Below are 57,396 nucleotides of genomic sequence, written 5' to 3'. Positions count from 1 at the left end.
ATGTCTTCAAATCCCCAGAATTGAACTAAGCCTGAGTTGGCGAAGCAATAATCACTGCATCATTTATCCTGCCACTGAACCATCTCCGCCACGCTGACCTAACTGCCTAACTAAAGCAATAAGTTCGCTTGTAGGGACATCTTTCTTGCAAACGTCATCAAAGCTAGACATTGCCTTTGTACCGTGAAAATTTACGTCTTCCACTGATGAGTAAGCAAGTATCTGGGTGTTCGGAGATATAGCTTTAATGTGACTAGACGCACTCCACCCATCCATGACTGGCATCTGTAAATCTAGAACAATTACGTCAGGATGGCAACGTTTAACCATTTCTATAGCTTCTTCACCATTACTGGCTAAACCTACTACTTGAATATTTTCCTGGCAAGAAAAAACCAACTGTAAGGTTAAGCGAGTCAGTTCGTGGTCATCAACTACTAAAACACGCAAGGTAGAAAGCTCGCAGGATAACATTAACATTGAGGGGAAAGACAAATTTATTTAGAATAACCTTTCCAGTTTATGAGAACAAGTGCCAGCACTAACTCTATCCTATGGTTGAATAACTTGTGTGAACTTATGATGATAAACAACTTAGACAACTGCTCAAAAAATTCAATTTTTCTAAGAAAGCTAAGTTGAGCTAGTTGTCAAGGTATAAGAACTTATTTTTTAATCAATCAGGTTGGGACTACACCAGTTGAGCGTAATGCCATGTTCATGAGAATTTTTTGTGAATTAGCTTCTGGAGAATCATCATAAGGACGCCGTTGAATGTAAGTACCATCAGCTTGTAATTCCCAAGCTTGGCGATTATCTGCGAGCATAATTCCCATAATTTCTTGCAAATCTTTAGCAATATCTGGGTCTTTTACTGGGGCAATTACTTCGACTCGGCGATCCAGGTTGCGGCGCATCCAGTCCGCACTGCCGATATAGATTTCCTCCTGTGTATTGTTATGAAAATAATAAATCCGAGAGTGTTCTAAAAAGCGACCGACAATGCTAATGATGCGAATGTTTTCACTAATGTCTTTGATTCCTGGGCGTAAACAACAAACGCCTCTGATAATTAAGTCGATTTGCACTCCGGTGCGGGAAGCTTCATATAAAGTGGCGATAATTTCTGGATCGACTAGGGAATTCATTTTGGCGACAATCCGTCCAGAAAATCCATTTTGAACATTTTCGATTTCGCGATGAATTAGTGCCAAAAAGCGATCGCGCATATTCACAGGCGCAACCAGCAACTCTCGATAAGATTTTTGCAGGGAATATCCTGTTAAGAAATTAAATAAATCTGTAATGTCAGCACCCAATTCTTCACGGCAACTAAACAATCCCAAATCTGTATATAGTCGTGCCGTTTTCTGGTTATAGTTACCTGTGCCAATATGCACGTAGCGACGTATCCGGTCTTTTTCGCGCCGTACTACCATGACGGTTTTACTATGGGTTTTTAGCCCGACTAAACCATAGACGACATGAACTCCAACTCTTTCTAGTCGTTTTGCCCAGTAAATATTATTCTCCTCATCAAATCGCGCTTTTAATTCCACCAGCACAGATACCTGCTTGCCATTTTCAGCAGCGGCAATTAAAGCGTTGACGATGGGCGAGTCACCAGAAGTCCGGTAAAGCGTCATCTTGATGGCTAACACATTTGGATCGTAGGCAGCATGGGTAATAAAGCGCACTACTGTAGCCGAAAAGGATTGATAGGGATGGTGTACTAGTAAATCCTTTTCTCGAATTACAGCAAAAAAGTCTTTTCCTTCGTCCGTCTCTAGCGCATCTGGGTCTAAACTCGGTTCTCTCAACCTTTGTAGGCGTAATGGTACAACAGATTGGCGTGGTGGATCTTTGAGTTCCGGCAATGGTAAGGACATAAAGTACATTAAATCCCGCAGTCCCAAAAGACCATCTACCTCGTAAACATCACTTTCTGTTAATTCCAAATCATGCAATAATCGCGATCGCACTATTTCAGGAGTCTGGGATTGAATTTCTAGCCGGACTGGACTACCACCCAGCCGCCGTTTTCGCAATTCCTGTTCGATGGCTAACAACAAATCATCTGCTTCATCTTCTTCTAAGACCAAATCGGCATCACGGGTAATGCGGAACGGATGATATTCTTGAATGTTCATCCCTGGAAATAGAGATTCCAAGTTATGAGCGATCGCCTGTTCTAAAGGTACTCCAGTCCAGTGGGCAGGTTTTTCGCTGTTCTGATCTCCCAACTCAGGCGGTATCGGTAAAAATCGTGGTAGAACACTAGGGACTTTGATTCTGGCAAAGAATTCTTCTTCGGTGTCTGGGTTCTTGACCACAACAGCCAGATTCAGACTGAGATTAGAAATAAAAGGAAAGGGATGACTAGGATCGACAGCCAGAGGAGTCAAAACTGGAAAGACTTGTTCCTCAAAATAGCTGTTGAGATGAGTCCGCTGCTTTTGATTCAAATCTATGTAATTCAGAATATGAATGCCATGATTTACTAGTAGAGGACGAAGTACTTCTTCAAAATGTTGGTGCTGTTTCTGAAAGTGGGGAATGAGGGTAGACCTAATATCGTCTAATTGTTGTTGTGGTGTGCGACCATCGGGAGTTAACAGGCTAACTTTTGCCTCTACTTGTTGCTTTAAGCCAGCAACGCGCACCATGAAAAACTCATCTAAATTAGAGTTAAATATTCCCAAAAACTTAAGACGTTCCAGAAGTGGGGTGCGATCGTCACAAGCTTCATGTAAAACCCTAGCATTAAATTCTAACCAGCTTAACTCCCGGTTAAGATAATATTGTGGATCGCTGAGATTGATGGGGGTAGCACTTTTCTTAGATTTTGCCATAATGACCTAAGGGCAGGCAGATGTGGCCCATTTAGCTGGGGGACAATAAACATAGTAAGTTAAATGGTGCTTGAGCAAAACGCTAAAGCAATTTTTGGCTGTGCTGATTCTCTACCTTGCTACTGGTAAAGGACAGACATCATACTTAAATCAAAAATCTATTTGTATTTAAATAACTTTAGTCAAAGACTCAAAAACTAACTTGTATAGGCACGAAAGCCAACATTACTAAGAAGTTTTTGGGTGCTTTGTGCGATCGCCTTGGGTATTTTCCAGATAATCACCCTACCCACTTAACCTATAACTAGATTTTATAGCCGTTTTCAATTTTGTGGAATATGGTATTGGCGTATAGTTATGTGCCCTTTCAAAATATTGTATCCATACAATAACTGCGATCGGCCTGGGGATTCAAATCGTTGCCCACAGCATATTAACCATAAAGATGCACTTAAGATTTAGCAAAGATATGACATAGCCATATCTGACAAGTTTTAACGAATTGTTAAGCAGTGTTTACAGAGTATTGGGGTGTTGGAAGCAGTCTAAAGTCTTACCTCCAGCATTTTCTGAATTTGGTTTTACGAAATCCAAAATTTGGTAATCATTGCCACAAGTTTCATCCAGATACTGAATAGGCACAAGTCTTGCTGCAACTCAATTTTTATAAGCTTTTTGAAGCTTTTATTCAGAGCTACACCAACAATTCCATCTATTATTTTTTTTAATTTATGACCTATAAAATTTTGATAAATTTCAGTATTATTGCTGAGAAATTTTTGGTAGGTAATGGTTATATTGAAAACGTAAAGAGAAACAACACGGGGAGTTTGTTAATCATGAAAATTTCTGCGATCGTTAAAGGCGGCATCTGCTTATTAGGTTTGGTTGGCGTTGGTAATATCCTGGCTGCACCAGCAAGTGCAGGGCCAGCAACAGCCCGTGGTGCTGTAACTATTGTTAGAGCTTCAGGCGCTTCTGTTAGTGTTAGTGGTGAATTAACTTTGCCTCAAAATGGTTACTACGATCAGGCTCTAACCATTACACCTACCTATGGCGGCACATCAGCTGCAGACGATGAAACCATAACTGATTTAAAAATAGACCCAAGCACACCTAACGTTACTTTGCTCACTGCTAGCAGCAATCCTTTCGTGACTTCAGCAGCAGCAGCCTTAGACGCAGCTGCTAACGACATTGGCGCACAAGCAGCGATCATTCGGGCTGGTGCTGGTTCTAATGGCTTAGGCGGTTTAGAATAGATTAAGTTTTTGCTTTTGCCTCGTAAGTACTTACAAAATTTTTAGCAACTGACAGAACAGTTGAATAAATCAATACATCATAGGGAAAAGAAATAGCAATGCTATATCTGTTCCCTATATTTATATTTGTATATATGATATTGCGCTTCTTTTTAGCTCAGATTCCCGACTTTTCTAAAAAGTCGGGAATCTTGTTATATAGGTCTTTGGGGCGCATAGTTCGTCTCTACCTTCTATTACAGACTCCAATACAAAGATTAAATTTTTCCTTTGTGTCTCGTTCCTAGTCTCCAAATGGGAATGCTTATTTGCAGGTTCCACGTTCATTATTAGTAGTGGCAGAATCATACTACTAGGCTAAGAATATTTGTAGGTTGGGTTTCGCTATTGCTCAACCTAATCTAGCCCGCAAAACCTACGCAGAATTGAAACGTTAGGGACTTCCAAATAAAAAAACATCCCAAATTTTCTTGTGGGATTAGTGTCCTCACCCGTCCCATATTTAGGGCGGCAGGACTTCGGTGTGAGCGCTCAGTCGAACGCTGCCCATCCCACAAGATGGATAATTTATTTCTTGGAAGTCTATTAATGAGTGATGTGCAACTCGTCATCATCCCTTTACATAGTTTTAGTGATATCAATATAAACCCTGAGACTCCCAGAAAATAATGAATCCAGCACTTGCGTAACAATACGAACCTTCAAAATGTTCATTATTTAACAATATGCTCATATCAGGGATTCTATATTTCTATATGATGAAAGTATATGAAAGTAATAAAAAAAGATAAAAAACATTCCACCTCTACTTTTGCTAGTCGAGGTTAATTTTACATTCCCAAGCAAAATCTGGAAACAAGCTAAGGCAACAACATGAGGAGTTTATAAAACATGAATAGCTTATCCAACAAATTATCTATAATTATTCGGGGAAGTATTTGTTTATTAGGTTTAGTGAGTGGAGGATATTTTTTAGCGACACCGGCAAATGCACAACAAGCTACTGCTCGTGGTGCTGTTACTCTTATTAGACCTTCTGGTACTTTTCTCAGTGTCAGTGGCGAAGTAACTTTACCTTCTGGCTCTTATTATGAAGGAGGTTTAACAATTTCTCCTACCTATGGAGGTATAGCAGGTGGAAATGACGAAACCATAACTAGTCTGACTATAACCCCAGGAGTAGCTCAAACTACTATCTTCTCTAACCCAAACCCATTTATTAATACAGCAGCGAATTTATTAAACAATAGTACTTCTGTTGAAGATTTAACATCTATAATCCAAGCAGGCAGTAGTAATAATGGCTTAGGTGCTTTAGATTAGACAGAATTGACAAATTAAAAATCTTAGATCCCCGAATTCTTTGAGAAATCGGGGATCTTTGACAATGCTATCAAAATCGATAACCACCTTGAAGCTTTAGGTCAAATCCATTCTCACCTGTACCAATTTGAGTTTCGATAAACACACTATTGTCGGGGAAATTGTGCCTCACAATGACTCCATAATTAAAGCCAGAAACTCGGCTGCTCAAGCCCAGATTATTAATACTATAATTTTTTAGATAAACACCAGCAGAAATATTTTTACTGAGTCTGTGTAAACCCTGAAATTCAAAGAAAAACTCTTTGCCCATCTCTAAATTTGTCTTGAGATTCAAACCATGACTAGTACTAAATTCTCCATTGAAAAGACCTAAAAATTCTCCATTACTATTATTTTCAATAAAAGCAACACCAGGAGCTAAAGAAAAACCAAAGTTTCTTTCTTGATGCTGATATAAATAACTTAAATAAGTAGAAAAAGGATTATTTTTATTAGAGGAACTATTCCAATCAACTCTCAAATATGGTACGTGAGTGTTGATAGCCACAGGTCTTTTGGCTGAATTTAACCGTATATTAGTTTTAATATAGTTGAGAAGTATATTAGTATATAAACCTAATGTTGGTTCTTCCGTCCCTAAATTATTATTAGAAACGCCTGGTGCTGAGTTAGCATCTATATTAAACCAAGTTCCTAAATTAGCACTATAGTTAAAGTTTCCAGAAGAACCTGCTGCTAGCAATTCAACTGTTGGTAAAGATAGATAACCGTTAAAGCTATTAAAACTAACACCTATTTTGTCAACTCTAGTGAGTTCCATATAATCGAATGCTAAATCAGCTGCTCGTACTTGGAGCGGTACTAGCGTTGAATCTCCTGAATTAAATTTTTGTACAAATCTTTGCCCTTGGGGATTTGTCAAAATAACTTCTACAGCAGAGGCTTCGTTGATAGGATCGATAGAAGTACCATTTAAAGGAATTGGAATACCAATGTAGGTTAGAGGCCCAAATTTTTTATTAGAGAGCCTGAGATCGGAAAAAAATGTATCACCTTCATCTAAAATAGAAATATTTCTTTCAAGAAACTGAACTGCTCGTTTGTGGTTTCCTGTTCTTATTTGCAAGATGTTAGAGTGATTAGGAGTGACTTGACTGGGAAATGTGTAAGTTCCAGATACCTGCTCTAACCCACTAGATGCATTGGCATAAGATAAAGTGCGATTCAGCCTGTTATTGATTTGTCTTCTTTGTTCAGCCGTAGCAGGTGTATTTAAAGGAGTAAAACCTTCTCCATTTTTTAATTTTTGTTTAGCTTCTTCTAAACCTTGTTGAATATTATCAATTTTAATAGCTTCAAAAACTCCACCTAATAGCAAACCTAATGTAGAATTTACCGATTGGATAGTATCAATACTAGTATCGCTAAATTTAGCTGTTAGAGATAATCCTGGAGCAGAAAAAATATTAGAATAAGTAGCTTTAATTGCAACTGGATCGTATTGAATTAAACTGCGATTATGAGGATGGCTAATATACAGTCTGTGCCAATCAGAACTTTCTTGAGTTTGAGATAGTGTCTCAAATACAGGATCTCTTCTTCCTAAAGATAGCCACTGCAAAGAGTTAAGATAATGAAAATCTTTTTCGGGTTGAGAAAGAAAAGGATTGACTGCTATATTTAACAAATCAAAGTTATCAAATTTTCCAAGTTGAGCAACTTTAATACCTGGAAAGGAAGAGATAGGAGCAGTAAAACCAAAACCTTTTCCCGTCAAAATATCTCCCCAGAAGATGCCAGCAGCTTCTAGGGCACTATTAGGAATGATTTCACCTTTTTGGAGTCTGACGTTTCCATCGTCTAGCAAAGGTTGTATATTTGTCGTTGGAAAGCCTTGTAGAATTTTGGGAGCATTCGTAGCATCTAAAGCTTGAAATAAAGCTTGCCCACCATTAACACTCAAAGTAGAGCCACTACCAAGAACTGGAATAGGATTTTTTAGAACTGTGACATTAGGATTGTTTGAGTCAATGCCACTATTAATAATAACTCTGCCAGCAGGTATACCTTCAGGATTTATCAATTGTCCGGCTATTGAGGTTACAGAAAAGTTATTAGTTTCAACTTCTCCAGCTAACTCCCGAAAATCTGTCGGTATAGCAAATAGAGTTTGCAATCCCCAAAATGCCTGTTGTGAGGTAACATTTTGGGTAATATAAGTATTAGTTTGTCTTCCTTGAGAGAGGATGCCAACTTGGGAGCCTTTAGTTTCAACTACTATTCTATTACGATCGAGAACCCAGTAAAACTGGTCAGCCTTGGGAAATTTTGCATAAGTAAATTTATCAATAATCTGATTATCTTCAGAAAATCTTACTCTTATATCTGTATCTATATAATTTTCATTTTTATTTGGCTTAAATAATTCTGTGGAAAAAGTAAGGTTATCTGTAGGGTTAACAATCCAAGGATACTTATTGGCACTAAATGTTAGGGCATCAAGAATTATTGTCTTTTGGATTGCTTGTGGTTGCTTTTTTGTTCGGCGTAGTTTTTCTATTAGTATTTGTTGCTGGGGTGTGTATGGTTTTGATGGATTTGAATTTGATGGTTGAATTGTATTTGGTTGGGGCTTTTCTTCATCTTCTTCAGGTAGCTTGGGAGGTTTGTCTTTGTATTCTTCAATTGGGATAACGTCAGCAATGGTGAATTTTCGTAATTGTTTTGGTTTCTCTAAGTTAGAGTTAGACTTTTTTAAAGTCTGTTTTAACAGTTCTTTGCTTTGGAAGTTATTTATTTTTTGTTTGGAATTGATTAATGACCTGTTATGATTAGCGATTAAATCAATATTGTTTTGCCTGTTTATGCCTAGAGCGATCGCAGATAATTTAATAAATATAATTTTATATATAATTGTTGAAGATAATAAACAAATTCCCAAAAGTTTTACATTTTTCCTGAATCTCATTAGGGAGATGTTTGTAATGTTTTGATTTAAATTTTTCAATGTTTTCAGAAGAAGATTTTTAGCGATTAAAACTATTGAGCATTGACTAATGTCGAAAATTAACCATTATTTAATACTTAGTTTTTGAATTTATTATTGATTTATTTGATTCGATGGATTCAACAGTGTTTCAGTAAATATAGATAATCAAAAAAGTTTGATTTCTTATCCTGTCTGCAAATAATAAAATAGGATTAAGCAGATTTACTGCAACAAGAGTGTAATTCTTGAGTAAAAATTCAACCTCAGCAAAATCACCACAACTCAAAAATTGAGCTATTGTTTAGCCGTATAAATACGTAATTAAAGGATATTCACTTAAAAAAAGAGTAAAAAAATACTTTAGGCTACTCACTGTCTTTTGATAATTTAATACATATTTTGTTTACGTATTATTATTGAGATTTTTTTAGGCTTTAATTATACATTAATTGTACATTGATTGAGCAAATTGAGGATATCTTTAACCATGTAGTGGAAATAGTAGAGCGATATCTCACAATCAGCCGCTGTGCATCTATGCTGATATTTGAGCTAATTAATGCTATGCAGATAAATTTCGCATTAATGTAGAAGCCAGTTTTCTTAGCTCGACTTTATCCATTTTTTGGCAACGCTCAAGCTGACGCTGAAACCTTTGTGGAACGCTCGTTTTACTTTTTCGTTTTCACCGATAATCAGTGACACGGAAAAAGTTTTTACCAAAAAGCTAAGGTTTTGCTAATACAAGAGAAGCAAGTTCTTAATTTTGGATAAAGTCGAGTTAAGAATCGCTTTTAACAGACTTTTCTGAACAGCCAAAGGTGAGAAAAGGACTAAGAATTATTAAAAAAGGTTAAGCTATTTTTGAGATAATCAGGCTGGTGACTGAATATCACATTTAGATTTATTAAAAAAAGTTAATGAAACCTAGACATATTGATATAGAAGTAACGAGGTTAGAAGCCCTCCGCCAGTATCAAATTCTTGACACAGAACCCGAAGAAGCCTATGACAATCTTGCTCAGTTAGCGGCCTTTATTTGTGGCACTCCCATATCTTTGGTAAATTTTATTGATGAAAATCGTCAATGGTTTAAAGCAAAAATAGGTTTAGATGTATCAGAAATGCCCCGGAGTGTTGGATTATCTTATCTTTGCCAAGAGCAGCGTAATGTTGTGGTGGTTCCTGATACCCTAGCTGATGAGAAGTTGGCAAGTAATCCGGTAGTAACTGGCTATCCATATATACGGTTTTATGCAGGTGTACCCTTAATTACTCCAAAGGGAGATATGTTAGGAACTCTGTGTGCAATTGACCGAGTTCCACGACAACTAAGCCAAAAACAAGTGGAGGCGCTTGTGGGTTTGAGTCGCCTGGTAATCGACCAACTCGAACTCAGGCGTCATGTAAGTGAGGTATCTAAAGTTACTGAAGAACTAGTGGCACACGAGCAAGCAGCCCGCGCCCAATCTGAAGCCACCAAAACCCGCATCACCAATCTTCTCGAAAGTATCACTGATGGTTTTTTTGCCCTGGATCAAAAGTGGCAATTCACCTATATTAATGGTCAAGCAGAACGGCTATTGGAAAAAACTCGCAATCAGCTTTTGGGTAAAAACATCTGGGAGGCGTTTCCAGAAATTCTTGGCACAACATTTGATTCTGAATATCACAGAGCAATCTTAGAACAGGTTAGCGTCGAATTTGAGGAGTTCTATCTGCCACAGCAGCAGTGGCTTAAAGTTCATGCCTATCCAGCAAAAGACGGCTTGTCAGTTTATTTTCAAGATGTTACTGAACGACGGAAAACAGCAGAAGCCCTACGAGAAAGTGAAGAACGTTGGCAATTAGCATTACATGGTAATAATGATGGTATTTGGGATTGGAACCTCAAGACTAATGAAGTGTTCTTCTCAACTCGATGGAAGGAAATGCTCGGCTATAAAGACCACGAAGTTTCCAACCGTTGGGACGAATGGACAAAACGAATCCATCCCGATGAGCGAGATTGGGTACTTCAGGCTTTCCAAGACCACTTTGCCAAGAAAACACCGTTTTACGTCTGTGAATATCGAGTCCAGTGCCAAGACGGCAGCTATAAGTGGATTCTAGATCGAGGACAGGCACTTTGGGACGCATTAGGTGATATAGTGCGGATGGTTGGTTCTTATACTGATATCACAGATCGCAAGCGGGCAGATGAAGAATTAAAGCGGCAAAATCTGCGATCGCAACTATTTGCCGAAATCACCCTAAAAATTCGAGAATCTTTACAAATAGATGAAATTCTTCAAACCACTGTCACAGAGGTACAAAAACTACTACAAGCTGACCGTGTATTAATTTTTCGATTGGAAACTGACGGTTCTGGAACAGTGGTACAAGAGGCAGTGCTGCCTGGTTGGCCAGTAATTCTAGGAAAAAATATTTTTGACCGCTGCTTTAAAGAAGAATATATAGAAAGATATCGCCAGGGAAGAGTAAGTGTCCTTGAAGACATTGAAGCTGCTCATATTCAACCATGCCATCGAGAATTTCTTCAGCAGTTTGCTGTCAGGGCTAACCTCGTAGTGCCGATTCTTGTTAGGGACGATATTTGGGGCTTATTGCTAGCTCATCAGTGTGGCGCACCTCGACAGTGGAATCAGTTTGAGATGGATTTGTTACAGCAATTAGCGAACCAAATTGGGATTGCTTTATCTCAGGCACAACTATTAGAAAAAGAAACCCAGCAAAGTCAGGAACTTACTCATTCTAATGCGGAATTAGAACAGTTTGCCTACGTAGCTTCCCATGATTTACAAGAGCCGTTGCGGATGGTAACTAGTTATTTACAACTGCTAGAGCGGAGATACAAAAACAAACTGGATGCCAATGCGGATCAGTTTATCACCTACGCAGTAAATGGGGCCAGCCGAATGCAAACCCTAATCAACGATCTGTTAAACTATTCCCGTGTCAGCACCCGTGGACAGCCTTTTGTACCAGTTGATTGTAGTGACATCTTACAACAGGTGCTTATTAATCTTCAAGTTGCGATCGCAGATAGTAGAGCAGTTGTCACTTATGATATTCTACCTGAAGTGATAGCTGATGCTACCCAATTGACACAAGTATTTCAAAACCTGATTGCCAACGCGATCAAATTTTGCGATCGTCAACAGCCATTAATTCACATTGGAGTAAGTAAGAGAGATGCAGATATATTAGATGGAAAAAATTTAAATTTTCCCCCCTCGGAGGATGAATGGTTGTTCTCAGTGAGTGATAATGGGATTGGTTTAGAATCCCAATATACTGAACGTATTTTTATAATTTTTCAGCGCTTACACGGTAGAGACAAGTATCCAGGTACTGGAATTGGTCTGGCAATTTGTAAAAAAATTATCGAACGCCACGGCGGCCGGATTTGGGTTGAGTCGAAACCGGGACAAGGCTCGACTTTCTACTTCACAATTCCAGATAGAGCAGGTAAGCAATGGTAAACACCATAACAGCGATTATGCCTATTGAGGTTTTGTTAGTAGAGGATAATCCTGGCGATGTCCAACTTACACGCATCGCCCTAGAAGATAGTAAAATCTCAATTCACTTGAACGTAGTCGAGGATGGTGTAGAGGCAATGGCATTCTTGCGAAAACAGGGAAAATATGCTAGATTACCTCATCCAGATATTGTACTGCTCGATTTTAACCTTCCGAGAAAAGATGGACGAGAGGTATTAGCAGAAATTAAAGGAGATGAAAACCTCAAACGAATTCCTGTAGTAGTTTTGACGACTTCCCAGGCTGAAGAAGATATCCTCAAAGCCTATAACCTTTTTGCCAACTGTTATATAACTAAGCCAGTAGATTTCGATCAATTTGTGAAAATTGTCCAATCAATAGAAAATTTTTGGTTTGCGATCGTAAAACTGCCACCGGAGTAGTGGAAATGGCAGGTAAAAATATTATTAAAGTCTTGTTAGTAGAAGACAACCCTGGTGATGTCTTATTGTTACAAGAGTTATTCAAAGAAGTTACCACAGTTGTAGTTGAGTTGATGCCCGTTGAACGGCTTTATGAAGCAGTCAACTACCTAACAAACGAAATTTTTGATGTTATTTTATTAGACCTCTCGCTGCCAGATAGCCAGGGATTACAAACCTTTGTCATCGCTCACAATCAGGCAAAAGCAACTCCAATCATTGTGCTGACGGGTATAAATGATGAAACCCTGGCAACTAGCGCAATGCAACAAGGAGCGCAGGATTATTTAGTGAAGGGGCAAGTAACTGGCGACTTGCTAGTACGTTCTATGCGTTACGCCATCGAACGTCAACGGGCAGACAACGCACTGCGGCAGAGTGAGGAGCGATTTCGGGTTGCTCTCAAAAACTCTCCAATCTTTGTCTATAACCAGGATAGAGATTTACGGTACACCTGGGTTTACAATCCCCCATCTGGATTGACAGTTGAGAAAATATTGGGCAAACAAGATTTAGATATCATCCCAGTAGAAGATGCTCAACATCTGATCACAATTAAACGTGGAGTGCTGACTACAGGCATAGGAACGCGAGAGGAAGTATCAATTACCATCAAAGATATAACGCGATATTACGATTTAACTGTCGAGCCACTACGGAATGAAACCCAAGAAATTGTCGGGGTGACATGCGCCAGTATAGATATTAGCGAGCGACAAGCTGCGCTACGCGATCGCAAATTGGCAGAAGAAAAAATTCGCGAACAAGCAGCATTACTAGATGTCACCACAGATGCCATTTGCGTCCGAGATTTAAACAATCAAATTATCTTCTGGAACAAAGGCGCAGAAACACTTTACGGCTGGCAAGCTACAGAGGCATGGGGTAAAAATGCTAGCGAACTTTTGTATGACGAACCTTCACCGGAAATTGAAGCGGCTCTATTGCAAGCTATTAGTCAAGGTAAGTGGCAGGGCGAGTTAACAAAACTTACTAAAATGAACAAAGAAATCCTTGTTGCTAGTCGCTGGAGTCTGGTATGCGATGAACAAGGAAAACCTAAATCAATTCTCACCGTTGACACAGATATTACCGAGAAAAAGCATCTAGAAGCCCAATTATTTCGCGCTCAACGCCTGGAAAGTATTGGCACTTTAGCTAGTGGTATTGCTCACGACCTCAACAACATCCTGACACCGATTTTGGCAGGAGCGCAACTGCTACCGCTAAAATTTCCCGATGCAGATGAGCGAACTCGTCATCTACTAGAAATTTTAGAAATCAACGCTAGACGCGGTGCTGATTTGGTCAAACAAGTGCTGTCCTTTGCGCGGGGTGTAGAAGGAAAGCACATCACTTTGCAACTCAAACATATAATTGTGGAAATTGCCAAGATTCTTAAAGAGACCTTTCCCAAATCGATAGAAATCAGCACTAATGTACCGCAAGATTTGTGGATGGTTTCTGGAGATAGTACCCAACTGCATCAAGTGCTGATGAACCTCTGCGTTAACGCCCGCGATGCTATGTCCAATAGCGGTACTTTGAGTATTTCTGCTGAAAATATGTTAATTGACGCAAATTATGCCCGTATGAACCTAGAAGCCAAAGAGGGGCCTTACATAGTGATTACTGTCTTCGATACTGGAGTTGGTATTCCTAAAGAAATGCTAGATAGAATTTTTGAGCCATTCTTTACTACAAAAGATGTCGGACAAGGCACTGGTTTAGGACTTTCCACAGTACTGGGGATTATTAAAAGTCACGGAGGTTTTGTGAACGTGTATAGCGAGCCGGGGAGTGAGACTAGCTTTCAGGTTTACTTACCAGCCGTAGAAGGAATGGAAACAATTAGCCCCGAAGATATGCCACCACAGACAGGACATGGAGAATTGATTTTGGTTGTGGATGATGAAGCAGCCATTCAAGAGATTGCGATAACATCATTAGAAGCTCACAACTATAAAATCTTAGTTGCCAGTGATGGCATTGAGGCGATCGCATTATACGCTCAAAATAAAGACAAAATTAGTGCCGTCCTCATGGATATTATGCTGCCCTCACTGGATGGTTTAACTGCCATCCGTACCTTGCAAAAAATCAACCCCCAAGTCAGAATTATCGCCAGCAGTGGACTTATGTCTGACAATAAGCTCAGTGCAATAACAGCCATTGGTGTCAATACATTTTTGTCGAAGCCCTATACTGTCAACGAATTATTGCTTTCTTTACAGAAAGTACTATCGGGAGTCAAGTAATTACGTAAGTATACTGTTAGCTGTGAGTACAAAACGCTGCTTTATTGATGTGGGTGCAAATTGCTTGGATTTAGATATGATTGAGCATCCGTTAACACACTCCTTTTACCGATACTCACAGCTTGGCTAAATCAATATGCCTCGGTTTCTTAGGTTATCATCAATATAGTAGTTTTAGGTGCATTGTTACTCATATCCCTGCAAGTTTGGGCGCAAGATTGGCGTCTGGTTCGCGGTGGCATCCCTTTCCGTATCAGTGGTATAGCTTTGATAGAGCAACAAAGCAATAGGCTCGATTTTCTGATTGTCCATGACAACAAACAAAAAAACAGCGGTGTATGTCGCTGGTTACTTAAGATTGCGTGGTAACAAAATTGTATGGCGGCAAAATTCTCAATTTGTTCCTCTCTACCACTCTGATTATCACAAAATTGAAGCTATGGAACTTGTTCCCGGTGCAGAAGGCGGTGTAGTAGTTAGTACAGACGACGAGAATTTGGGTTCTTATGTGTACATTGTGGGTGGAAGTAGCTGAACAGTATGTCCTTTGAACTGAGGTACAGTTTAAAGATTTGCTAATCTTCGCCAGGAAGCATATAGCGGGTAACTGAACCTTTATGCTCAATATTCACAGCGTACTGTGAGAGAAATTCCTCTGACCACATCGGCTCAGACGCAGGCTGAATTCCAGGCTCATTACTAACCCAAGAAGGAGCCGGAGTATAGAAGTCCTTGCCGTTAAGTTGTCGAGAAAGCCACTCTACACCTTCATAGTGACAACGACCCGCTCCCAGAAAATCACCTTGCCTATCGAAAATTTCTATAAACCGACCGCTATTGTCCCATCCATCATCAACATATCCCTGTATCAAAACAAACGAATACTGGTTTATTTGCGATCGCCGAGCAGTTTCCTTAAACATCAATATCCATATATTGAATACTTTGTCAATATTTTTAGGGCGATCGCAACTTGGTCTAAATTGACTATTATCTTATCGATAACGGCCACTCTATTAATTACCCCTACACATTAAATCGGAACAACATTACATCCCCTTCCTGCACAACATACTCTTTACCTTCACTGCGAACCAACCCTTTCTCCTTCGCCGCATTCATCGAACCGGTTGTTACCAAATCTTTATAAGCAACAGTTTCGGCGCGAATAAATCCCCGTTCAAAATCACTGTGAATTACACCAGCAGCTTGAGGTGCAGACATTCCCGCATTAATTGTCCAAGCGCGGGTTTCTTTGGGGCCACAGGTAAAATACGTCCGCAAGCCTAGAAGCATATAAGTTGCCCGAATCAATGATTTCAAACCGCCTTCTTCCACACCTAAAGACGCAAGAAAATCAGCTTTATCTGACTCTGGTAATTCCACTAATTCCGCTTCAACTTGAGCCGAAACTATCACAACTTGGGCATTTTCAGTTGCTGCAATTTGCCGCACTGTTTCCACAAAATGATTACCAGTTGCCAACTCATCTTCAGATACATTCGCGGCGTAGATAATCGGTTTATAAGTGAGCAAATCCAGTCCTTTAATAATTTCTGCTTCTTCTTCGTTCAAGCTTACCTGACGCACCGATTTTCCTTCATTTAAAACCGCAGCTAATTTTTCTAAAACTGTGATTTCAAACTGTGCATCTTTGCTAGTACGAGCTTGTTTGCGAGTGCGGTCAATTCGTCGCTCAATTTGTGCTAAATCTGATAAACCCAGTTCTATATTAATGATTTCAATATCTCGTGCTGGGTCAACAGAACCAGCAACGTGGATAATATCGTCATTTTCAAAACAACGTACCACATGGACGATCGCATCAACTTCCCGGATGTGGGACAGGAATTGATTCCCTAGTCCCTCACCCTGACTTGCACCTTTAACTAAACCGGCAATATCCACAAATTCGACCCGCGCCGGGATAGTTTGTGCCGAACTGGCAATCTTAGCAAGAACATTTAACCGTTCATCCGGTACTGCGACAACGCCGACATTCGGTTCAATCGTGCAAAAAGGGAAGTTAGCCGCTTCAGCTTTAGCATTAGCAACTACAGCATTAAATAAAGTAGATTTTCCGACGTTGGGAAGTCCGACAATTCCGGCTCTTAGCATTTTTGATTTTAGATTTGGGATTTTGGATTACATTACCAAGGTAATCTAAACAGGTTCCGGTATGGTTTGGGGAATTGGTGCTGGAACTGTTTGAGGAATGGGAGCAGGTACTGGTTCTGGTACAGGCCCCGGTACAGGTTCGGGACTAGGTAGCGGATTTGGCTCAGGATTGGGACTAGGTAGCGGGTTCGGGCCAGGAGTAGGAATTTGTGGTTCTGGTATAGAAATCGCAGTGAGATTAATCATGGTAAATCTAAATTAAATTATTCAACCCTCCTAAAGTAGATGACAACCTCATCTGTTGACATCTCCCCAAATGGCTACACCCACGAACACTTTCTTTAATAATTTACCGCTCTTGTCATTAATTCGTAGCAAAATGGACTCAAACAAACTTTGCGTTCCTCTGCGCTTACCTCTGCGCCCCTTTGCGTTTAAATTCCAACCCTCAATTCGCCACCATACCCAAAGCTCTACGAAACTACTGCTCCTTTACCTTTTCTACCACCTCTGGTACTGGATCGTAACCACCTGGATGAAACGGATGACAGCGCAAAATTCGCAGAGTTGCCATCCAGCTACCACGTAACACTCCAAATCGTTCAATGGCTTGAATAGCATACATCGAACAAGTTGGTTGAAAGCGACAAGTCGGGAGAAACAACGGCGAGATAAACATTCGGTAGCCCCGAATCAGCCAAATAAATAATAATTTCATTGCAGCTACCCAAATCTTATAAATTAGTAACAGGGATAAAACTTTTCATTTTGTTGCATCTTTGTTAATTACATTTTCTGACTTCACCTCAATTCCGGTTTTATGGCTGCAAATTGCGTTGGCTGCAATCTGGGTATTACTCATCCTCCTGATTGCATGGGTGGTAAACCGCTTCGCCAACGAGCCAGAAATCGTGCGGAAGATAGTTCATATTGGCACTGGTAATGTGATTTTAATCGCTTGGTGGCTAGATATTCCTGCCAGTGTAGGGATTACAGCTTCTATTTTAGCGAGTGCAATCACCTTATTATCCTACCGATTGCCCATTCTTCCTGGTATTAATAGCGTTGGACGGCAAAGTTTAGGGACATTTTTTTACTCTGTCAGTTTCGGTATTTTAGTTGCCTGGTTCTGGTATTTACAACAACCACAGTATGCAGCACTCGGAATTTTGATAATGACTTGGGGAGATGGATTAGCAGCCTTAATTGGGCAACGCTTTGGTACACATAAGTATAAAGTTTTTGGTACAGAAAAAAGTTGGGAAGGCTCCCTAACTATGATGCTTGTTAGCTATGTCGTCAGTAATTTGATTTTAGTTGGAGCTCAAGGAAACAGTTGGCAAACTTGGGCGATATCCCTGATGGTGGCAGTTATAGCTACTGCTTTAGAAGCTGTTTCATTTTTGGGTATTGACAATTTGACAGTTCCTTTGGGTAGTGCAGCCCTTGCCTTCTTTTTAAGTAACTTAGTTCTTAGTTAATAATCTTCTTGAGCGCCATTCCTAATTGTTCAGGACTTACGCAAAAACTCTCTGCAACTTTATTCCTTTTCTACGAAACGCCCAAGGGACTGCCTTCTCTACGAGAGGCTATGCGTAGCTTGCTTTTGTGTAGGGGTAGGCTATCGGTGACGCTTAAACCTTTAGCAATAAGCAAAAGCTAATGAGATTATTTTTAAATTTATTGAGAATAGACTGTTATTATTGACATGATATGGCCGCCCTGACTTTGCGCCGAGCAGCTAGGCGAACAACTTAGGACTCAGAGGTTTAATACGTCAAACTCATGCAAAGTATTCCATAGTATAAGTATTTATAATCTAACCTCTATTGATAGCGCGTTTTTTCAACTCTCGTGAGATAATACTGTGGAGTCTGGTTAGTCATTCAATTTATCAAACTTTTTAATTTACTTAAAATCTCAGCTTAGGGTCTTTCAGATTTGACATTTATCAATTGCAGTTATAAAAATAATTGCATTGATGAATAGAATTTTATTTGCTATTTCAGGCATTTCCTAATCTGAGGATTTCTTAATTTTTATCTCTTGAAAGTCATGAAAGCTGTTTACGGACGCGATCGCTTCCGTTATGGATGGAAGAAACAAGTAAAATCCTTTTTCCTCCTGCCTCCTGCCTTGTTTCTTTAAAGAGCTATAGTCGATAAATTATTAGTCTAAATTTTGCACACGTGTAAAACTTTTAAACGCACTTCTTCAACATTACATAGTATTCCCGCTAATTTCTATTCTGCTTCTGTAACGCTAAAAGGAAATAATTATGAGTTTATCTAATAAAATAGCCCAGAAAATAAGTAATTATGATAATCCTAAATCCATCGGTTCAAAATTTAGAAACAAACGAATCGCAACTTTAGTTTCGATAATTGAAAAAACTTATAAAAAGCATGGATTAGTTAACATACTTGATATTGGTGGAAGAAAAAATTACTGGAATATATTACCCGAAGAATTATTGAAGCTAAATAAAGTTCACATAACTGTTGTTAATTTACCTGGGGAGATTTTACCAGCAGCTGAAGAACATTATAAATTTATTTATGGAGATGCTTGCAACCTGAATAATTTTCCAGATAATTCTTTCCATATAGTTCATTCTAATTCTGTAATTGAGCATGTTGGAAATTGGCAAAATATGATGAATTTTGCTAAAGAAGTTAAAAGGCTAGCACCAAATACATATGTACAAACACCATATTTTTGGTTTCCAATAGAGCCACATTTTATGTGTCCTTTTTTCCATTGGCTACCGAGACCAGTAAGAATTAGTTTAATTATGCGTTTTGATTTAGGAAATCACAAACGCTCTCAGACAGTTAACGAAGCTACCGCCAAACTTGAAAATTATCGTTTGTTAGATAAAAAAATGTTACAAGAGTTATTTGTCGATTGTTTTATCAAACATGAAGTAGTTTTTGGCGTGACTAAATCTATCATAGCTATTCGTAATGAATAATAGAGTATTGGGGATACCGCGACCATGACCGACGATATTCCAGAAAAGGCTATCACTACTACTAAGTAGGCTTTGCCTACAAACTATCTAGTCCTGTAGTTTAAACTTTGCAATTAGCAGGCGAGGAAAAAATTTATAAAATTCTCAATTATTTTATCTGAAAAAAACCTGAAACTATTGCTTGGTAATCATTTAAGGCTTTTATTCCTCGAATTTCATATTTATTAAATCTGCTTTAATATCTACAGAATGTGGGTAAATTATGCCTCTAATTTTGCCGAGTCTATTAGCAGCGATCGCTCCAAAATCCAATCGAGTAAAATCGGATTGACTAATTCCGGCGCTTCATCCTGCGGACAATGCCCTACTCCCTCTAAAGGAATAAACTTTTCTACTTGCACAAAGTTAGCTAATTCTCTCCCTAACTTAATTGGTTCCCACGGATCAGCCGTTCCCCACAAGATAATCGCCGGACAGGGTAGCAGTGGTAAAAGCTCTTCTGGTAAAGGCCCTGTAGAATAAGAAGTAAAAGCAAGGAACACAGCCCCAGCCCCCGGATCGCTTGCTGGTGAAGTGAGAATATCTACCAACTCATCTGTCACCATTTCAGCATTCGCATAAGCTTGCAGCAGAATTTTCCGCACCGTTTTCGGTTTGGCGAGTTGATTGAAAAAGAAATCACCAACTGGTTTGATAGATAACAGGCGTTGTAGCAAAGGCGCTCCGTAACGACGAGATAAAGGTAAAGTTACCCGTTTGCGATCGTGCAACAGCCGTAAAGAACAGTTGAGCAAAGCAACTCCCAAGGCAATATCTGGGTTGCTTACTGCTGCTTGCATGGCTACAATACAGCCAATAGAATTTCCGACTAAAAAAGCTGGCTCACCGACAACTTCACGGCAAAAATCTGCTACTTGCTGTCCCCAGGTTTCTAATGTATAGGTAATTCTTTCACCAGGTTGAGGTTTTGCGGAAGCGCCAAAACCAATCAAATCGATCGCATAAACACGGCAATTTTCCGCTAATACGGGAATATTTTTTCGCCAGTGCCACCAAGAAGCACCAAATCCATGCACTAGGACAACAGCTGGCCCAGTAGTTCCTTGGGTTTGATAGCAGATTGGAAAATCTTGCCAAATCCAGATTTTTGTAGAGTTAAGTGCTGTTTTTGAACTTGAGGTTGTCATGGTAAATTTGATGTAAACAATGCTAAAAGCTTTTCAGCAGCAAGGCACAAGTAAAATTGTTTTTAATTTGCATAAAATTTATCAGATTTTCAAAATAAACCCTTTGCTCTAGTGATAGCCTATACATATACCACAAAAGCTTCTAGGCTGATAATACTAGCATTAAGCTGATAATTTTATCCAGTATAGAGAGTTTTCATCTTGTTGATAGAAGTAACTTACTCACAACGGAGATTATGTCAGTATTAAAAATCATAACTTTTCTAATATGAGTAATATTTTGGCTATTTTTTAGATGTGAGTGAATTAGCATCAGTGCTAGATTCAGTAGTTTCACAATTTACGATCGCAAATTTGGTCTATAAGATTGGCGAATATGAGGCATCGGCTAAGGGATGGTTTGCAACTGGAAACTGACGCTGAATTTAACAATATTTTTCTTGTTCCTAGTTCTGCGAGCCAGAAATTATGAATCTACTAGAAACAATTGATACTCCCGTTGGGAGCTACGCACCAGATTTTGAACTGCCAGGAATTGATGGTCAAGTACACCATCTCAGGCGTTATCTTGAAAAGTTCCGAGCAGTCGGCGTTATTTCCATGTGTAACCACTGCCCTTATGTAGAGCGGTATTTAGGCAGGCTAAAAAATATTCAAGCCGAATTTGCCCTAAAAGGCTTCACACTAATTGGACTCAATGGTAGTAATGTTGACTACAACACTAAATCAAGCTTTGAAAATATGAAAGCTTTTGCCCGATGTCACCAGTTGAACTTCCCCTACCTGTGGGACTCAACGCAAGATGTGACCGGTAGTTTCGGTGCAACAAAAACACCAACGGCCTTTCTCATAGACACAAATGGTATAGTCCGTTACAAAGGTAAAATTGATAATCATCCCCAAGAGCCATTATCAGTGGGAGAGGATTATTTGAGAACTGCGATCGCTTCTCTATTTAAAGGTGAAGAAATAGCCATACCACAAACAGAACCAATCGGGACTACATTGATTTGGCGTAACTAGACATAGATTGTCCCTGTAACTGCTATCTTAAATTGGAGGCAATTGCAACTTTTTTGATAAAGCGTAACTTCATGGGAACGAATTACCGACGGGTTTTACTCAAACTGAGCGGTGAAGCCTTAATGGGCAACATGGGCTATGGAATTGATCCAGAAGTGGTCAAAGGAATAGCACAAGAATTAGCAGAGGTGATAGCCACTGGTACTCAAATCGCCATAGTTGTTGGCGGCGGCAATATTTTTCGTGGCGTCAAAGCAGCGTCGGCGGGGATGGACAGGGCAACCGCTGACTATATCGGGATGATTGCCACGGTAATGAATGCCATGACGCTGCAAGATTCGCTAGAACGCATAGGAGTGCAGACGCGAGTGCAAACCGCGATCGCTATGCAAGAATTAGCGGAACCGTATATCCGTCGTCGTGCCATCCGTCATCTTGAAAAAGGGCGGGTGGTAATTTTTGGTGCTGGTTCTGGAAATCCCTTTTTTACTACAGATACGACTGCGGCATTAAGAGCCGCAGAAATTGATGCTGAGGTGATTTTTAAAGCCACCAAAGTAGATGGAGTATATGATGCCGATCCTCATATTTATCCTGACGCCAAGCGTTACAATAGCTTAACCTACGCGCACGTTTTAGCCCAAGATTTGCGGGTGATGGATAGTACTGCGATCGCCTTGTGTAAAGAAAATAATATCCCAATTCTGGTATTTGACCTAACGGTGCGAGGAAATATCCACCGAGCAGTCTTGGGAGAATCCATCGGCACCCTTGTGGGAGGTTCTTGTGAAATTAGCTGAAGCTGAAAGTACGATGCAAAAAACCGTTGAGTCAACTCAACGAGCTTTTAACTCGATTCGCACTGGTCGCGCCAATGCGAGTCTATTAGATAAGGTATTGGTGGACTATTACGGTTCGCCTACTTCCTTGAAATCACTGGCAAATATTAGCACGCCAGATGCTACGACGATCTTAATTCAACCCTACGAGCGCAACACCCTAAACATCGTTGAGAAGGCTATTTCCCTCTCAGATGTGGGTTTAACACCCAGTAACGACGGTTCTGTAATCCGGTTGAATATTCCGCCCTTAACGAGCGAACGCCGTAAAGAATTCGTCAAAATGGCATCCAAGTATGCTGAAGAGGGTCGTGTTGCTATTCGCAACATTCGCCGCGATGCCATAGACGCCATTCGCAAACAGGAGAAAGCCTCTGAAATCTCCAAAGATGAATCAAAAGACCAACAAGACAACTTGCAAAAACTGACAAACGAGTATAATGCCAAAATAGACGCACTGTTGGCAGAAAAAGAAAAAGACATCACGACTGTTTAAAGTCTAAAGTCTTGAGCATAAAGGCTGAAGGATAATGGATAAATTCTTCAGCCTTTATCATTTTTTAGGTATTTAACAAAAATTGATCGAGTATCTCAATAGAAAATAAACTAATTCTGGAGCAAAAATTTAATATGTACGACTGCATCATCGTCGGCGCTGGCCCAGCTGGTGGAACAGCTGCATATCATTTAGCCAAACAAGGTCGCTCAGTATTAGTGTTGGAAAAAGAATCTCTGCCAAGGTATAAACCTTGTGGCGGTGGTGTATCTCCAGCGATCGCTCAATGGTTTGACTTTGATTTTAGCCCAGCGATTTCTGTAAAAGCCGATTCCCTTCGCTTTACCTGGAAATTGGGCGACCCCGTGGAAGCAAAAATCGCCACCAAAGAACCAATCTGGATGGTGCGACGAGATATTTTTGACCATTTTCTAGTGCAGCAAGGACAGAAACAAGGGACTGAAGTACGAGATAATACGGTAGTAACTGGTATTGAATTTCAAAGTGACTATTGGCAAGTTAACACAGCTAATGGCCCAGTTACAGGTCGCTACTTAATCGCGGCTGATGGTGCCAAAGGAGCAATGGCAAAATGGCTAGGTTTCAAAGAACGTAAACGTCTGCTCACAGGGGCTTTAGAGGCAGAAATCCCTGGCATTATAGAAAACAAACCCATAATTCATTTTGAGTTTGGCTTGGTCAAAAACGGCTATCTTTGGAACTTCCCCAAAGCTGATGGTTATTCCATAGGTGTCGGGACGTTTATTGGTGGTCGTCAACCCCAGGACTTCAAAAAGATTTTGGATGAGTACGCCAAATCGTTGAATTTAGACCTCAAAACCAGCAAACAATATGGTCATCCCCTATGTATTTGGGATGGTAATCAAAAGCTGCACACGCAGAATGCGGTTTTAGCTGGGGAAGCTGCTTGTGTGGTTGATCCCATGACAGCAGAAGGCATTCGCCCCTCAATATTTAGTGGTTTACTCGCAGCCGCAACCATTAATGAAGCACTTTCTGGTGACACTAACGCTTTAGAAAAATATAGCGAAGCTATTAATGAAGAATTGGGTACTGAGATGGCTTGGGCGCAAAAATTAGCTGGAGCATTCTATCGGTTTTCCAACATTGGCTACAAAGTTGGTGTTAAGCATCCCTCGGCTCCCCAGATCATGGGTAAGATTATGTGTGGAGAACTGCGCTATGGAGATGTTGCCGATCGTGCCCTGAAGCGTTTAATTCCTGGTTTTGGAGGTTAATTAACCAGATAAGTTACTTGAGCAACTTGCTTAAAGTTAGGCAAACTTCCGCCAGACTAGGTATTTCTTAATATGGCAATTTACTTGACAAAACGGCTGTTTATGTTCGCTAATATTCTTGCTCTTGTCCTCTTCATGCCGGGAATTGCTTTAGCTGCACCCGTTCAAATCAATACGACTTATGGTGTTATTTTTGCCCAAAGTACCAAAACTCAAAGCTACTCCACCTCGTCGGACATTAGCCTGACTCCCTTACAACGCCAGGAACTCCAGGCAGTGCGTCAGAGAAGAAATAGGGAAATTGCGGCAGTATTAAACTCATCTCAGCGTGACCAACTTAATCACAATCTCCGGGCTGGTAATAATATCAAGCAAGCGCTAGAAAAACTAAATTTGCAACCAGAACAGCAAGATTTGGTAAAGGCGATCGTGCAATTTACTAACTTGAAAATGAAAGTTATTTCATCTAAGCATTTGCTAAAAATAGGAGATAAATAAAGGTTTGATTTATAAAATTTATCGAAAAATTTGACTAATCTGGATTTCAATTTCTGGAAAGGCAATCAAGGATAACGTTGCATCCTCCTGCAAAATAAATTCAAGATTGTAACCTTCTAAACCTAGTTCGCGGAAAATATAAACCCGACGCTGATTCACATCCAAAATCCAGTAGTCAGCAATTTCTGCTTTCGCATAAAGAGGCGCTTTTTGTTTGCGATCTGTCTCTAGTGTTGTATCCCATATTCCGCAGGTTAGTTAAGAAAGAAGATAATATTTTCGACAAGGAGCACCAAAAAACTGGAGAATCCATTGCCTTTCATGGGTTAAGTTGGCAATTTGCTTAATTTGGGCGATCATAACTAAATGAATCGACATAAAACATTGAAATACCCAACGTAAGGTTGGAGTAGAAGTTGGTTTACCCAACTGATTATCAATAGTTTTTTTCGCTCGTTGTAAAGCTTGACGTAGAGCTCTTTGACCCAGACTGTAAACAAGCAGGTATAAACCCATAACCATTGCTAGTGCAGCAACTCGCTCAGTCGAATTTCCGTTCAAAATCATTGCTTTGACAACTTGACCTGCACTGATGAGTTCTTGAGAATGAGTTCCTAGCAGTCGATTGATTTGTTCTACTAGATTCATCTCATCAAGTGGTCAATATCCTGTACTCTGATATCTAGTGGTGGTGCTGTCATGCTTCTAAAATGCACCATTTACGTCATTTTCAAAATACAGCATTTACGATCGCACCTGCAAAATGTGGGTTGAATAGTCAAAACCATTAACCAATCGAAAACCCTCTGAGAGGTGGCTACAGAGTCGATGGTAGGTTATTACTAGCTAGAATGAAAAGTTGTAGAAAATAGCAAAGTGTCACTAAGGGGCAAATCAAGGCAAATCCCTCAATAGTTGCCTAGAGAGGGATTTTGGGGTGAGTGTGGCGTTGATTTTTTGACTGCTAGTTTAAATTATTTGCTTTCTCAACTGCTTCCTTTAACTCTTCAAAGGTAATACTACCGTCTTTGTCTAAATCATACTGTACTAGTAACTCCTGGGGACTAGTGGTATTTGTTTCTGATGAGATGATTGCACTTAAGCCAGGACTTAAAAAAAGATCATTAATGGAGACTTTGCCGTCTCGATCGCCATCTAAGGTATTAAAAAGAGATTGAAGCTCTTGCTCGGTTGTCATAAGTTTCTATCTGAATTAATTTTTCAATTTAATATCTCAAAATCTTGACAAAGACGCAAGGAAAGTTAATGAAAATTTAATGAAATTTTTATACTTAGGCAATGTTTTCTTATAAGAGACTCGACCGCGCACTATAGATTTTTCAACACGCTGGTGTATACAGTAAAATATATTACTTAAAACTGTCAAGTATTAAGCAAAAAAAAATTACAGTTATGTGTGGGATGTCGGGAAATGGGAGTAATATGGCCCGTGGGAGAGTGTGGCAACAAGATTTTATCGATGCGAAAAAGCCGGAATTTGGAATCAAATCTTAGAGCACCTACAAGCGATGGCAGATTCTCAAGGAAAACTTGATTGGGAAGTTCATTATGTGGATGGCACAGTTGTGCGCGCCCACCAGCTTCGTGCTGGTGGAAAAAAGGGGGCGTTCGCGTAGCGTCTCGAAGAGAAGAAGAGGTATGATTACAATCGCTTCAGATAGTCAGATGCACAAAGCGTTGTCGCTGCATAGGGAGGATTTTTGGCACTCCTGGGGATAACTTGCTCATCAATCAGTTCTACCCTTTCATCCTATGTAATAATACCGATTTCAAACATCCGGTGATATTCGTTTACAGTCCACAGGCGGACTCTAGTTTGTGTCATTGTATTTCCTTTAGCCATCGGACATCACTTTTAGGCGATTATCCCTTACTCTCAACTTTGGCAGCATCTATAATTAATCTTGCCCTATTTAGTTCGTTACCATGTCGGAAGAAGATATCCGAGCCGCGAGGCTGGAGAAAGTAGAACAACTCAAGCAGCTAGGGACTAACCCTTACGCTTATCGTTGGGAATCTACCCATCATGCAGCGCAGTTGCAAGAAAAGTTTGCCGATTTAGTCAGTGGTGAAGAAGTTGATTTAGAAGTTGCCATAGCCGGACGCATTATGGCGCGTCGCGTTTTCGGTAAATTGGCTTTTTTCACCTTGCAAGATGAAACCGGTACAATTCAGCTTTATCTGGATAAAAATCGCATCCAAGAAGGTATGGCAGATATTGATGCCGATGCCTTCAATCACCTGAAGCAACTTACAGATGCAGGCGACATATTAGGAGCCAAAGGTACTATTAAACGGACTGAAAAGGGCGAGTTATCTGTCTACGTTAAACAATATACTATCCTTACTAAATCCCTGTTGCCGCTACCCGACAAGTGGCATGGATTAACGGATGTTGCCAAGCGTTACCGTCAGCGCTACGTTGACTTGATTGTAAACCCGGAAGTGCGGCAAACTTTCCGCCGTCGCGCCCAAATTACTGCTGGTATTCGTCGTTATTTAGAAGAACGGGATTTTCTGGAAATTGAAACGCCAGTTTTGCAAAGTGAAACTGGGGGTGCAGATGCACGTCCATTTATCACTTACCACAACACTTTAGAAATGGAATTGTATCTGCGAATTGCCACAGAACTCCATCTCAAGCGGTTGATTGTGGGTGGTTTTGAAAAGGTGTTTGAATTGGGGCGGGTTTTCCGTAATGAGGGAATTTCAACTCGACACAATCCCGAATTTACGACGATTGAAGTTTACCAAGCCTACGCCGATTACAACGATATGATGGCGCTGACAGAAGGGATTATTACTACTGTCGCCCAAGAGGTACTCGGCACACTGCAAATCACCTACCAAGAGGAACCTATTGATTTGACACCACCTTGGCGGCGAGTGACAATGCACGATTTAGTTAAAGAATTTACGGGCTTGGATTTTAATTCGTTCCAAAGTTTGGAAGAAGCAAAAATAGCAAGTAAAAATGCTGCTATTCCTGGTATAGATGAAGCCCAATCAATTGGTAAGTTACTAAATTTAGCTTTTGAAGAGAAGGTAGAAGCCAATTTAATTCAACCTACCTTTGTAATTGATTACCCTGTAGAAATTTCGCCCTTAGCAAAACCCCACCGTTCTCAACCTGGTTTGGTGGAAAGATTTGAGTTATTTATAGTCGGGCGAGAAACTGGGAATAGCTTCTCAGAACTTACCGATCCCATCGATCAAAGAGAGCGTTTAGAAGCCCAAGCTGAAAGAAAAGCTGCTGGCGACTTAGAAGCCCAAGGTGTAGATGAAGACTTTCTGACAGCTTTGGAATACGGTATGCCGCCTACAGGTGGTTTAGGGATTGGGATTGATCGATTGGTGATGTTATTAACTGATTGTGCCAGTATTCGGGATGCGATCGCCTTCCCCTTACTCAAGCCTCCCAGCAGCCTGATTAAAGAATTTCGTTATGATCCAACAACTCAAACACTAACTATTGAATTTGACAATGGAAGTGTTTATGAGTATTTCAAAGTACCCCTTAGTGTAAAGGAAGGCTTAGAAAATGCACCGTCTGAAGGTCAATACTTTAACAAGTTTATTAAAGGGAAATTTAAGTTTGAACAATTGAGTTGAGTTAGTAAAGGTAAATGGGGCGATGACTTGCCCTATTTATCAACTTGATTCGGATTTGGTAAGAGTTTCGCCTGGAGTGTCTCTCGTTCCGATGTTCTGCATGGGAATGGCTGATTAGAGGCTCTGCCTACAATCAGACATTGAGTCAGCAGCCACATGAATGTATTCTCATGCGGAGCATAGGAACGAGGAAAGGCTTGTATCTTACCAAGCAAGGATTTTAGGACTTGTGTGTACACCGTAGACTAGAGAAGGAGGAGAATTCAAAGCCTTTCAAGAGCAGGAGCGAAAAGTCTGAGTGCGGGCTTGTCTCCTCATCTCCCTAATCCCCCCAACCCCTACACCACTACTTTTTCTAAAATCAGCTTAGAACGCTTCACTTGCTCAGGAATTGCCACGGGATAATCTCCAGTGAAGCAGGCAGAACAGAAACTATTGGTGTCTTCTCGTGTCGCTTCTAACATTCCCTCCCAACTGAGATAAGCGAGGCTGTCTACTTCCAGTTGCTTGGCAATTTCCGCTACTGACTTGGTAGCAGCAATCAGTTGATCCTGAGAATCGGTATCGATGCCATAAAAGCAGGGATGAGTTACAGGCGGAGAAGAAATTCGCATGTGTACCTCTACTGCACCTGCTTCACGTAAGGTTTTGACTAGTTTACGGCTGGTAGTACCGCGAACAATCGAGTCGTCTACAATAATCACTCGTTTACCTGCCAGCACATCTCTGAGGGGGTTGAGTTTCATACGGATACCGGACTCGCGCATCATTTGTGTTGGCTGAATAAACGTTCGCCCAACATAGCGATTTTTAATCAAACCTTCGGCGTAAGATACACCAGAAGCTTGGGAAAATCCGATCGCAGCAGGTATACCAGAATCAGGCACACCAAAGACAATATCGGCATCTACAGCAGATTCTTTAGCTAATTGGTGTCCTAACCGCATTCGGTAGCTGTACAAACTCTCGTTGTGCATGACGCTATCAGGACGGGCAAAGTAAATCATTTCAAAGATGCACAATTTCCGCTCGGGCTTTTGGCTCCAATGGTAAGAAGCTAAACCTTCTTCAGTAATCCAAACTAATTCACCTGGTTCTACGTCTCGCAGGTATTCGGCTCCAATGATGTCTAAACCACAAGTCTCGGAAGCCAAAACGTAACGAACTGGATTACCAGCCAAAGTCCCAATTACTAAGGGGCGAATGCCATTGGGATCGCGGACACCCATAACGCCAATAGGAGTGCCAATAACTAAACTAAAGGCTCCTTGGCAACGGTGAAATGCCTGAATTGCACCTTCTAGCCAATCTGCACCAGCATGGATGGCTTCTGCGATCGCAAAAGCGATCATTTCTGAGTCTGTTGTCGTCACTAAGTTACATTTGTTCTCAAGCAACTCTTGACGCAGTTGCACAGTATTGACTAAATTGCCATTATGTGCTAAAGCTAATGAACCTAAACGGGTTTCTAGCACTGCGGGTTGGGCATTAACTTTGCGGCTAGAACCTGTGGTGGAATAACGAGTGTGACCAACACCAAGGCTACCGGGCAATTGATCCAAGATGGATTCATTAAAAACTTGAGACACCAAGCCCATATCTTTGTGGAGATGTACTTGTGTTCCCTCAAAGGTGGCAATACCAGCTGATTCTTGACCCCGATGTTGAAGGGCATACAATCCAAAGTAGGTCAGTTTAGCAACGTTTTCTCCTGGGGCATAGATGCCAAAAACACCACAAGCTTCTTCTGGCTTGTCAGGTTGATTTTCATGACTATTGATTGGGTTGTTGGTCTGGTCGGGGTATTCATCCGAAGTGACAGAATGAATAGAAATCATGCTAGCTTTGCTCCTGGTGGGGGGGTCAATCAATTTTGGATTTGAGATTGACGATTTTGGATCGATCTGCACCGTAGTAGATATGCGGCTTGGGATTGGAGAATGGCTATTTTAGATTTGTTTCGCCCAATAGGAGCAAGACATGAACTAGAAGTAACGCCCCCAATCCAAAATCTAAAATTCAAAATCTAAAATCGGTAGTCAGTCACTGGGATTATATAGATGGCTGCGGAGTTCTTAACAAATCTTTAACCATCCATTAAAACAGTACCGTAATTTTGCTCAGAGACGCTAGTCAAAGAGGGAAGAGTTAGGAGTTATACTTTTATATTCCTAAATCCTCACTTTCAACTTCTAGCTTCTTGGGTGGTAGTAGTGTGGATGGCGATACGTCTGGCGATCGCATGGGAATAGCGATCGCTCATATCTTCGATCCTAACTTTGATTAAGGTTTGGTTATCAGTAGTGAAAACCCCCAAACCCGTCTCAAAATTACCAACTACACCCAGTTTTTGCCAATCTTGACCTAGATGTTCCTGTAAGTATGATTCCCAAATTTCTTGTTGTGCTGATGCTACAGAAACTAAAATTCTGGCACCACCTTCGGCAAACAACACCTCGTCGAGGCGAGGCAGTGCGGTCTTGGGGTCTCCCCAAGTGGAGCAACTGCCGTGGTTTAACTGTGTTGGTGCTATTTCTAAATTGATTTCGGCACCAAGGTTGCCAGCAAGACAACATTCGGCTATGGCGATCGCCACTCCTCCCTCAGCAGAATCGTGGGCTGAACGTACCCAACCATTACGAATTCCTTCACGACAAACTTTTTGGACGCGGCGTTCCAAGTCAAAATCTACCCGTGGTGGTTTTCCGGCAACAGTCCCGTGGATAGTGGCTAAATATTCAGATGCTCCCAAACTGATTTTGGATGCCAGAGGCAATCCGAGAAGATAAATCACATCGCCGGATGCTTGCCAACCTTGACCACAAATTTTGGTTATATCAGGAATCAAACCCACCATACCGACAACAGGAGTGGGATAAATGGGTTGTGGGATGCTTTGAGAATCAAGAGTTTCATTGTACAAAGAGACATTTCCGCCTGTGACTGGTGTCGCCAATTCTCGGCAACCTTCCGCCAAACCGCGACAAGCTTCTGCCAATTGCCAGTAACCAATCGGTTTTTCTGGGGAGCCAAAATTCAAGTTATCCGTTACCGCCAGAGGTTCTGCACCTACACAGCTAAGATTGCGTGCAGCTTCTGCCACCACTGCCTTAGCTCCTTCGTAGGGGTCAAGATAAACATACCGAGGATTGCAATCCACCGTGGCAGCAATACCGGGTTGGACATTGGGAATTCTTCTCTGCTCCTCTGCCCCCCCGCTCCTCTGCCCCCTATCCTCTTCAAGGGGGCGCAAGCGGATAACAGCGGCATCTGCACCACCTGGCAGGATTACCGTATTATTTTGTACTTGATGGTCGTACTGACGATATACCCAGTTTTTAGAAGCGATCGTGGGTGTATCGAGCAAAGTTAAGAGAATATTATTCCAACTTTGTAGTCCTTCTTGGAGTTCTATTCCAGCAGTTGTAGAAGGAGGTAGGGAATCAACAGTCCATTCCCAAGCTTGACGCGCATATTCTGGTGCTTCTGCCAACAACTCTCGGTTATACAGTGGGGTATTCTCCGCCAAAGCCTCAGCGGGAATTTCTGCTGCTACTTCACCCTGAAAGAGAATCCGCACAATAGGTTCAGCTATAACTGCCCCAGCAACAACGGCTTGAAGTCCCCACCGATGAAAAATGTCGATTAATTCTTGCTCACGCCCTTTATGAGCAACAAACAGCATTCGTTCTTGAGATTCCGAAAGTAGATATTCATAAGGAACCATCCCCATTTCTCTTACGGGAATCTTATCTAAATCTAGTTCAATTCCCACACCGCCTTTTGCTGCCATCTCTGAGGTAGAACAGGTGATCCCCGCTGCTCCCATATCCTGGGCGGCGACAACTGCACCCGTCTTAAACGCCTCCAGACAAGCTTCAATTAACGACTTTTCCAAAAAGGGATCGCCCACTTGCACAGCAGGGCGATCGTCTATGGATTTATCGCTCAATTCTGCACTAGCAAAACTCGCGCCTCCCATACCATCGCGCCCAGTGGTGGAACCAACATACAGCACGGGGTTGCCTAAGCCAGATGCTCCAGATTTGACGATTTCTGGTGTTTCCATCAATCCTAGTGCCATAACGTTCACCAGAGGATTACCAGAGTAAGCAGAGTCAAAGTAAACTTCGCCGCCAACGGTAGGTACTCCCACACAGTTACCATAATGAGAGATTCCTGCCACTACGCCTTGGAACAGCCTTTGAGTTTTGGCATCTTCTAGGGAACCAAAGCGTAACGAGTTTAATAGGGCAATGGGACGCGCACCCATTGTAAAAATATCTCTGAGAATACCGCCTACTCCCGTTGCAGCTCCCTGAAAGGGTTCGACCGCTGAGGGATGGTTGTGAGATTCAATCTTAAAAGCTAGTTGGAGTCCATCACCCAAGTCTACAACACCAGCATTTTCACCAGGCCCCACGAGGATGCGGGGGCCATCGGTGGGAAATTGTTTGAGTAGAGGTCGAGAATTTTTATAACAGCAATGCTCAGACCACATTACGCCAAACATTCCCAGTTCAGCTTTGTTGGGATGACGTCCTAGCCGACGGACAATTTCTGCGTATTCTTCTGGCTTTAAACCTTCTGCGGCGATTTCTTCGGCGGAAAAGGCTGGTTTTGAGGTTGCAGTCATGAAAATGCACTCTGGGGGACAGAGCATTATTCTATCGATTTACTTGCCTTGCAGATGCAGTTTTAGGAATGCAGATAATTCTTCTTTGAATATTTCTTTTTGGACTACTTGAATCACCAAGTTGTAAGCTTGCTCTTGGGATAAGTTCAAACTGTAGCCGTTTAAGGTTATGAAAATATCCATAACCGCAAATGCAGTGCGTTTGTTGCCATCAATAAACGGATGGTTCATCGCTAAATGGTACAGGTATGCTGCTGCTTGCTCGTGAATTGTAGGATGGAGAAGTTCGCCGCCAAAAGTAGCTTGAGGTTGTGCCAATGCTTAATCTAGCGAACCTTCGTCTCTGACACCAGATGTTCCACCAAAGCTGTTTATCTCATTTTGGTGAATGTCTAGGACTTGAGAAATAGAAAGAAATCTAGGAGTCTGCAAGGCGACGGTAAACCTCCTGCCATTTCTGTTTAGAAGCTAAATAAGCCTGCCATACCTCTTCATCTGAGGCAATCTGATTTGAGGCAGTATTTTCTAACTTGTCTTCATTTTGTTCAATCTCGCGGAAAGATTGGGCAAAATCAGGAATATTTAATAATACTTTTTCAGTAACTTCGTTTTCTTCTGTTTCTTGCAAATAAGCCAGAAACGCAACTGCTAATCGCAACTTTTCAAGAGAAAGTTGACGCAAACGGCTTTCGGCTTCTGATAAATAATTGCTGTGCTTTTGTTCTGTTGCCATCGTTACCTCAAGCTAGGTTTTTTGCCAGTTGTGAATCACTTTTGCTGCTAACTCTAGCTTATCGCGCTTGCAACCACCGCATCATTTGAATTAGTAGCTATGTTGGTGAATGGCGTTAAAAGTATTTTAGGATGCTAATTAATTTATGTTGTAAAACACGATGCCTACGGTGGCAAGCTATGCACTTTTACTTTCCTGTAGATTGAAGCGCGATCGCTCTTCAATTAAACTTTAACTTAATACCTGTATCTCCATCTTGGTAAGTATTGGCAGAAGATGCTTGTGCAACCTTTCTTACAAGCAAACTTGTTTCTTGGATGGAGGGGTAGTACAACCCCAGAATCTGCTCAACAGGATTATTCCGATCGTGAGGTAGACAAGATGAAAATCGATACCACACCAAATGCTTTAGTCTTTAAAGATAACTTGATTTTTTAATCTTGGTGAAATTTCTAGCTCCTTTACTTACGTGAATCTAGTGTCACTCAGAGATTATTCGGGTATATGCAGTTTAGATGTAACAATTAAGTGACGAGAATCACACATACTTGATGATTAGGATCGTCTCCTGGCGATCAATAGCTAGGCATAATTAATGACAACTGAACTCTAGCCGAGTCATTAATAGGGAACACACTTAAATAGCCGACAGCTTTAATCAAAGACTGTCGGTTTTTTGTATTTGTCATTAGTCATTAGTCATTAGTCATTAGTCATTAGTCATTAGTCATTAGTCATTAGTCATTAGTCATTAGTCATTAGTCATTAGTCATTAGTCATTAGTTAGATGCCTACTTGCCCTGAGCGACTTGTGCCGAGCGTCCGTGTAGCGTCTCGTAGAGAAGCCGAAGGTATGCCCAATACTTCTCTACGAGACGGACGCTAGGCACTCAGTGCCCCATACCCATATCCATAAAATTTCCCCACAACTGGTTGGTAACTTGACAGAGATTTTGCCACAGCCACTACCAAATGTGGGGAAGGTTACGATCAAATTGGGGATTTTATGCCTATCGAGTGCTAATACCTCGCACTTACTCTAGTAGACCGAAAGTATATTCCTAGAAGTAGCACATACTTTGTATTAAGACATCGCTTGAATGATGTAATCAAAGTAAGGTGCTGCTTCGGCAGCGTCTTCTGCACTCAGTAAGCTAAGGGAGGCTGTTTTGAGAGAATTGATCGCTTCTACCATTCCAGGCACGGGAACGCCCAATGAATTGTACATTTCGCGCACACCAATCAAACCGATTTTTTCAATTGGCTCTTTGTCACCGGCAAGTACACCATAGGTAATTAGGCGTAAGTACCAGCCAAAATCACGGATACATAGAGAGCGTTGGCGTTCACCGTAAGCATTACCTCCGGGGGAGATAAAGTCAGGACGCTTCTGCCAAAGTTGTTTGGTTGCTTCTTGAACTATCTTTTTTTCGTTTTCGGCTAAGGTAGCGGCAATCCGCGTCCGTTGTACGCCGGTTTCCAAAAAGTCTTTGATATTTTTAAGTTCGCCACTGCTGGGATAACGCAGTTCGTCGTCGGCTTTGAGAATAACTTGGCTAATTACAGTCATGATTATTGAAATCACCTGAAATATTATCTGTTAGTTTAGCGAGTCGGAGGTACACAAGTGAAGGGATCGGAGCTACTTATGTATTGAATTTATCTGTTTGGGGAGATGAGGGGGCAGGAGGTAGGGAGCAGGGGAAGCAGGGGAGGCAGGGGAGGCAGGGGGAGCAGGGGAGGTAGGGGAGGCAGGGGGAGCAGGGGAGGCAGGGGGAGCAGGGGAGGCAGGGGGAGCAGGGGAGGCAGGGGGAGCAGGGGGAGCAGGGGAGGCAGGGGGAGCAGGGGAGGTAGGGGAGGCAGGGGGAGCAGCGGGAAAAGAACTATTGAATTATTGCCCGATGCCCAATGACTAATGACTAATGACTAATGACCAATGACAAATGACTAAAATAATTTGGCAACAGGGTGAATTAATTGAAGTGACGATCGCTAATCTGAATGATACAGGCGATGGTGTAGGACGTGCTGATGAGCGTGTAGTGTTTGTCCCAGATACTGTCCCAGGCGATCGCGCCATTGTCCGCTTAGTTCATGTTAAACCTAAATACGCCCACGGGAAGCTCCAACAGCTATTGTCACCATCCCCCCACCGGATCCGACCTAGTTGTATTGTGGCGGATAAGTGCGGTGGTTGCCAGTGGCAGCATATTAATTATGATTACCAGCTAGTAGCCAAGCAAAATCAAGTTATTCAAGCTTTGGAACGCATTGGCGGTTTTATCCAACCACCAGTAGATCCGGTACTCGCCGCCTCTTCTGCTTTCGGCTACCGTAACAAATCTACATATCCTCTCTCGCTATCGGCAACAGGACAGGTACAGGCTGGTTACTATCAAAAAGGTAGTCACCAATTAATTAATTTAAATCAATGTCCAGTCCAAGATGCGCGATTAAATCCCTTACTTGCCGAAGTTAAGCAGGATATCCAACAGCAAGGTTGGCAAATTTACGATGAACAGCGCCACCAAGGAAAAATTCGCCATCTCGGTTTACGCATTGGCCGACACACAGGGGAAATGTTGCTGACTTTGGTGGTGAAGGACTGGAATTTATTAGGAATTGAAACCCAAGCCCAGGAATGGTTAAAGCGTTATCCGCAGTTAGTAGGAGTGTCGCTCAACCGCAATAGCGATCGCACAAATGCTATCTTTGGATCGGAAACCCGTTGCATCGCTGGAGTACCCCACCTGCGTGAATATTTTGCTGGACTGGAATTTCAAGTACGCCCAGATACATTTTTCCAAGTGTATACAGAAACAGCAGAGGCGCTATTGCAGGTAATTCAATCAGAACTCAATCTTCAAGGGCATGAGTTGCTAGTTGATGCCTATTGTGGTATTGGAACTTTAACTTTACCCCTCGCCCAAAAAGTGCGTCAAGCTACAGGATTAGAAGTGCAACCAGCAGCAGTAGAACAAGCTATTTTGAATGCCCACCGCAACGGAATTGATAATGTGACATTCCAAGTCGGGGCAGTAGAGAAATTGCTTCCCCAAATGGGCACAATACCAGAAGTAGTAATACTCGATCCGCCACGTAAGGGGTGCGATCGCGCAGTCATAGAGACTTTACGGCAATTGAAACCATCTCGGATCGTTTACGTCAGCTGTAAAGTAGCTACCCTCGCCCGCGACCTGAAATTGCTTTGTCAAGATGGGCAATATACCATCACACGGGTACAACCTGCTGATTTTTTTCCTCAAACTGCTCATGTTGAAGCTGCCGCCTTTCTTGTGCTATCACATTTTGACAAGGGTAGTAATTCCTTCAAAAAAACTGAAATTTGAAATTTTTAGTCTAGTGCATACTAAAGATGCTAAAATTGAATTAAGCCAAAGATAAAAATTCATTTTATTTAAATAAATTCAAGTTGCATGGGTTCTTAAAAACATGAAGAAGATTGTGTAAATTATAAATCGGCAACTAACTAGAGTATGCCAATACTCTCTAAAATTAACAGCATATTCTTAATTTGCTGAATTCATTATCAAACTTATTTCAGCCGATATATACCTAAACAATTCCAATTCATAGAATAGAGCCAATGCTCCCTAGCATTTTCAAAATTTAGTTTTAAAGACGCAAGTTTGAAGGCAGCATGACCACCTCAAGTTTTATCAGGGTGACTGTAATAGCAAACTGATGTCTAGCTAAGTGAAAGCTATGGGGTTTCTCTTGTGATTACTATTTCACTCCGTCCAGTTGGACGTTATTGGGGCACTATTAGTTTTGCCTCAACCCTCTACCTTTGTCCCATATTAGACTTATTGTTGGCAGAAATTCCAGCAAGATTACAAGCAGAACTGCGGCTAGGACTTCAAGAAGCCCTAGTCAACGCAGCTAAACATGGTAACAATCTCGATCCGAGTAAAACAGTTGTAGTTCGTTTTTCCGTAATAGATAATCAATATTGGTGGATAATATCAGACCAGGGTAGTGGCTTTATTCCTTCATCTACTAGTAATGAAGAACCAACAGACTATCTTCCACCAGATGAGTCAGAAAATGGTCGTGGTTTATGTCTTCTGCATCAAATTTTTGATCGGGTAGAATGGAACCGCAAAGGCACAGAATTGAGGCTTTGTAAACAAATGGAAAATCGCCGAGGATTATCTCTGCGGCGATAACAGGGCTAGTAGAGACGCGATTAATCGCGTCTGGGTAGGAAAGAAAGTTATTGGTTGATTGATTTTTTATTGCCTACTCTCTATTTTCCGTGAGTCGGACAGGGAGGGGCAGAAATGGAGCGATCTAACCAACCAACTGCTTGTTGTAATCTAGCTTGAGCTTCTTCTGGCTGATTCTTTAAAAGATACACAATCGCTGCTGCTACTTGTTCATTAGCGCGGGAATTACGGTTAGACTTGAGGCGATGCCAATCGTTAGGGGAAATAGTCAGCCTTTCCATGAGGGCTTGAGCTAGTTCCAGAGTAGTAAGTTCATTCAGTTGACTGGTTTTAGGCAGCTGAGTAGATTGAGACATAATTATGAGTGCTGTTAGCGATAGCGGGGCGTTTAGCCTGTGATGAGTGCTGAGTGCTGAGTCAAAAACTCATAGTTTTAATTTTGACTATTGGCAGGTTGCATTTAATCTTAGTTTACTACTTGTACATGAAGCCGTCTAAACAATCACAGCCGTCAGCAGAAAATCCCGAACCAGATTTTGAACAAGAACTAGAGGAAGTAGAACGATCGCTCCTATCCTTGAGAGAACGTTACGATCAAGTGCAACGCGATCGCCAACAACAGGCACAATGGCAACAGCGCTGCGATCGACTAAAGCACAATAAATCTCAGACACCAGAAATCAAAGCAGAGTTACGGCAAATTCAACGGCAGTTGGAAATGCTAGAACTAAACTTAGAAAGTCAGTTATTTTCTTGGCGTAGCCTCAAAAAACCTTTCTGGCAAGTCGTCCGCTTTGGTGGAATGGGCGTTATCATAGGCTGGATATTAAAGTCTTATGCTGGATAAATATGGTAAATCGACGGATTGCAGAAATATTGCGAAGTGGTCAACCTGATGAGTCCCTGCAAATTCAAGGCTGGGTGCGGACGAAACGCGAGTCCAAAGGGTTTGCTTTTATTGAAGTCAATGACGGCTCATCACTAGCTAATTTGCAAGTCGTCATCAATCAGGATTTGCCAGACTATGAAGCTATCTTGAAAAAATTGAATACAGGTGCTGCTGTCGAGGTGACAGGGGTATTAGTAGCTTCTCTTGGTAAAGGACAACGGATTGAATTGAAAGCTGAGACAGTGAAAGTTTACGGAGAAGCCGATCCCGATACATATCCCCTGCAAAAGAAACGCCATTCCTTTGAGTTTCTGCGAACCATTGGACATTTGCGATCGCGTACTAATTCCTTTGGCGCAGTTTTCCGCGTCAGAAATGCTTGTTCGACAGCAATTCACCAATTCTTCCAAGAAAGAGGCTTTTTGTGGGTACACACACCCATCATCACTGCTAGTGACTGCGAAGGTGCGGGTGAACTCTTTAGCGTTACCAGTTTAGATTTAAAGAATATTCCTCGGACAGAAAACCAAGCAGTAGATTACAGTCAAGACTTTTTTGCTAAACCTACATATTTAACAGTTAGCGGCCAGTTGGAAGCAGAAGTTATGGCAATGGCGTTTAGTAACGTCTACACTTTTGGCCCTACCTTCCGTGCAGAAAATTCCAACACCTCGCGCCACTTAGCGGAATTTTGGATGGTTGAGCCAGAAATGGCTTTTTGCGATCTAGAAGGTGATATGGATTTAGCTGAGGCGTTTCTCAAACACATTTTTAAATATGTATTGGAAACTTGCCGAGAAGATATGGAATTTTTCAATGAACGTATTGATAAATCTGTGTTGGCAACAGCCGAAAATATTATTAATAATCAGTTTGAACGCTTAACTTATACAGAAGCGATCAAACTTTTAGAAAAAGCTGATGTCAAATTTGAATATCCTGTGAGTTGGGGCTTAGATTTACAATCAGAACACGAACGCTACTTGGCTGAACAGCTTTTCAAGAAGCCTGCGATCGTTACAGATTACCCAGCGCAAATCAAAGCCTTTTATATGCGTTTAAACGACGATGAAAAAACCGTCCGCGCAATGGATATTCTCGCACCCAAAATTGGCGAAATTGTCGGCGGTTCTCAGAGAGAAGAACGTCTGGAAGTCTTAGAACGCCGCGTGTTAGCGCAAGGATTAAACCCAGAAGATTTGTGGTGGTATCTTGATTTGCGTCGTTATGGTACTGTCCCCCACGCTGGTTTTGGACTGGGTTTTGAACGACTCGTGCAATTCATGACGGGTATGGGAAATATTCGTGATGTGATTCCATTTCCGCGTACACCGCAAAGTGCTGAGTTTTAGTTTGAGAATTTGGAACCCAGGTGATTATAAATCGTGTCTACACAAACCAAGTTCGTCTGCACGGACTAATAAAAACTTTGAAACCCGCGAATGCTGGTTTTGCTAGCGTAGCCGCGTATTTTATAAAGCGATTAGTTAAAATTAAGATTTTTGAATCTCCTCTTGTAAAACTTGAATTTGCTCAATAGGTAATTCAGTAACTTGAGCAATTTGCTCTAAACTCATTCCAATTCCCAACAAATTTAAAGCCAACTTTCTTGTTGTTTCTGCTTTACCTTTGGCTTCGCCTTTAGCTTCGCCTTTGGCTTCGCCTTCTTCTAGGATTTGTTGATAAATGACTGATTCGCGCATAATCTCACTCCTTAAAATCTTGGTAATTACATTCTTATCTAACACCAGACCTGCTAAAATTCCACTAGCAGCAGCTATATTTCTTTGTAACATATATAGCGGTTATCACTTCAGTGCAATGCAGTCTGAACCTCACCCCGTATTTGCTGACCCAAACACTCCTTTCTCTTTAGCAAGGAGAGGGTTAGGGGTGAGGTTTAAATTTCATACACAATAAATTAGGGTTACAACAATTGTTGTAACCCTACAGATTGGCTATACTCAATCTGCTCGAAAACTGCCATATAATAACAATTAACCTCATAACTGCCAAATTATGAGCAATTATTCACAATTACTACATCTAGTTTAATGGTTTGCAAAGGCAAATACTTTCTTGCTTGCTTGCCTGCGTGGGATAAGTGACGCTAGTGTTAAAAGAATTGTGCAAAGTAAAACCCTCATCCCAGAAGTCGATTAGGAAGCTAGAATGGCAATTCCAAATAAACAAGTAAAACCTAATACTGATATTTTAGATAATAGACGCACCTAAACTCGCATCCAGGTTCGCATTCCTAAAGACTTGGATGAGAAACCAGTTATTTCACGACTAGCTTCTCACTATGGCATTACAATCATTATTGCTGATGCTCAGGTAAGCGCAAACGTGCCACAATATAGCTGCTTCGATCTGGAACTACGGGGCACTGTTTCCCAGATTGAAAGCGCCCTAACTTACCTGGATGAACTGGATTTAGAAGTTTTGCACCAATCCAGCCCTGAAGAAGATGGTTGGTAAATTGAGTGCTGAGTCCTGAGTTATAAGTGCTGAGTCAAAAACACTCAGCACTCAACACTCAGCACTAGGTACTAAGTTTAGGCCATTTGATTTTCAATTGCCCACCGCGCTAGTTCAGTGCGGTTGTGGAGATTGGTTTTACCCAACATATTGGACACATGGCTTTCAACCGTGCGCTGACTAACATTTAGTTCTTCAGCAATTTCACGGTTAGCTAAACCCCTAGCGACAAACTGGACTACTTTCAGTTCGGTTGGGGTTAATTGCACATCGAAGGGAACCTGGATACGGGAACCGTTTTCGCCTCCTTTTGCTTGGTGTTCTTTCCAACGGATAGTTTGTTTCAGCGAGGATTCAACTTGCGCTACGAGTTCTTCTGGTTCAAAGGGCTTGACCATATAAACATCAGCACCTTTGTTCAGACCTTTAACTCGGTCTGCACTTTGTCCCTTAGCTGAAAGGAAAAGAACTGGAATCCAGCTGGTGCGTTCGTTTTGCCGGACTTGTTCCACAAATGTATATCCGTCCATTTCCGGCATCATCACGTCGCAGATAATCATGTCTGGAACATCTTGCTCTAAAATTTCCAGAGCTTCACGTCCATTTTCAGCGGTGATGACTTCGTATCCCCGGAATTCTAAGTAATCCTTCACCAGCAAGATGAGGTTAGGGTCATCATCAATCAATAGAAGTCGTTTGTGATCTTTCATGCTGGGCTCTTTCATAGCAGTGGCACTTGTCGCGCTTCGGTCCATCAAAGTCTTGAATATTTATCCTCTATGGTGGGTTATTCGAGATGTTGTCCTTTTTCCTACTTAACTTGCCTTTGCTGTCTCGAAGTCTCAAAAATGCCGAGCACTTTCAATAGACTAGTAGCTCGATAGCAAAAGTCCAGCAAGGATACGTATAGCAGTAGTATCTATAATGCGCTATTATATATCGCTTTGAAAGGGGCGGGGTAAAAAACACTGATTAAATAATAATCTTTCGGACTTACAAGTAAGTATTGGCTTAAAGATGACCCTACCTCAAAACCAACCCGCACTTTCTTAAAGCTTACTGCTATACCATATCCTTTGATTGTTAAACCTCTATGAGGTGTTCACAAGAAACTAGGGAAGTTTCTGGCAAAAGATGGATTGAAAACGCATATTCTTCTACCACCTTATTGCCTATTCTTGGACGATCCGCAGGGTAACTTCCGGGTTTGCTTGGCGATACCAGACACCATCAGGGTAAATCACCATTATGGGTCTAGAACAAGAAACACGCAAGCAGTTGGCTTTAGTTTAATAGACGCAAATAGAATGACTTTAGTGCGGCTCATCGAGTTTTAAATCTTTAAGTCGCTTTTTTAAGTAATCCCAGAATTCCAGACTAGCTCGTTTTGAGTAGCAATTGCCTGGTCAGCGCAAATAAAAATATGTCGCTGAATTTTTGCAAGTCCTAAACTTTCTACACAATTACTCAGGTCTTATGTTCCAAAGATTGAGTGTTTTTGGGAATTTGATGGTTGGACTGGATCGCTGTCACTGTATTGTTACTCATCGAGCGGCTCCCTGATTACAGTTCTATAACAATTTTCAAGCTTTGCAAATAAAGTTGACTGGGGAGTCGGGAATGGGGAAGAACTCTCATAACTCTTAACTCCCCACTTTCTACTCTCTTCGTAACTTACAGAACAAAACCCGCAAGGTAGAAATAATTAAGCATTTATACTTAAGTACATCTATGACCCTTTAGTTCGGGAACCCGTACTCAAGAGATTCTTGCCATTGGACGCCACTTTTCGGTAAATTAGCACTCAGGAGTTGAGAGTGCTAAACTCTGGAGAAAATAATTATGGCAGCTTTATCTCTAAGCGTTTCTACAGTTAAACCTTTAGGCGATCGCGTTTTCGTAAAAGTGAACGCCTCTGAGGAAAAGACCGCAGGTGGTCTGTATTTGCCCGATACTGCCAAGGAAAAGCCCCAGGTAGGGGAAGTAGTCGCCCTTGGCCCTGGCAAGCGTAATGACGATGGAAACCGTCAGGAATTGGAAATTAAAGTCGGCGATAAGGTGCTGTACTCTAAGTACGCTGGCACTGACATCAAGCTCGGTACTGAAGAATATGTACTGCTTTCTGAAAAAGATATTTTAGCAGTTGTTATCTAGTGGTCATTAGTCATTGGTCATTAGTCATTAGCCAATGACAAAGGACAAATGACAAATGACGAAGAACAAAAGACAAATGACAAAGGACAACTAACAATAAATTATGGCAAAGCGCATTATCTACAACGAAAACGCCCGTCGCGCCTTGGAACGAGGCATTGACATCCTGGCTGAGGCTGTAGCTGTTACCCTTGGCCCCAAAGGTCGTAACGTAGTTCTAGAAAAGAAATTTGGCGCACCGCAAATCGTCAATGACGGTGTAACAATCGCTAAAGAAATCGAATTAGAAGACCACATTGAAAACACTGGCGTAGCTCTGATTCGTCAAGCTGCTTCTAAGACCAATGATGCTGCGGGCGATGGCACCACCACTGCTACCGTTTTAGCTCATGCGATCGTCAAAGAAGGCTTGCGGAACGTTGCTGCTGGTGCTAATGCGATTTCCCTCAAGCGCGGTATTGACAAAGCTGCCAGCTTCCTGGTAGAAAAAATTGCTGAACACGCCCGTCCAGTGGAAGATTCAAAAGCCATTGCCCAAGTTGGTGCGATCTCGGCTGGTAATGATGAAGAAGTCGGTCAGATGATTGCCCAAGCAATGGACAAGGTGGGCAAAGAAGGCGTAATTTCTCTAGAAGAAGGGAAATCTATGGTCACCGAGTTGGAAATCACTGAAGGGATGCGCTTTGATAAAGGCTACATCTCTCCCTATTTCGCCACCGACGCTGAACGGATGGAAGCGGTTTTTGATGAGCCTTTCCTACTGCTGACTGATAAGAAAATTGCCCTAGTACAAGACCTCGTACCAGTGTTAGAGCAAGTAGCTCGTGCTGGTCGTCCTTTGGTGATTATCGCCGAAGATATTGAAAAAGAAGCTTTAGCAACCTTGGTAGTAAACCGTTTGCGCGGTGTACTCAACGTAGCTGCTGTTAAGGCTCCTGGCTTTGGCGATCGCCGCAAAGCACTACTAGAAGATATCGCCGTTTTGACTGGTGGTCAACTAGTTACCGAAGATGCTGGTCTAAAGCTAGATAACACCAAGCTGGATAGCCTGGGTAAAGCTCGCCGGATCACCATTACCAAGGACAGCACGACAATTGTTGCCGAAGGTAACGAAGCTGCTGTTAAGGCTCGTGTCGAACAGATTCGTCGTCAAATTGACGAAACCGAATCTTCTTACGATAAAGAGAAACTGCAAGAGCGTCTTGCTAAACTCTCCGGTGGTGTTGCTGTAGTGAAAGTGGGTGCAGCCACCGAAACCGAAATGAAAGACAAGAAGTTGCGCCTAGAGGACGCTATCAACGCCACTAAAGCTGCTGTGGAAGAAGGTATCGTTCCTGGCGGTGGTACAACTCTGGCTCACCTTGCTCCCGACTTGGAAGTTTGGGCAAAGAGCAATCTTAAAGATGAAGAGTTGATTGGTGCTTTGATTGTGGTTCGTGCCTTACCTGCACCTCTGAAGCGGATTGCTGAAAACGCCGGTCAGAATGGTGCTGTAATCGCTGAACGCGTCAAAGAGAAAGAATTTAGTGTTGGCTACAACGCTGCAACAAACGAATTTGTCGATTTGTTAGCTGCTGGTATTGTTGACCCTGCGAAAGTGACTCGTTCTGCTTTGCAAAACGCTGCTTCTATCGCTGGTATGGTGTTGACAACCGAATGTATTATAGTTGACAAGCCTGAACCAAAAGATAGCGCTCCTGCTGGCGCTGGCGCTGGTGGCGGCGACTTCGATTACTAATACTTTGTAGTTACATAATTTGTAAAACAGCTGCTTCCCTTGTGGAGGTGGCTGTTTTTTTGTGTGAGGAGAAGAGGAAGAAGGTGAGTTACGACAACGCTTGTAAATATTTAGCTGAACAGTACCCGACTGAGTTTGTGCGTTGGTTGCTTGGGGTAGAGCAGTAGAGGAATTAATAAAAATGATTTACTTTTAAAACTGCATTATATTTTAGAGATCGAGGCTGCAAGTAGTTTTCCGCTTTTATCTTGAGCTTGCAATTTTTGAATAATATGCTCAATTATACTATTCAAATCCTTGCGGCGGCGCATAGAGCGTTTCGGGTCAAGTTGACTATGTTTCAATAATTCTCTAACCTGTTCTCCTAACTCAGTTAAGTAAAACCTCAGCTGTTCTTCATTCTGTTCGCGTAAAATTTGCCGACATTCAGTTAGGATAATATCGCCATTTTCGAGAGTTTTACTAGCGTCTGACTGCTTTGGTGTTGCGTCGGATGAATCTTTACTTTTTTGAGCATTTGAACTGTTAATTAGACATTTTTCTACAGCCTTGGCAAGTTTTGGATCGGATTCTACAACTTCTGCGATCGCTCTTAATAAATCTGCAATTTGTGATGCTTCCATTATCTACTTACTCTCTGTATAAATTCTTTAGTTAATTTCACCATAGATTCATGAGAATCATCATATTTTTGTTTATATGTCAAATAATTACTCAGTTCTAACCCTTCGGCAATTTTTGCTCTTTCTAAAATTTTGGTTTCAAAAACTGGTGGATAGAAAGGGTTAACAATAATAGAGTTTAGATTTTCACTTTGGGCTATAGTTCGGTTATAACGAGAAATTAATGTTCCAACTGTTTTTAAGTTATGTACATAATCTCTATTAAACTTTTCAATATGTTCAAGTAATAAATCTAATCCATGAATTGACATTCGATTTGGTACACAAGGGATTATACAAGCATTGCTAGCTAGAAATGCACTTTTAACTACTGTGTTAATATTGGGGGCACAGTCTATTAAAATATAATCATAATTATTTAATAAAGGTTTAAGTATTGTACGAAGAAGATCGACAGGTTTAAAATTAAAAGAATAATAACCTGATGGTAATTCTTCCTGGATTTCAAATAGCCTTGGGCTGCTAGGTATCAGATGTAAGTGAGCAAAAGAATTTCTGTTTCTGACATTTGAAACATTGTGTTTAACTATAAAATTTTCGCTTTTAATATTTTCTAAAAAATATTCAGGATTTTTAAATAAATAAGGCAATGTCAATTTTTTACTTTCAAATTCTTTTTCCCAAACCTCTTCTGACATTAAAGCACTAGTCAAATTACTTTGAGGATCGAGGTCAATAGCAAGTACACGCTTTTTGTACATTGTATCGCCTGCTAAATATTCCGCTAATGCCATGACTATGGTAGTTTTACCAACTCCACCCTTGAGATTGCAAATACTTATCACTTTAGCTGTCATAATTTCTGGTAAATTGAGGCATTTTATGGGCTACAGTTCTATCTTTCCCTGTAAAGATGCCCAACTAACAGGTTCATTTCTACTTTTACATAAAAACCCATGAGCGAAATTAATCCTGAAACAGCCCCCTTACATACCTTAAACCCACTCAACCGATTTTCTGACAGAGCAGAGGATTATGTAAAATATCGACCAAGTTACCCCACAGATGCAATTGATATTATCTTGGAAGGATTAGGTGAAAATTCACAACTTGTAGTAGCAGATATTGGTGCAGGTACAGGAATTGCTTCCAGACTGTTAGCTGAACGAGGGGTTAATGTCATAGCCATAGAACCAAATGTGGCGATGCGAGAAGCGGCTCAATTTCATCCTTTGATAGAGTTTCGTGATGGAACAGCAGAATTTACCCAACTACCTGATAATTCAGTTGATTTAGTTACTTGTTTTCAAGCTTTCCACTGGTTCAATCCCGAACCAACTTTATTGGAATTTCACCGCATTTTAAAACCATCAGCACGCTTGGCTGTAGTGTGGAATAACCGCGATAAAGAAGATGTCTTAACTACAGAATATAGCCAAATAATCCGCGAAGCATCTAATAATCATCCAGCAGAATCTCGAATGCAGTCGGTAGAGCCATTGTTAGTAACTCCCCATTTTATTAACATCCACGAATATACTTTTACTTATAGACAACAGTTAGATTTCACAGGACTTATTGGACGAGCAATGAGTGTTTCTTACCTTCCGCGTAAAGGTTTGGGATATGAACAGCTTATTGATAGGTTTCAAGAATTATATCAGCGCTTTCGTGATGAGAGTGGTTTTGTCTATATGGTCTATCGCACTAGCGTACACCTTGGTGAAGTAATTTAAAAATAAAAATGGGAATCATAAGAAGTAGGGTGCGTTATTTCACTCTCAAGAAATATCAGGATTCACATGGCACAACCAAAATATGAAGGTTATTGCGAATGCATTCCTACCAAATTAGTTAGAGAAAAATTTGGAGATGTCAATGTTTATGCCCAAAATGCTAAATCACTCTTAACAAAAGCTACTGGTTTTATTGGTAATTATGATTTTACTCTAAATCCTTACAGGGGATGTCAATACGGTTGTAGTTATTGCTATGCTGCTGCATTTACTCCTAATGCTCAAATGCGCCAAGACTGGGGCAAATGGGTAATTTTTAAGGAAAATTCTGCTGAGATTTTAGCGAAAGAATTAAAAAAATGGTATGAAAAAAATCCACAGATTCCTCCTAGTATATATATGAGTAGCGTTACCGATCCTTATCAACCACTTGAGTCTAAACATCAACTGACTCGTCGGTTGTTGGAGGTAATGCTAGATGTGGGGATTGACGGTTATCCAACTCCAACTTTGGTGATTCAAACTCGTAGCCCAATTATTACTAGAGACATTGATTATTTACAACGATTTAAGCGATTGCGAATTAATATGAGTATTCCCACTGGGAGTGAATTAGTGAGAAAAGATTTTGAACCGCGATCGCCCAGTATTAAAGCTAGATTAAATGCTATCACTAAAATTAAACAAAGTATTGATTATTTCAAAGGTTTTCCTCCCAAAATTTCTATCACTATTACCCCTCTACTTCCTACTTTACCAACTGATGAAGCTGCTTTTATTGACAAACTAGCCATCGCCGATAGAGTTGTAATTCAAGCTTTTCATCCTAGCCAGAGTCGTTCTCTTATGGCATCAACTCGCCAAGAAGCTGAAGAAATTAAGCAAAAATACGCTTGGTGGTATGAGGATGAGAAATTAAGCTATATGAAATTTAAGGAAAAATTAGTTTCTCGGCTTCCAGGTGTAGAAATTATGGAAGGTAAAGAGGGATTTGGTTATGAATAACTCTATCGTAAATTGGTGGCAAAGTCAGCAGTTAAAATTATCTTTAAAACGCGGGTATATCCGACGTGCAGTCCAACTATTGCAAGAGATTCAAAAATCAGGTGCAACATTTTCATGGTTAGAAAAACTATTTAGGGATAAACTTAAACTTGAACGTTATTCCCAAGAATACAAACGACAAACAGAAACTTTAAGTGAACAACTAACAGAAGCATCCCAGCAAAAAGCTAATCTCATATTACTGCCAAATGAAGAATTTGTTAAATATATCTATAAAGTTTTTAATTTAATACAACACGATGAATATAAACTGCAATCTACTAGTATTGATGAACGGATATTTGATGATTTTGAATCAAGGCTAGTTGAATATCTCAAAGAAGAATTTAGTAAAATTCCTGATAAACAGTTATTTATTAAGCTAGAAGACGCTCTTGAGGATATTAATAACTTAAAAATTGGACAAGACCCAGACTACCGTTTTAGTCTAACTCCTCATGTCTACTTTATGAAGTATTTTTTAGAAAATGTATATTGCATATATTTAGCTTGGTTTCTCATTTACCAGGATGGTTTACTACCGAGTAAGGTTAATATCCTTGATATTGCAGCAGGCCCAGGAACAGTTGCTTATGGTTTAGCTTTATTTCTCCAAAGTAGTAGCGGTTTTTTTCATATTCCGCAAATGCACATATCTTACTATTCTTTAGAAAAACAAGATGCCTTTCAGTTTCGTGGACTTCAGTTTTGGCGACGATATATAGAGTTGCGTCTAACCACAGTGAATGCTTACTTCCGCTTTGTTACTACTGATATTTTTACTTGGGAAACTCAATCGAATAATCTACCCAAAGACTTTTTCGACTTTATCGTAATTTCTCACTGCTTATTTGCAGATCCAGTCAAGAGGGTTGAAGCTAATAATACTTACAAGCAAATATTTGTCAGTAGCTTAAAAAATTCAGGTTATATTCTGCTAATTGTACAAGATAAAAAGTTATTCAAAGTTTACGATGTTCACCAAGTTGAAAACCAAGAGCAGGAAGAAAATGTAGTGCATAAATTTCTGGCAGAACTTGGATTAGAATTAGTTTGGTATAAATATCTAACTTCAACAGGTTCAAGAACATCTTTGTCCGTTACTGAATTTGCTAAGTTTGCTCAAGAAAAATTACCAAAAAAACTCTATATGAGTCCAATACTACAACAGTATTTTGGTCAGAAGTATCAATCCCACTATATATTAGATGATTATGTAATCTTGGCGAAAAAATCATGAAAAATTGCAGGTGAAGCCGCAAAGAATGTATTAAATAAATATAAAGCAAGATGCTTGGATTAGTGATATTTGTCCCTGGAAGATCCCCCAAGCCCCCTTAAAAAGGCTTGCTCTAATTCCCTCCTTTTTAAGGAGGGTTAGGGAGGATCAAGCCTTAACCCAAGCTTATTGAAATATAAGGTATCTGAACTTTAATCTTGAATTTATAAATGACCTGCAACTCACAAATAGCAGAAGGTTGGCATGGCAAACTTAATTTAGTCTATGCCGATCGCCAAGGTGCAACCCAGTTAATTTACAATTACCAACAAGCGCCTCTGAAGGTACAACGCCCATTTTATCCAGAAGGTGAAAAAGTTTGTCATAGCGTAATTTTACATACAGCTGGGGGAATGGTGGGAGGCGATCGCTTATCCTCTAACATCCACCTCCAACCCCAAGCCCAAGCCTTAATCACTACAGCTGCTGCAAGCAAGATATATCGCAGCAATGGCTTACAAGCTAGACAAACCATCCAAATGCAAGTTGATGCTGGTGCTTGTTTAGAATGGTTGCCGCAAGAGACAATTTTATTTGACGGTGCGATTTATCGGCAAGATTTACGGGTAGAATTAGCAACCGAGGCCAGTTGGTTAGGCTGGGAAATTACCCGATTTGGTCGCAGTGCTAGAGGTGAAAAATTCTTGCGAGGGGAATGGCGATCGCACACCGAAATTTGGCAACAAGGCGTTCCCTTATGGATTGATCGACAATGTTTACCGGGTAGCGAAGACATTTTCCACAGTCCCCACGGCTTGGCTGGAAAACCAATAGTAGGTAGTCTAGTTTGGGTTGGTGGTGCAGTTTCAGCAGAAATCGTCGAAAAAACGCGAAATTTATGGCATGGTGAAGGAGAAGTAGGTGTTACCAAGTTACAACATGGATTATTGTGTCGATATCGCGGTTCTTCTACATCTGAGGTGAGAAACTGGTTTATTGATGTTTGGCACATGCTGCGAGTTTCTTTTCTGAATCGTGGTAATTGTATACCAAGAGTTTGGCAGGTTTAAACGTAGACGTGTAGCGGCTTGCCGCAGGCTACCGCAGAGGAGCCAGCGCGTTGCATGGGTTCCCCGTGTTGTAGCAACTGGCGTCGTGCAGAGAACATAGAGGAGATAGGAATGCAACTTACGCCACAGGAAAAAGATAAGCTATTAATTTTTACAGCTGCTTTATTAGCAGAAAGACGAAAACAAAGGGGTTTAAAACTGAATTATCCCGAAGCAGTTGCTTATATTTCTGCTGCAATTTTAGAAGGTGCGAGAGATGGGCAAACTGTAGCAGAATTGATGAGTTATGGTACAACTCTATTAACGCGGGATGATGTCATGGAAGGGATACCAGAAATGGTGCATGAAGTACAGGTTGAAGCTACTTTTCCTGATGGCACAAAGTTAGTGACAGTACATAATCCAATCCGTTAATTTACTGAATATTAAGTTCTATTAAGTACAAAATTGTTTTTTAGACACTGGTTAATAAGAAGTATAAAATTTAGGACATAATCAAAAATGCACTATTTGACTATCGTCAAGCATAAAGGCAATGAATACAGGAAACACTGGCTTTACAGCAACCATTATAACCACTGCCATAACTACTGCCTTTGCAGTTGTAGCCGGAATAGTTAATCACATTATGTCTGGCAACAGAGACAGAGGAAATCAGCAGACAACTGCATCGTTAAAATATACTGAACAGCAGCTTGAAGAACTATATGGACCACTTGCTTTTCTGATTTGGGAAGGTAGACGTACTTATACAGATTTAGCAGAAAAGTTAATAGAAATGCGCGGTAGAAAACATATTTTAGGATCTCTGAAAGTAGGAGAAAAAAATGACCATATAATTTTCCCATTGCGAGACGAAGAAGAAATTAAACTCTGGATTTTTTGGATAGAAAAAGATGCTTTTCCTCGCCATGAAGAAATTAAAAAGCTTTTGATGACAAATACACACTTAATTAAAGGTGAAATAATGCCAGACAGTTATCTAGATTTTTTGGATTACCATAATTCCTGGAAAATGGAACATCTGCGGTGGCAAGAACAGCAAATTGAATATTCGTGGAAATCAAAATTTAGCTTTCCATTCCAATTTGAAAATGACATTCTTGAAACTTTTACATACCTTAAGGGTCAACAAGCAAACTTTTTACAACTTAACAGGACTTACGCAAAAATCGCCAAAAAGCTTAATTTCTCAAACCGCCGTCTCCCAGAGAAGACGCCAAGAACGCCTTCTGTGCGAGAGGCTCCGCTAACGCGCAGCGTCTCGTAGAGAAGAATTTGTAGAGTGTGCGTAAGTCCTATTTAAATTAAATATTGGATTGATTGAACATGATACCAGGAGAAATCATTACACCAGTAGGTGAAATTGAATTAAATATTGGTCGTCCAACTATAAAATTGCAAGTGTCAAATACAGGCGATCGCCCCATACAAGTCGGTTCCCACTATCACTTTTATGAAGTTAACACTGCCTTAAACTTTGATAGAGAACAAGCGCGAGGAATGCGGCTGGATATCCCTGCTGGAACCGCAGTTCGTTTTGAACCCGGCGACGAAAAAAAAATAACTCTAGTTCCCCTCGTTGGTACTCGCCAAGTCTACGGCTTCAACACCAAAATTAACGGAAACCTCTAAAAACCTCCGCGTACCTCTGCGCTTCCCTCAGCGTCCCTCTGCGTTTGAAAATCACATAATTTTATAAACCCAATATTTAGCTTAATTGATTAATTATTTGAATTACATTCTAAAGAATTCCACGCCCCTCTCTCCGTTTCAAGTAGGCGGCCAATTGAGCAGGTGATTTTAACTTAACAATTTGCTGGCATCCAGTGTGAGGACATGCGAGAAAAAACATATCCAGAGCAACACCTGAATGATGATTTTTTTCGCGTAATATCATGGGCAAATGATGCACCGGACAAAGTATTTCATCATCTTTTTCTTTCAGATGTGACTTGATTCGAGAGATTGTTGCTTTTTTTACAGAGGTATCATCAAATATTGTAGAAAGTTGTTGGTTTGAAACTTGAAATTCAAAAATATCAGACTTGTGAAGAAAACCTACATCCATAGCTGTAAAACTCTTTGTTCTTCTGCATTGTAGAGGCAGGTTATTGTAGAAGCCAGTACAAGCCCAGAAAAAGTCACTAAGTTGGTAAAGACTGCCATCAAGACGCTTTTGGGACTGCAAAATCATCGCTTTTCCGCAATTACATTTTTTCTCTAAGACAACTTGACCCATGTGGAATTGCAGTATATGAACCTTATTACTGTTTAAAGTTGAGGTTTCGTAGTCTTCAGGACTTGCACACTGATTTTCCGCAATTTCTTCCGATTTAAGTTCTTGATATTCCTTAAATTTATCAGTTCGCAAAAGCTCTAGTTCTTGCTTGCGTTCTTGACCTTGCCGGGATATATGTCCGTCACGTCGTTCTTTGCGTTCGAGTTCGACAACTTCAACATCAATTATCTCAAGTTCCTCGGTTACATTTTTAGCAGTCTTATTACTATAAGAACTATTTGTCTGTTGACTTGAAGAGTCTTTATTGCTGCGGGAGTTAGTCCAATGACGAATGACTTCTACGGTATGACGAATAACCTCTACAGCAGTACATTTTACAAACTCTCTGAGGACTGTTGTACCAGCAGCAAATAGTGCTTCAAATAACATATAATTAAATGCCGAATTTGATTAAAGTTTAGACGTAACTCTAGATAATGCAGACTACATCTGCTTTCTTAGTTTACCTATGTAAACATTGCAGTATAATCTGTATTTATACGGAATTATTTCAGTAAATGTGCTAAATATTCTTCATCCCTATTAACTTCAGTTTTATTTCATTAATATTTATTTACCTAAATTTACTGCCATCGTAAAAATATCAAGTTATACAAAAACTATCACCTTATCTTCATAAGGTTGCTTAAAAATATTCAAATCAACATCATTACCAGGAGTGCACCATGAGTTACAGAATGTCCCGCCGCGCCTACGCCGAAACATACGGCCCAACAGTAGGCGATCGCATCCGACTTGCAGACACAGAATTATTTATTGAAGTTGAACAAGATTTCACTACCTACGGCGATGAAGTAAAATTCGGCGGCGGTAAAGTTATCAGAGACGGGATGGGACAATCCCCCATTTCTAACGCCGATGGTGCTGTAGATTTAGTAATTACTAATGCCTTAATTCTCGATTGGTGGGGTATTGTCAAAGCAGATATTGGCATTAAAGATGGCAAGATTTTCAAAATTGGTAAAGCCGGAAATCCTTATATTCAAGACAATGTAGATATTATTATTGGCCCCGGAACTGAAGCCTTAGCTGGTGAAGGAATGATTCTCACTGCTGGCGGTATCGATGCCCATATTCATTTTATTTGTCCCCAACAGATTGAAGTTGCGATCGCTTCTGGTATTACCACCATGATCGGCGGCGGTACTGGCCCCGCCACAGGTACAAATGCCACTACCTGCACCCCCGGCCCTTGGAACATTTACCGGATGCTGCAAGCCGCTGATGCTTTTCCCGTGAACTTAGGATTTTTGGGTAAAGGAAATACTAGTCAACCCCAAGGACTTGTAGAACAAGTAGCCGCCGGAGCAATGGGGTTAAAACTACATGAAGACTGGGGAACTACACCCGCAGCAATTGATACTTGCCTCAGTGTTGCCGATGAATATGATGTGCAAGTAGCGATTCATACTGATACCCTGAATGAAGCCGGATTTGTGGAAGATACGATCGCAGCTTTCAAGAATCGTACCATCCACACTTACCACACTGAAGGCGCAGGCGGAGGACACGCACCAGATATTATCAAAGTTTGCAGCCAAGCCAATGTTCTACCATCTTCCACCAATCCCACACGTCCTTACACTCTCAACACCTTAGACGAACACCTGGATATGTTGATGGTATGCCATCACCTCGATCCAGCGATCGCCGAAGATGTTGCCTTTGCCGAATCTCGTATCCGCCGAGAAACCATTGCTGCTGAAGACATTTTGCACGACTTAGGCGCATTTAGCATGATTTCTTCCGATTCCCAAGCAATGGGAAGGGTAGGCGAAGTGATAATTCGCACCTGGCAGACATCTCACAAAATGAAAATGCAACGGGGAACTCTTAACCCACAAGGAACAGAGCAAAGAGCAGACAACTTTAGAGCAAAAAGATATGTTGCTAAGTATACTATCAACCCAGCGATCGCTCACGGAATTGCTCAATATGTCGGTTCAGTGGAAGAGGGAAAATTAGCAGATTTATGTTTGTGGCGATCGGCGTTTTTTGGTGTGAAACCAGAGATAGTGATTAAAGGCGGAATGATTGCATGGTCGCAAATGGGTGATGCCAACGCCAGTATTCCCACACCGCAACCAGTACATATGCGACCGATGTTTGGTAGTTTTGCAGGTGCGCGTCATGCCACATCATTGACTTTTGTTTCGCAAGCAGCTTTAGAGAAAGAAATTCCCAGCCAGCTAGGTTTACAAAAGGCAGCAGTTGCAGTTTCTGGGACACGCCAATTGAGTAAGCGGGATATGAAGCTGAATGATGCACTACCCCATATAAAAGTAGATCCAGAAACATATCAAGTCAGGGCAGATGGTGAGTTGCTGATTTGTGAACCTGCGACAGTTTTACCAATGGCACAGAGGTACTTTTTGTTTTAATTCATGACCGAGCAACTTACTGATTACGATAGTCCTTGGAAAGAAGTCATTGAGTTATATTTCCCCCGCTTTCTGGAATTCTTTTTCACCCAAGCTTATGCCGAAATCGACTGGACGCGACCTTATGAATTTCTGGACACAGAACTGCAACAGCTAGAACCGGATGCAGAAATTGGGCGGCGTTTGGTTGATAAAGTTGCAAAAGTTTGGCTACTGGATGGAGAGCAAGCTTGGGTATTGGTTCATGTGGAAGTCCAAGGGCAATATGACAGCCAATTTGCCGAACGGATGTACACATATAATTACCGCTTGTTTGACCGCCATAAAAAGCGAGTCATTAGTTTAGCAGTTTTAGCAGATGAACAAGCGAATTGGCGACCTTCCAGCTATAGCTATCAACTGGGCGGATGTCGCGTCAGCTTAGAGTTTCCTGTGGCGAAACTGTTGGACTATGAGCAAGGGTGGGAAACCTTAGAGCAAACTACCAACCCCTTTGGTGTAATTGTGATGGCGCATCTTAAAACCAAGGCAACGCAACGAAATCCAGAAAATCGGCTACAGTGGAAACTAAGCCTAGTCAGACGGCTGTATGAACGGGGATTAACCGGGAAGATATTCGGGAATTATTTCGGTTCATCGACTGGATAATGGTTTTGCCAAAAGAGTTGGCACTTAGTTTTAAAACAGAAGTAAGAAGTTACGAGGAGGCAGATAGAATGCGGTACGTAACTAGTATTGAAAGGCTAGCGAAAGAAGAAGGAATTGTCGAAAATGCTAGAGAAAGCATCATTACAGTTCTAGAAACGCGGTTTGGAGAAGTGCCAAGCTCTATTATCGAAGTTATCAATGGGATAGAAGAACCATCTGTGCTAAAAATGCTTCATAAAAGTGCGATCGCAATTCCTTCCACAACAGAATTCCAGCAAGTTTTAGATAGTCTCACCTCTGCGAAATAAGCGTAGGTATCGAGCGGTTTATTGCCAGATATCGCTCTTAAAGATCAGAGTAACATTGCTCTCATTGATTTTTTTTATTAAGGTTACGATCAAATAGTTAAACGTTGCATCTGATGTAGAAAATCATGCTACCTTTTAAGAAAAAAATTGTGACTGATGAAGCTATGTGTCTGGTAGCAGTGTTAATTGATTATCAGGACTGGCAGCAAATTGAGAAGATATTAGAAGCTCATCAATCACAACAAAAACAAGAGTTTAATTTAAACCAGTATGCTGGTGTAATTCAACTAACTCAAGACCCTTTGGAATATCAGCAGCAAATTAGGGATGAGTAGTGTTGACACAACCTTTGATTTTTTTAGATACAAATGTAATCTTGTATTTTTTGGGTGGTCGCTTGGTAAATCCATTATTATTAGGACAATATTTTATTTCAGTGATTACTGAGATTGAATTGCTCTCTTATCCGAGCAGGGTTAGCGCGTCTCAAACCCTATTGACAAATGGATTCTATGAGAGAGTTGAGTTAGGGAGAGCCGCCGCCAAAACAGAAACCATATACT

Annotated in this window: 56 protein-coding genes and 3 pseudogenes; 35 read left to right on the top strand and 24 right to left on the bottom strand. The window is 41.0% G+C overall.

Annotation, left to right across the window (positions count from 1 at the left end):
* Positions 1-63: 63 nt before the first annotated feature.
* The 3 genes from V7K41_RS27525 to V7K41_RS27515 all read right to left on the bottom strand — a co-directional run bounded on the left by V7K41_RS27525 (position 64) and on the right by V7K41_RS27515 (position 3,494).
* Positions 64-480, bottom strand: coding sequence for a response regulator (locus tag V7K41_RS27525; RefSeq protein ID WP_334853385.1), 417 nt, complete (start codon positions 478-480; stop codon positions 64-66).
* Between the two features lie 200 nt (positions 481-680).
* Positions 681-2,852 (bottom strand): polyphosphate kinase 1, encoded by a 2,172-nt coding sequence (ppk1, locus tag V7K41_RS27520; protein WP_334853383.1) that lies wholly within the window; start codon positions 2,850-2,852, stop codon positions 681-683.
* Positions 2,853-3,368: 516 nt separating this feature from the next.
* Positions 3,369-3,494 (bottom strand): hypothetical protein, encoded by a 126-nt coding sequence (locus V7K41_RS27515; protein WP_334853381.1) that lies wholly within the window; start codon positions 3,492-3,494, stop codon positions 3,369-3,371.
* Between the two features lie 89 nt (positions 3,495-3,583).
* Between V7K41_RS27515 and V7K41_RS27510 the strand changes: the two genes are divergently transcribed.
* Positions 3,584-4,114 (top strand): hypothetical protein, encoded by a 531-nt coding sequence (locus V7K41_RS27510; protein ID WP_334853379.1) that lies wholly within the window; start codon positions 3,584-3,586, stop codon positions 4,112-4,114.
* Positions 4,115-5,005: 891 nt separating this feature from the next.
* Positions 5,006-5,437 (top strand): hypothetical protein, encoded by a 432-nt coding sequence (locus V7K41_RS27505; protein WP_334853377.1) that lies wholly within the window; start codon positions 5,006-5,008, stop codon positions 5,435-5,437.
* Between the two features lie 70 nt (positions 5,438-5,507).
* Here V7K41_RS27505 and V7K41_RS27500 read toward each other — a convergent pair whose 3' ends face one another.
* Positions 5,508-8,408 carry a hypothetical protein gene (locus tag V7K41_RS27500; protein ID WP_334853375.1) on the bottom strand — a complete coding sequence of 967 codons (2,901 nt, stop codon included), beginning with the start codon at positions 8,406-8,408 and terminating at the stop codon, positions 5,508-5,510.
* A 941-nt stretch (positions 8,409-9,349) separates the two neighbouring features.
* Between V7K41_RS27500 and V7K41_RS27495 the strand changes: the two genes are divergently transcribed.
* The 4 genes from V7K41_RS27495 (at position 9,350) to V7K41_RS27480 (ending at position 15,189) form a co-directional block, all read left to right on the top strand.
* The gene (locus V7K41_RS27495; protein ID WP_334853374.1) at positions 9,350-11,914 is read left to right on the top strand and encodes a GAF domain-containing protein; all 2,565 of its coding nucleotides are present in this window, start codon (positions 9,350-9,352) and stop codon (positions 11,912-11,914) included.
* On the top strand, positions 11,908-12,357 hold the full coding sequence (locus V7K41_RS27490; RefSeq protein WP_334853373.1) for a response regulator: 450 nt from the start codon (positions 11,908-11,910) through the stop codon (positions 12,355-12,357). Before V7K41_RS27495 ends, V7K41_RS27490 begins: the two co-directional genes overlap by 7 nt.
* Positions 12,358-12,362: 5 nt before the next feature.
* A complete protein-coding gene (locus V7K41_RS27485; RefSeq protein WP_334853671.1) occupies positions 12,363-14,654 on the top strand; it encodes a hybrid sensor histidine kinase/response regulator in 2,292 nt (763 codons plus the stop codon).
* Positions 14,655-14,964: 310 nt separating this feature from the next.
* Positions 14,965-15,189: a hypothetical protein gene (locus tag V7K41_RS27480; RefSeq protein WP_334853371.1), complete on the top strand. Its 225-nt coding sequence runs from the start codon at positions 14,965-14,967 to the stop codon at positions 15,187-15,189.
* Between the two features lie 40 nt (positions 15,190-15,229).
* On the opposite strand, the gene V7K41_RS27475 is transcribed toward V7K41_RS27480, so the two are convergent.
* The 4 genes from V7K41_RS27475 to yidD all read right to left on the bottom strand — a co-directional run bounded on the left by V7K41_RS27475 (position 15,230) and on the right by yidD (position 17,490).
* Positions 15,230-15,577, bottom strand: a complete 348-nt coding sequence (locus V7K41_RS27475; protein ID WP_334853369.1) for a hypothetical protein — start codon at positions 15,575-15,577, stop codon at positions 15,230-15,232.
* Between the two features lie 103 nt (positions 15,578-15,680).
* Positions 15,681-16,772, bottom strand: a complete 1,092-nt coding sequence (gene ychF, locus V7K41_RS27470; protein WP_334853368.1) for a redox-regulated ATPase YchF — start codon at positions 16,770-16,772, stop codon at positions 15,681-15,683.
* Between the two features lie 45 nt (positions 16,773-16,817).
* Entirely contained in the window at positions 16,818-17,018 is a 201-nt protein-coding gene (locus V7K41_RS27465) for a hypothetical protein (RefSeq protein WP_334853364.1), read from the bottom strand.
* 235 nt (positions 17,019-17,253) lie between these two features.
* Complete coding sequence (yidD, locus tag V7K41_RS27460) at positions 17,254-17,490, bottom strand: membrane protein insertion efficiency factor YidD (protein ID WP_334853361.1); 237 nt, start codon at positions 17,488-17,490, stop codon at positions 17,254-17,256.
* A 61-nt stretch (positions 17,491-17,551) separates the two neighbouring features.
* Between yidD and V7K41_RS27455 the strand changes: the two genes are divergently transcribed.
* Positions 17,552-18,253 (top strand): diacylglycerol/polyprenol kinase family protein, encoded by a 702-nt coding sequence (locus tag V7K41_RS27455; RefSeq protein WP_334853359.1) that lies wholly within the window; start codon positions 17,552-17,554, stop codon positions 18,251-18,253.
* Positions 18,254-19,050: 797 nt separating this feature from the next.
* Positions 19,051-19,746, top strand: a complete 696-nt coding sequence (locus tag V7K41_RS27450; protein ID WP_334853357.1) for a class I SAM-dependent methyltransferase — start codon at positions 19,051-19,053, stop codon at positions 19,744-19,746.
* Between the two features lie 260 nt (positions 19,747-20,006).
* On the opposite strand, the gene V7K41_RS27445 is transcribed toward V7K41_RS27450, so the two are convergent.
* Positions 20,007-20,933 (bottom strand): alpha/beta fold hydrolase, encoded by a 927-nt coding sequence (locus V7K41_RS27445; protein WP_334853355.1) that lies wholly within the window; start codon positions 20,931-20,933, stop codon positions 20,007-20,009.
* Positions 20,934-21,401: 468 nt separating this feature from the next.
* Between V7K41_RS27445 and V7K41_RS27440 the strand changes: the two genes are divergently transcribed.
* The 5 genes from V7K41_RS27440 to V7K41_RS27420 all read left to right on the top strand — a co-directional run bounded on the left by V7K41_RS27440 (position 21,402) and on the right by V7K41_RS27420 (position 25,048).
* Positions 21,402-21,956 carry a thioredoxin family protein gene (locus V7K41_RS27440; RefSeq protein WP_334853354.1) on the top strand — a complete coding sequence of 185 codons (555 nt, stop codon included), beginning with the start codon at positions 21,402-21,404 and terminating at the stop codon, positions 21,954-21,956.
* A gap of 71 nt (positions 21,957-22,027) precedes the next feature.
* Positions 22,028-22,756, top strand: a complete 729-nt coding sequence (gene pyrH, locus V7K41_RS27435) for a UMP kinase (protein ID WP_094348577.1) — start codon at positions 22,028-22,030, stop codon at positions 22,754-22,756.
* Positions 22,743-23,291, top strand: a complete 549-nt coding sequence (gene frr / locus V7K41_RS27430) for a ribosome recycling factor (RefSeq protein ID WP_334853352.1) — start codon at positions 22,743-22,745, stop codon at positions 23,289-23,291. The genes pyrH and frr overlap by 14 nt, the downstream gene beginning before the upstream one ends.
* A gap of 134 nt (positions 23,292-23,425) precedes the next feature.
* Complete coding sequence (locus V7K41_RS27425; protein WP_334853350.1) at positions 23,426-24,550, top strand: geranylgeranyl reductase family protein; 1,125 nt, start codon at positions 23,426-23,428, stop codon at positions 24,548-24,550.
* A 72-nt stretch (positions 24,551-24,622) separates the two neighbouring features.
* Positions 24,623-25,048 (top strand): hypothetical protein, encoded by a 426-nt coding sequence (locus tag V7K41_RS27420; RefSeq protein ID WP_334853348.1) that lies wholly within the window; start codon positions 24,623-24,625, stop codon positions 25,046-25,048.
* A gap of 18 nt (positions 25,049-25,066) precedes the next feature.
* On the opposite strand, the gene V7K41_RS27415 is transcribed toward V7K41_RS27420, so the two are convergent.
* From V7K41_RS27415 to V7K41_RS27400, 4 genes and pseudogenes are all read right to left on the bottom strand, one after another.
* The gene (locus tag V7K41_RS27415) at positions 25,067-25,294 is read right to left on the bottom strand and encodes a Uma2 family endonuclease (RefSeq protein ID WP_334853669.1); all 228 of its coding nucleotides are present in this window, start codon (positions 25,292-25,294) and stop codon (positions 25,067-25,069) included.
* A gap of 12 nt (positions 25,295-25,306) precedes the next feature.
* Positions 25,307-25,600 (bottom strand): annotated as a pseudogene (locus tag V7K41_RS27410) (IS1634 family transposase); the annotation flags it as partial.
* Between the two features lie 12 nt (positions 25,601-25,612).
* Positions 25,613-25,696: pseudogene (locus V7K41_RS27405) on the bottom strand (hypothetical protein); the annotation flags it as partial.
* 316 nt (positions 25,697-26,012) lie between these two features.
* Positions 26,013-26,246, bottom strand: coding sequence for an EF-hand domain-containing protein (locus V7K41_RS27400; RefSeq protein WP_334853347.1), 234 nt, complete (start codon positions 26,244-26,246; stop codon positions 26,013-26,015).
* A gap of 262 nt (positions 26,247-26,508) precedes the next feature.
* On the opposite strand from V7K41_RS27400, the gene V7K41_RS27395 reads away from it, so the two are divergent.
* Positions 26,509-26,685 (top strand): hypothetical protein, encoded by a 177-nt coding sequence (locus tag V7K41_RS27395; protein ID WP_334853345.1) that lies wholly within the window; start codon positions 26,509-26,511, stop codon positions 26,683-26,685.
* Between the two features lie 310 nt (positions 26,686-26,995).
* On the top strand, positions 26,996-28,681 hold the full coding sequence (gene lysS, locus V7K41_RS27390) for a lysine--tRNA ligase (protein WP_334853342.1): 1,686 nt from the start codon (positions 26,996-26,998) through the stop codon (positions 28,679-28,681).
* A 338-nt stretch (positions 28,682-29,019) separates the two neighbouring features.
* Here the strand turns inward: lysS and purF are convergent, their stop codons facing one another.
* The 4 genes from purF to V7K41_RS27370 all read right to left on the bottom strand — a co-directional run bounded on the left by purF (position 29,020) and on the right by V7K41_RS27370 (position 34,050).
* Complete coding sequence (purF, locus tag V7K41_RS27385; protein WP_334853340.1) at positions 29,020-30,519, bottom strand: amidophosphoribosyltransferase; 1,500 nt, start codon at positions 30,517-30,519, stop codon at positions 29,020-29,022.
* Between the two features lie 347 nt (positions 30,520-30,866).
* A complete protein-coding gene (purL, locus tag V7K41_RS27380) occupies positions 30,867-33,317 on the bottom strand; it encodes a phosphoribosylformylglycinamidine synthase subunit PurL (RefSeq protein ID WP_334853338.1) in 2,451 nt (816 codons plus the stop codon).
* A gap of 39 nt (positions 33,318-33,356) precedes the next feature.
* Positions 33,357-33,635, bottom strand: coding sequence for a type II toxin-antitoxin system death-on-curing family toxin (locus V7K41_RS27375; protein WP_334853337.1), 279 nt, complete (start codon positions 33,633-33,635; stop codon positions 33,357-33,359).
* A 100-nt stretch (positions 33,636-33,735) separates the two neighbouring features.
* Positions 33,736-34,050 carry a hypothetical protein gene (locus V7K41_RS27370; protein WP_334853335.1) on the bottom strand — a complete coding sequence of 105 codons (315 nt, stop codon included), beginning with the start codon at positions 34,048-34,050 and terminating at the stop codon, positions 33,736-33,738.
* A 282-nt stretch (positions 34,051-34,332) separates the two neighbouring features.
* On the opposite strand from V7K41_RS27370, the gene V7K41_RS27365 reads away from it, so the two are divergent.
* Positions 34,333-34,488: a hypothetical protein gene (locus V7K41_RS27365; protein ID WP_334853332.1), complete on the top strand. Its 156-nt coding sequence runs from the start codon at positions 34,333-34,335 to the stop codon at positions 34,486-34,488.
* Positions 34,489-35,134: 646 nt separating this feature from the next.
* On the opposite strand, the gene V7K41_RS27360 is transcribed toward V7K41_RS27365, so the two are convergent.
* Positions 35,135-35,620, bottom strand: coding sequence for an allophycocyanin subunit alpha-B (locus V7K41_RS27360; RefSeq protein WP_109007747.1), 486 nt, complete (start codon positions 35,618-35,620; stop codon positions 35,135-35,137).
* A 373-nt stretch (positions 35,621-35,993) separates the two neighbouring features.
* Here V7K41_RS27360 and rlmD point away from each other — a divergent pair, with 373 nt between their 5' ends.
* Together rlmD and V7K41_RS27350 are read left to right on the top strand one after the other, a co-directional pair.
* Entirely contained in the window at positions 35,994-37,400 is a 1,407-nt protein-coding gene (gene rlmD, locus V7K41_RS27355; RefSeq protein ID WP_334853328.1) for a 23S rRNA (uracil(1939)-C(5))-methyltransferase RlmD, read from the top strand.
* A 390-nt stretch (positions 37,401-37,790) separates the two neighbouring features.
* Entirely contained in the window at positions 37,791-38,240 is a 450-nt protein-coding gene (locus tag V7K41_RS27350; RefSeq protein ID WP_334853325.1) for an ATP-binding protein, read from the top strand.
* Between the two features lie 80 nt (positions 38,241-38,320).
* On the opposite strand, the gene V7K41_RS27345 is transcribed toward V7K41_RS27350, so the two are convergent.
* Positions 38,321-38,596 carry a DUF6439 family protein gene (locus V7K41_RS27345; protein ID WP_104905882.1) on the bottom strand — a complete coding sequence of 92 codons (276 nt, stop codon included), beginning with the start codon at positions 38,594-38,596 and terminating at the stop codon, positions 38,321-38,323.
* A gap of 128 nt (positions 38,597-38,724) precedes the next feature.
* Here V7K41_RS27345 and V7K41_RS27340 point away from each other — a divergent pair, with 128 nt between their 5' ends.
* Positions 38,725-39,087 carry a hypothetical protein gene (locus tag V7K41_RS27340; protein WP_334853320.1) on the top strand — a complete coding sequence of 121 codons (363 nt, stop codon included), beginning with the start codon at positions 38,725-38,727 and terminating at the stop codon, positions 39,085-39,087.
* Positions 39,088-39,089: 2 nt separating this feature from the next.
* Positions 39,090-40,481 (top strand): asparagine--tRNA ligase, encoded by a 1,392-nt coding sequence (gene asnS, locus V7K41_RS27335; RefSeq protein WP_334853317.1) that lies wholly within the window; start codon positions 39,090-39,092, stop codon positions 40,479-40,481.
* A gap of 141 nt (positions 40,482-40,622) precedes the next feature.
* On the opposite strand, the gene V7K41_RS27330 is transcribed toward asnS, so the two are convergent.
* The gene (locus V7K41_RS27330) at positions 40,623-40,925 is read right to left on the bottom strand and encodes a hypothetical protein (protein ID WP_334853315.1); all 303 of its coding nucleotides are present in this window, start codon (positions 40,923-40,925) and stop codon (positions 40,623-40,625) included.
* Positions 40,926-41,370: 445 nt separating this feature from the next.
* Here V7K41_RS27330 and V7K41_RS27325 point away from each other — a divergent pair, with 445 nt between their 5' ends.
* Positions 41,371-41,610, top strand: coding sequence for an NIL domain-containing protein (locus tag V7K41_RS27325; RefSeq protein ID WP_334853667.1), 240 nt, complete (start codon positions 41,371-41,373; stop codon positions 41,608-41,610).
* Between the two features lie 77 nt (positions 41,611-41,687).
* Here V7K41_RS27325 and V7K41_RS27320 read toward each other — a convergent pair whose 3' ends face one another.
* Positions 41,688-42,365, bottom strand: coding sequence for a response regulator transcription factor (locus V7K41_RS27320; RefSeq protein ID WP_012407592.1), 678 nt, complete (start codon positions 42,363-42,365; stop codon positions 41,688-41,690).
* Positions 42,366-43,452: 1,087 nt separating this feature from the next.
* Here V7K41_RS27320 and groES point away from each other — a divergent pair.
* Positions 43,453-43,764, top strand: coding sequence for a co-chaperone GroES (gene groES / locus V7K41_RS27315; protein WP_100898362.1), 312 nt, complete (start codon positions 43,453-43,455; stop codon positions 43,762-43,764).
* Between the two features lie 103 nt (positions 43,765-43,867).
* Entirely contained in the window at positions 43,868-45,502 is a 1,635-nt protein-coding gene (groL, locus tag V7K41_RS27310; protein WP_334853311.1) for a chaperonin GroEL, read from the top strand.
* A 203-nt stretch (positions 45,503-45,705) separates the two neighbouring features.
* Here groL and V7K41_RS27305 read toward each other — a convergent pair whose 3' ends face one another.
* Positions 45,706-46,125 (bottom strand): hypothetical protein, encoded by a 420-nt coding sequence (locus tag V7K41_RS27305; protein ID WP_334853309.1) that lies wholly within the window; start codon positions 46,123-46,125, stop codon positions 45,706-45,708.
* On the bottom strand, positions 46,125-46,982 hold the full coding sequence (locus V7K41_RS27300) for a ParA family protein (protein WP_334853307.1): 858 nt from the start codon (positions 46,980-46,982) through the stop codon (positions 46,125-46,127). The genes V7K41_RS27305 and V7K41_RS27300 overlap by 1 nt, the downstream gene beginning before the upstream one ends.
* 99 nt (positions 46,983-47,081) lie before the next feature.
* On the opposite strand from V7K41_RS27300, the gene V7K41_RS27295 reads away from it, so the two are divergent.
* The 7 genes from V7K41_RS27295 (at position 47,082) to V7K41_RS27265 (ending at position 52,829) form a co-directional block, all read left to right on the top strand.
* Positions 47,082-47,861, top strand: coding sequence for a class I SAM-dependent methyltransferase (locus V7K41_RS27295; RefSeq protein ID WP_334853305.1), 780 nt, complete (start codon positions 47,082-47,084; stop codon positions 47,859-47,861).
* Between the two features lie 66 nt (positions 47,862-47,927).
* Positions 47,928-48,866, top strand: coding sequence for an SPL family radical SAM protein (locus V7K41_RS27290; protein WP_334853304.1), 939 nt, complete (start codon positions 47,928-47,930; stop codon positions 48,864-48,866).
* Positions 48,859-50,145 (top strand): photosystem II assembly protein, encoded by a 1,287-nt coding sequence (locus tag V7K41_RS27285; protein ID WP_334853303.1) that lies wholly within the window; start codon positions 48,859-48,861, stop codon positions 50,143-50,145. Before V7K41_RS27290 ends, V7K41_RS27285 begins: the two co-directional genes overlap by 8 nt.
* A 209-nt stretch (positions 50,146-50,354) precedes the next feature.
* Positions 50,355-51,194 (top strand): urease accessory protein UreD, encoded by an 840-nt coding sequence (locus V7K41_RS27280; RefSeq protein WP_334853301.1) that lies wholly within the window; start codon positions 50,355-50,357, stop codon positions 51,192-51,194.
* Positions 51,195-51,305: 111 nt separating this feature from the next.
* Positions 51,306-51,608 carry an urease subunit gamma gene (gene ureA, locus V7K41_RS27275; protein ID WP_334853299.1) on the top strand — a complete coding sequence of 101 codons (303 nt, stop codon included), beginning with the start codon at positions 51,306-51,308 and terminating at the stop codon, positions 51,606-51,608.
* A 121-nt stretch (positions 51,609-51,729) separates the two neighbouring features.
* Positions 51,730-52,464 carry a hypothetical protein gene (locus V7K41_RS27270; protein WP_334853297.1) on the top strand — a complete coding sequence of 245 codons (735 nt, stop codon included), beginning with the start codon at positions 51,730-51,732 and terminating at the stop codon, positions 52,462-52,464.
* A gap of 59 nt (positions 52,465-52,523) precedes the next feature.
* Entirely contained in the window at positions 52,524-52,829 is a 306-nt protein-coding gene (locus V7K41_RS27265) for an urease subunit beta (protein ID WP_334853295.1), read from the top strand.
* Between the two features lie 109 nt (positions 52,830-52,938).
* On the opposite strand, the gene V7K41_RS27260 is transcribed toward V7K41_RS27265, so the two are convergent.
* On the bottom strand, positions 52,939-53,865 hold the full coding sequence (locus V7K41_RS27260) for a hypothetical protein (RefSeq protein ID WP_334853292.1): 927 nt from the start codon (positions 53,863-53,865) through the stop codon (positions 52,939-52,941).
* A gap of 296 nt (positions 53,866-54,161) precedes the next feature.
* Between V7K41_RS27260 and ureC the strand changes: the two genes are divergently transcribed.
* The 5 genes and pseudogenes from ureC to V7K41_RS27235 all read left to right on the top strand — a co-directional run.
* Complete coding sequence (gene ureC / locus V7K41_RS27255; protein ID WP_334853291.1) at positions 54,162-55,877, top strand: urease subunit alpha; 1,716 nt, start codon at positions 54,162-54,164, stop codon at positions 55,875-55,877.
* A 3-nt stretch (positions 55,878-55,880) separates the two neighbouring features.
* Positions 55,881-56,525, top strand: coding sequence for a hypothetical protein (locus V7K41_RS27250; protein ID WP_334853288.1), 645 nt, complete (start codon positions 55,881-55,883; stop codon positions 56,523-56,525).
* Between the two features lie 68 nt (positions 56,526-56,593).
* The gene (locus tag V7K41_RS27245) at positions 56,594-56,833 is read left to right on the top strand and encodes a hypothetical protein (protein ID WP_334853286.1); all 240 of its coding nucleotides are present in this window, start codon (positions 56,594-56,596) and stop codon (positions 56,831-56,833) included.
* Positions 56,834-56,958: 125 nt separating this feature from the next.
* Positions 56,959-57,168 (top strand): hypothetical protein, encoded by a 210-nt coding sequence (locus V7K41_RS27240; protein WP_442943293.1) that lies wholly within the window; start codon positions 56,959-56,961, stop codon positions 57,166-57,168.
* Positions 57,168-57,396, top strand: a pseudogene (locus V7K41_RS27235) (hypothetical protein); the annotation flags it as partial. The gene V7K41_RS27240 and the pseudogene V7K41_RS27235, both read left to right, overlap by 1 nt.

Source organism: Nostoc sp. (assembly GCF_036917415.1).
In the GTDB taxonomy this organism is placed as follows: Bacteria; Cyanobacteriota; Cyanobacteriia; order Cyanobacteriales; family Nostocaceae; genus Nostoc.
The sequence above is the reverse complement of the archived record's forward strand: the minus strand, read 5'-3'. Positions and strand labels throughout refer to the sequence as shown.

What these genes read in the sequence shown, in the direction of transcription:
- V7K41_RS27505 (WP_334853377.1), top strand. Translation starts at nt 5,006, where the DNA reads ATGAATAGCTTATCCAACAAATTATCTATAATTATTCGGGGAAGTATT.
- V7K41_RS27490 (WP_334853373.1), top strand. Translation starts at nt 11,908, where the DNA reads ATGGTAAACACCATAACAGCGATTATGCCTATTGAGGTTTTGTTAGTA.
- V7K41_RS27510 (WP_334853379.1), top strand. Translation starts at nt 3,584, where the DNA reads ATGACCTATAAAATTTTGATAAATTTCAGTATTATTGCTGAGAAATTT.
- V7K41_RS27250 (WP_334853288.1), top strand. Translation starts at nt 55,881, where the DNA reads ATGACCGAGCAACTTACTGATTACGATAGTCCTTGGAAAGAAGTCATT.
- pyrH (WP_094348577.1), top strand. Translation starts at nt 22,028, where the DNA reads ATGGGAACGAATTACCGACGGGTTTTACTCAAACTGAGCGGTGAAGCC.
- ppk1 (WP_334853383.1), bottom strand. Translation starts at nt 2,852, where the DNA reads ATGGCAAAATCTAAGAAAAGTGCTACCCCCATCAATCTCAGCGATCCA.
- purL (WP_334853338.1), bottom strand. Translation starts at nt 33,317, where the DNA reads ATGACTGCAACCTCAAAACCAGCCTTTTCCGCCGAAGAAATCGCCGCA.
- V7K41_RS27340 (WP_334853320.1), top strand. Translation starts at nt 38,725, where the DNA reads ATGAAGCCGTCTAAACAATCACAGCCGTCAGCAGAAAATCCCGAACCA.
- V7K41_RS27345 (WP_104905882.1), bottom strand. Translation starts at nt 38,596, where the DNA reads ATGTCTCAATCTACTCAGCTGCCTAAAACCAGTCAACTGAATGAACTT.
- V7K41_RS27475 (WP_334853369.1), bottom strand. Translation starts at nt 15,577, where the DNA reads ATGTTTAAGGAAACTGCTCGGCGATCGCAAATAAACCAGTATTCGTTT.
- V7K41_RS27445 (WP_334853355.1), bottom strand. Translation starts at nt 20,933, where the DNA reads ATGACAACCTCAAGTTCAAAAACAGCACTTAACTCTACAAAAATCTGG.
- V7K41_RS27480 (WP_334853371.1), top strand. Translation starts at nt 14,965, where the DNA reads ATGACAACAAACAAAAAAACAGCGGTGTATGTCGCTGGTTACTTAAGA.
- V7K41_RS27500 (WP_334853375.1), bottom strand. Translation starts at nt 8,408, where the DNA reads ATGAGATTCAGGAAAAATGTAAAACTTTTGGGAATTTGTTTATTATCT.
- V7K41_RS27370 (WP_334853335.1), bottom strand. Translation starts at nt 34,050, where the DNA reads ATGGCAACAGAACAAAAGCACAGCAATTATTTATCAGAAGCCGAAAGC.
- V7K41_RS27330 (WP_334853315.1), bottom strand. Translation starts at nt 40,925, where the DNA reads ATGTTACAAAGAAATATAGCTGCTGCTAGTGGAATTTTAGCAGGTCTG.
- V7K41_RS27280 (WP_334853301.1), top strand. Translation starts at nt 50,355, where the DNA reads ATGACCTGCAACTCACAAATAGCAGAAGGTTGGCATGGCAAACTTAAT.
- groES (WP_100898362.1), top strand. Translation starts at nt 43,453, where the DNA reads ATGGCAGCTTTATCTCTAAGCGTTTCTACAGTTAAACCTTTAGGCGAT.
- asnS (WP_334853317.1), top strand. Translation starts at nt 39,090, where the DNA reads ATGGTAAATCGACGGATTGCAGAAATATTGCGAAGTGGTCAACCTGAT.
- V7K41_RS27425 (WP_334853350.1), top strand. Translation starts at nt 23,426, where the DNA reads ATGTACGACTGCATCATCGTCGGCGCTGGCCCAGCTGGTGGAACAGCT.
- V7K41_RS27465 (WP_334853364.1), bottom strand. Translation starts at nt 17,018, where the DNA reads ATGATTAATCTCACTGCGATTTCTATACCAGAACCACAAATTCCTACT.
- V7K41_RS27485 (WP_334853671.1), top strand. Translation starts at nt 12,363, where the DNA reads ATGGCAGGTAAAAATATTATTAAAGTCTTGTTAGTAGAAGACAACCCT.
- V7K41_RS27495 (WP_334853374.1), top strand. Translation starts at nt 9,350, where the DNA reads ATGAAACCTAGACATATTGATATAGAAGTAACGAGGTTAGAAGCCCTC.
- V7K41_RS27525 (WP_334853385.1), bottom strand. Translation starts at nt 480, where the DNA reads ATGTTAATGTTATCCTGCGAGCTTTCTACCTTGCGTGTTTTAGTAGTT.
- V7K41_RS27240 (WP_442943293.1), top strand. Translation starts at nt 56,959, where the DNA reads ATGCTACCTTTTAAGAAAAAAATTGTGACTGATGAAGCTATGTGTCTG.
- V7K41_RS27305 (WP_334853309.1), bottom strand. Translation starts at nt 46,125, where the DNA reads ATGGAAGCATCACAAATTGCAGATTTATTAAGAGCGATCGCAGAAGTT.
- V7K41_RS27300 (WP_334853307.1), bottom strand. Translation starts at nt 46,982, where the DNA reads ATGACAGCTAAAGTGATAAGTATTTGCAATCTCAAGGGTGGAGTTGGT.
- V7K41_RS27290 (WP_334853304.1), top strand. Translation starts at nt 47,928, where the DNA reads ATGGCACAACCAAAATATGAAGGTTATTGCGAATGCATTCCTACCAAA.
- V7K41_RS27285 (WP_334853303.1), top strand. Translation starts at nt 48,859, where the DNA reads ATGAATAACTCTATCGTAAATTGGTGGCAAAGTCAGCAGTTAAAATTA.
- V7K41_RS27320 (WP_012407592.1), bottom strand. Translation starts at nt 42,365, where the DNA reads ATGGACCGAAGCGCGACAAGTGCCACTGCTATGAAAGAGCCCAGCATG.
- V7K41_RS27260 (WP_334853292.1), bottom strand. Translation starts at nt 53,865, where the DNA reads ATGTTATTTGAAGCACTATTTGCTGCTGGTACAACAGTCCTCAGAGAG.
- V7K41_RS27450 (WP_334853357.1), top strand. Translation starts at nt 19,051, where the DNA reads ATGAGTTTATCTAATAAAATAGCCCAGAAAATAAGTAATTATGATAAT.
- V7K41_RS27245 (WP_334853286.1), top strand. Translation starts at nt 56,594, where the DNA reads ATGCGGTACGTAACTAGTATTGAAAGGCTAGCGAAAGAAGAAGGAATT.
- V7K41_RS27265 (WP_334853295.1), top strand. Translation starts at nt 52,524, where the DNA reads ATGATACCAGGAGAAATCATTACACCAGTAGGTGAAATTGAATTAAAT.
- groL (WP_334853311.1), top strand. Translation starts at nt 43,868, where the DNA reads ATGGCAAAGCGCATTATCTACAACGAAAACGCCCGTCGCGCCTTGGAA.
- lysS (WP_334853342.1), top strand. Translation starts at nt 26,996, where the DNA reads ATGTCGGAAGAAGATATCCGAGCCGCGAGGCTGGAGAAAGTAGAACAA.
- V7K41_RS27440 (WP_334853354.1), top strand. Translation starts at nt 21,402, where the DNA reads ATGAATCTACTAGAAACAATTGATACTCCCGTTGGGAGCTACGCACCA.
- V7K41_RS27400 (WP_334853347.1), bottom strand. Translation starts at nt 26,246, where the DNA reads ATGACAACCGAGCAAGAGCTTCAATCTCTTTTTAATACCTTAGATGGC.
- rlmD (WP_334853328.1), top strand. Translation starts at nt 35,994, where the DNA reads ATGACTAAAATAATTTGGCAACAGGGTGAATTAATTGAAGTGACGATC.
- purF (WP_334853340.1), bottom strand. Translation starts at nt 30,519, where the DNA reads ATGATTTCTATTCATTCTGTCACTTCGGATGAATACCCCGACCAGACC.
- V7K41_RS27295 (WP_334853305.1), top strand. Translation starts at nt 47,082, where the DNA reads ATGAGCGAAATTAATCCTGAAACAGCCCCCTTACATACCTTAAACCCA.
- ychF (WP_334853368.1), bottom strand. Translation starts at nt 16,772, where the DNA reads ATGCTAAGAGCCGGAATTGTCGGACTTCCCAACGTCGGAAAATCTACT.
- ureA (WP_334853299.1), top strand. Translation starts at nt 51,306, where the DNA reads ATGCAACTTACGCCACAGGAAAAAGATAAGCTATTAATTTTTACAGCT.
- V7K41_RS27270 (WP_334853297.1), top strand. Translation starts at nt 51,730, where the DNA reads ATGAATACAGGAAACACTGGCTTTACAGCAACCATTATAACCACTGCC.
- V7K41_RS27420 (WP_334853348.1), top strand. Translation starts at nt 24,623, where the DNA reads ATGGCAATTTACTTGACAAAACGGCTGTTTATGTTCGCTAATATTCTT.
- V7K41_RS27360 (WP_109007747.1), bottom strand. Translation starts at nt 35,620, where the DNA reads ATGACTGTAATTAGCCAAGTTATTCTCAAAGCCGACGACGAACTGCGT.
- yidD (WP_334853361.1), bottom strand. Translation starts at nt 17,490, where the DNA reads ATGAAATTATTATTTATTTGGCTGATTCGGGGCTACCGAATGTTTATC.
- ureC (WP_334853291.1), top strand. Translation starts at nt 54,162, where the DNA reads ATGAGTTACAGAATGTCCCGCCGCGCCTACGCCGAAACATACGGCCCA.